Origin of the sequence: Succinimonas amylolytica DSM 2873 (assembly GCF_000378405.1) — a bacterium.
In the GTDB taxonomy this organism is placed as follows: domain Bacteria; phylum Pseudomonadota; class Gammaproteobacteria; order Enterobacterales; family Succinivibrionaceae; genus Succinimonas; species Succinimonas amylolytica.
In genome coordinates, this window is sequence record NZ_KB899636.1 from 775,883 (window position 1) to 827,896 (window position 52,014).

47 protein-coding genes, 3 tRNA genes and 1 pseudogene are annotated in these 52,014 nt (G+C 45.3%); 37 read left to right on the forward strand and 14 right to left on the reverse strand.

The features are described 5' to 3' along the window. Positions 1-196 (forward strand): hypothetical protein (locus F557_RS22915; protein WP_211209511.1); only part of this gene is annotated, 196 nt, incomplete at its 5' end. A gap of 114 nt (positions 197-310) precedes the next feature. On the opposite strand, the gene F557_RS20950 is transcribed toward F557_RS22915, so the two are convergent. Continuing rightward, positions 311-2,884 (reverse strand): transposase, encoded by a 2,574-nt coding sequence (locus tag F557_RS20950; RefSeq protein ID WP_019000868.1) that lies wholly within the window; start codon positions 2,882-2,884, stop codon positions 311-313. Positions 2,885-3,273: 389 nt separating this feature from the next. On the opposite strand from F557_RS20950, the gene F557_RS0103475 reads away from it, so the two are divergent. The 4 genes from F557_RS0103475 (at position 3,274) to F557_RS0103490 (ending at position 7,094) form a co-directional block, all read left to right on the forward strand. Further along, positions 3,274-3,486, forward strand: a complete 213-nt coding sequence (locus tag F557_RS0103475; RefSeq protein WP_019000869.1) for an SHOCT domain-containing protein — start codon at positions 3,274-3,276, stop codon at positions 3,484-3,486. Positions 3,487-3,550: 64 nt separating this feature from the next. Further along, on the forward strand, positions 3,551-5,107 hold the full coding sequence (locus F557_RS0103480) for a recombinase family protein (protein ID WP_019000870.1): 1,557 nt from the start codon (positions 3,551-3,553) through the stop codon (positions 5,105-5,107). Then, on the forward strand, positions 5,104-5,526 hold the full coding sequence (locus F557_RS0103485) for a hypothetical protein (RefSeq protein WP_019000871.1): 423 nt from the start codon (positions 5,104-5,106) through the stop codon (positions 5,524-5,526). Before F557_RS0103480 ends, F557_RS0103485 begins: the two co-directional genes overlap by 4 nt. Before the next feature lie 2 nt (positions 5,527-5,528). Continuing rightward, positions 5,529-7,094 carry a recombinase family protein gene (locus F557_RS0103490; protein ID WP_026297729.1) on the forward strand — a complete coding sequence of 522 codons (1,566 nt, stop codon included), beginning with the start codon at positions 5,529-5,531 and terminating at the stop codon, positions 7,092-7,094. 2 nt (positions 7,095-7,096) lie between these two features. Here F557_RS0103490 and F557_RS0103495 read toward each other — a convergent pair whose 3' ends face one another. Further along, positions 7,097-7,642: a hypothetical protein gene (locus tag F557_RS0103495; RefSeq protein ID WP_019000873.1), complete on the reverse strand. Its 546-nt coding sequence runs from the start codon at positions 7,640-7,642 to the stop codon at positions 7,097-7,099. A 91-nt stretch (positions 7,643-7,733) separates the two neighbouring features. Between F557_RS0103495 and F557_RS0103500 the strand changes: the two genes are divergently transcribed. Both F557_RS0103500 and F557_RS0103505 read left to right on the forward strand, forming a co-directional pair. Next, positions 7,734-8,219 (forward strand): hypothetical protein, encoded by a 486-nt coding sequence (locus F557_RS0103500; RefSeq protein ID WP_019000874.1) that lies wholly within the window; start codon positions 7,734-7,736, stop codon positions 8,217-8,219. Positions 8,220-8,659: 440 nt separating this feature from the next. Next, positions 8,660-9,268 carry a DUF1349 domain-containing protein gene (locus F557_RS0103505; RefSeq protein WP_425425333.1) on the forward strand — a complete coding sequence of 203 codons (609 nt, stop codon included), beginning with the start codon at positions 8,660-8,662 and terminating at the stop codon, positions 9,266-9,268. A gap of 85 nt (positions 9,269-9,353) precedes the next feature. On the opposite strand, the gene F557_RS0103510 is transcribed toward F557_RS0103505, so the two are convergent. The 4 genes from F557_RS0103510 to F557_RS0103525 form a co-directional block, all read right to left on the reverse strand. Continuing rightward, positions 9,354-9,596 carry a flagellin gene (locus F557_RS0103510; RefSeq protein WP_019000876.1) on the reverse strand — a complete coding sequence of 81 codons (243 nt, stop codon included), beginning with the start codon at positions 9,594-9,596 and terminating at the stop codon, positions 9,354-9,356. A gap of 34 nt (positions 9,597-9,630) precedes the next feature. Beyond that, complete coding sequence (locus F557_RS0103515; RefSeq protein WP_019000877.1) at positions 9,631-11,514, reverse strand: transposase; 1,884 nt, start codon at positions 11,512-11,514, stop codon at positions 9,631-9,633. Between the two features lie 530 nt (positions 11,515-12,044). Continuing rightward, on the reverse strand, positions 12,045-12,212 hold the full coding sequence (locus F557_RS22110; protein WP_157617737.1) for a hypothetical protein: 168 nt from the start codon (positions 12,210-12,212) through the stop codon (positions 12,045-12,047). 548 nt (positions 12,213-12,760) lie between these two features. After that, on the reverse strand, positions 12,761-13,195 hold the full coding sequence (locus F557_RS0103525; protein WP_026297731.1) for an RrF2 family transcriptional regulator: 435 nt from the start codon (positions 13,193-13,195) through the stop codon (positions 12,761-12,763). A gap of 206 nt (positions 13,196-13,401) precedes the next feature. Between F557_RS0103525 and F557_RS0103530 the strand changes: the two genes are divergently transcribed. Together F557_RS0103530 and relA are read left to right on the forward strand one after the other, a co-directional pair. Next, positions 13,402-13,950: a flavodoxin gene (locus tag F557_RS0103530; protein ID WP_211209512.1), complete on the forward strand. Its 549-nt coding sequence runs from the start codon at positions 13,402-13,404 to the stop codon at positions 13,948-13,950. A 222-nt stretch (positions 13,951-14,172) separates the two neighbouring features. Further along, positions 14,173-16,416, forward strand: coding sequence for a GTP diphosphokinase (gene relA, locus F557_RS0103535; protein ID WP_019000881.1), 2,244 nt, complete (start codon positions 14,173-14,175; stop codon positions 16,414-16,416). 79 nt (positions 16,417-16,495) lie between these two features. On the opposite strand, the gene gltS is transcribed toward relA, so the two are convergent. Continuing rightward, entirely contained in the window at positions 16,496-17,707 is a 1,212-nt protein-coding gene (gene gltS / locus F557_RS0103540; RefSeq protein ID WP_019000882.1) for a sodium/glutamate symporter, read from the reverse strand. Positions 17,708-17,918: 211 nt separating this feature from the next. On the opposite strand from gltS, the gene F557_RS0103545 reads away from it, so the two are divergent. The 9 genes from F557_RS0103545 to F557_RS18660 all read left to right on the forward strand — a co-directional run bounded on the left by F557_RS0103545 (position 17,919) and on the right by F557_RS18660 (position 25,660). Beyond that, entirely contained in the window at positions 17,919-18,197 is a 279-nt protein-coding gene (locus tag F557_RS0103545; protein ID WP_019000883.1) for a hypothetical protein, read from the forward strand. Positions 18,198-18,357: 160 nt separating this feature from the next. After that, the gene (locus tag F557_RS0103550; RefSeq protein WP_019000884.1) at positions 18,358-20,016 is read left to right on the forward strand and encodes a CTP synthase; all 1,659 of its coding nucleotides are present in this window, start codon (positions 18,358-18,360) and stop codon (positions 20,014-20,016) included. Between the two features lie 261 nt (positions 20,017-20,277). Beyond that, the gene (gene eno, locus F557_RS0103555) at positions 20,278-21,582 is read left to right on the forward strand and encodes a phosphopyruvate hydratase (protein ID WP_019000885.1); all 1,305 of its coding nucleotides are present in this window, start codon (positions 20,278-20,280) and stop codon (positions 21,580-21,582) included. Positions 21,583-21,739: 157 nt separating this feature from the next. Continuing rightward, positions 21,740-22,045: an FtsB family cell division protein gene (locus F557_RS0103560; RefSeq protein ID WP_019000886.1), complete on the forward strand. Its 306-nt coding sequence runs from the start codon at positions 21,740-21,742 to the stop codon at positions 22,043-22,045. Then, positions 22,042-22,719, forward strand: a complete 678-nt coding sequence (ispD, locus tag F557_RS0103565) for a 2-C-methyl-D-erythritol 4-phosphate cytidylyltransferase (RefSeq protein WP_019000887.1) — start codon at positions 22,042-22,044, stop codon at positions 22,717-22,719. The genes F557_RS0103560 and ispD overlap by 4 nt, the downstream gene beginning before the upstream one ends. Positions 22,720-22,733: 14 nt before the next feature. Beyond that, positions 22,734-23,210, forward strand: coding sequence for a 2-C-methyl-D-erythritol 2,4-cyclodiphosphate synthase (gene ispF, locus F557_RS0103570; RefSeq protein WP_211209530.1), 477 nt, complete (start codon positions 22,734-22,736; stop codon positions 23,208-23,210). A gap of 5 nt (positions 23,211-23,215) precedes the next feature. Next, positions 23,216-23,962 (forward strand): 5'/3'-nucleotidase SurE, encoded by a 747-nt coding sequence (surE, locus tag F557_RS0103575; RefSeq protein WP_019000889.1) that lies wholly within the window; start codon positions 23,216-23,218, stop codon positions 23,960-23,962. A gap of 6 nt (positions 23,963-23,968) precedes the next feature. Further along, positions 23,969-24,592 carry a YqaA family protein gene (locus F557_RS0103580; protein ID WP_019000890.1) on the forward strand — a complete coding sequence of 208 codons (624 nt, stop codon included), beginning with the start codon at positions 23,969-23,971 and terminating at the stop codon, positions 24,590-24,592. Positions 24,593-24,622: 30 nt separating this feature from the next. Continuing rightward, complete coding sequence (locus F557_RS18660; RefSeq protein ID WP_019000891.1) at positions 24,623-25,660, forward strand: peptidoglycan DD-metalloendopeptidase family protein; 1,038 nt, start codon at positions 24,623-24,625, stop codon at positions 25,658-25,660. A gap of 87 nt (positions 25,661-25,747) precedes the next feature. Here the strand turns inward: F557_RS18660 and mutS are convergent, their stop codons facing one another. Next, the gene (gene mutS, locus F557_RS0103590) at positions 25,748-28,324 is read right to left on the reverse strand and encodes a DNA mismatch repair protein MutS (RefSeq protein WP_019000892.1); all 2,577 of its coding nucleotides are present in this window, start codon (positions 28,322-28,324) and stop codon (positions 25,748-25,750) included. Positions 28,325-28,516: 192 nt separating this feature from the next. On the opposite strand from mutS, the gene F557_RS0103595 reads away from it, so the two are divergent. The 11 genes from F557_RS0103595 (at position 28,517) to alr (ending at position 38,483) form a co-directional block, all read left to right on the forward strand. Continuing rightward, complete coding sequence (locus F557_RS0103595; RefSeq protein WP_019000893.1) at positions 28,517-29,065, forward strand: CinA family protein; 549 nt, start codon at positions 28,517-28,519, stop codon at positions 29,063-29,065. Between the two features lie 282 nt (positions 29,066-29,347). Continuing rightward, positions 29,348-30,484 carry a recombinase RecA gene (gene recA, locus F557_RS0103600; protein ID WP_019000894.1) on the forward strand — a complete coding sequence of 379 codons (1,137 nt, stop codon included), beginning with the start codon at positions 29,348-29,350 and terminating at the stop codon, positions 30,482-30,484. Between the two features lie 124 nt (positions 30,485-30,608). Beyond that, positions 30,609-31,088 (forward strand): regulatory protein RecX, encoded by a 480-nt coding sequence (locus tag F557_RS0103610; RefSeq protein ID WP_019000895.1) that lies wholly within the window; start codon positions 30,609-30,611, stop codon positions 31,086-31,088. A 187-nt stretch (positions 31,089-31,275) separates the two neighbouring features. Then, complete coding sequence (gene alaS, locus F557_RS0103615) at positions 31,276-33,906, forward strand: alanine--tRNA ligase (RefSeq protein ID WP_026297733.1); 2,631 nt, start codon at positions 31,276-31,278, stop codon at positions 33,904-33,906. Between the two features lie 411 nt (positions 33,907-34,317). Continuing rightward, a complete protein-coding gene (csrA, locus tag F557_RS0103620) occupies positions 34,318-34,533 on the forward strand; it encodes a carbon storage regulator CsrA (protein WP_019000897.1) in 216 nt (71 codons plus the stop codon). 157 nt (positions 34,534-34,690) lie between these two features. Further along, entirely contained in the window at positions 34,691-35,077 is a 387-nt protein-coding gene (locus F557_RS0103625) for a hypothetical protein (RefSeq protein WP_019000898.1), read from the forward strand. Between the two features lie 309 nt (positions 35,078-35,386). Then, a tRNA-Ser gene (locus F557_RS0103630) sits at positions 35,387-35,477 on the forward strand. 10 nt (positions 35,478-35,487) lie between these two features. Then, positions 35,488-35,564, forward strand: a tRNA-Arg gene (locus F557_RS0103635). Between the two features lie 12 nt (positions 35,565-35,576). Further along, a tRNA-Arg gene (locus tag F557_RS0103640) sits at positions 35,577-35,653 on the forward strand. Between the two features lie 140 nt (positions 35,654-35,793). Continuing rightward, positions 35,794-37,299, forward strand: coding sequence for a replicative DNA helicase (gene dnaB / locus F557_RS0103645; RefSeq protein ID WP_019000899.1), 1,506 nt, complete (start codon positions 35,794-35,796; stop codon positions 37,297-37,299). An 89-nt stretch (positions 37,300-37,388) separates the two neighbouring features. Further along, positions 37,389-38,483, forward strand: coding sequence for an alanine racemase (gene alr, locus F557_RS0103650; protein WP_019000900.1), 1,095 nt, complete (start codon positions 37,389-37,391; stop codon positions 38,481-38,483). A 172-nt stretch (positions 38,484-38,655) separates the two neighbouring features. On the opposite strand, the gene F557_RS0103655 is transcribed toward alr, so the two are convergent. Both F557_RS0103655 and nadC read right to left on the reverse strand, forming a co-directional pair. Then, entirely contained in the window at positions 38,656-39,081 is a 426-nt protein-coding gene (locus tag F557_RS0103655; protein WP_019000901.1) for a hypothetical protein, read from the reverse strand. Between the two features lie 151 nt (positions 39,082-39,232). After that, positions 39,233-40,078 carry a carboxylating nicotinate-nucleotide diphosphorylase gene (gene nadC / locus F557_RS0103660; protein ID WP_026297734.1) on the reverse strand — a complete coding sequence of 282 codons (846 nt, stop codon included), beginning with the start codon at positions 40,076-40,078 and terminating at the stop codon, positions 39,233-39,235. Positions 40,079-40,338: 260 nt separating this feature from the next. Between nadC and prfB the strand changes: the two genes are divergently transcribed. From prfB to F557_RS0103705, 7 genes are all read left to right on the forward strand, one after another. Further along, positions 40,339-41,455, forward strand: a protein-coding gene (prfB, locus tag F557_RS0103670) for a peptide chain release factor 2 (protein WP_157617738.1) whose coding sequence is annotated in 2 segments (ribosomal slippage) — positions 40,339-40,413 and positions 40,415-41,455 — 1,116 coding nt in all. Because the reading frame shifts where the segments join, the coding sequence is not laid out codon by codon here. 17 nt (positions 41,456-41,472) lie between these two features. Further along, complete coding sequence (gene lysS, locus F557_RS0103675) at positions 41,473-42,990, forward strand: lysine--tRNA ligase (RefSeq protein WP_019000905.1); 1,518 nt, start codon at positions 41,473-41,475, stop codon at positions 42,988-42,990. A gap of 99 nt (positions 42,991-43,089) precedes the next feature. Continuing rightward, a complete protein-coding gene (gene dapA, locus F557_RS0103680) occupies positions 43,090-43,965 on the forward strand; it encodes a 4-hydroxy-tetrahydrodipicolinate synthase (protein WP_019000906.1) in 876 nt (291 codons plus the stop codon). A 99-nt stretch (positions 43,966-44,064) separates the two neighbouring features. Further along, positions 44,065-44,895, forward strand: a complete 831-nt coding sequence (gene trmB, locus F557_RS0103690; RefSeq protein WP_019000908.1) for a tRNA (guanosine(46)-N7)-methyltransferase TrmB — start codon at positions 44,065-44,067, stop codon at positions 44,893-44,895. Then, a complete protein-coding gene (locus F557_RS18665) occupies positions 44,886-45,890 on the forward strand; it encodes an aminoglycoside phosphotransferase family protein (RefSeq protein WP_019000909.1) in 1,005 nt (334 codons plus the stop codon). The genes trmB and F557_RS18665 overlap by 10 nt, the downstream gene beginning before the upstream one ends. Further along, positions 45,875-46,570 (forward strand): N-acetylmuramate alpha-1-phosphate uridylyltransferase MurU, encoded by a 696-nt coding sequence (murU, locus tag F557_RS0103700; protein WP_019000910.1) that lies wholly within the window; start codon positions 45,875-45,877, stop codon positions 46,568-46,570. Before F557_RS18665 ends, murU begins: the two co-directional genes overlap by 16 nt. Beyond that, the gene (locus F557_RS0103705) at positions 46,570-47,496 is read left to right on the forward strand and encodes a DnaJ domain-containing protein (protein ID WP_019000911.1); all 927 of its coding nucleotides are present in this window, start codon (positions 46,570-46,572) and stop codon (positions 47,494-47,496) included. The genes murU and F557_RS0103705 overlap by 1 nt, the downstream gene beginning before the upstream one ends. A gap of 122 nt (positions 47,497-47,618) precedes the next feature. Here the strand turns inward: F557_RS0103705 and F557_RS0103710 are convergent, their stop codons facing one another. The 3 genes from F557_RS0103710 to F557_RS0103720 all read right to left on the reverse strand — a co-directional run bounded on the left by F557_RS0103710 (position 47,619) and on the right by F557_RS0103720 (position 50,380). Beyond that, positions 47,619-48,584, reverse strand: a complete 966-nt coding sequence (locus F557_RS0103710; protein WP_019000912.1) for an NAD(P)-dependent oxidoreductase — start codon at positions 48,582-48,584, stop codon at positions 47,619-47,621. Between the two features lie 127 nt (positions 48,585-48,711). Beyond that, positions 48,712-49,572 (reverse strand): HAD family hydrolase, encoded by an 861-nt coding sequence (locus F557_RS0103715; protein ID WP_019000913.1) that lies wholly within the window; start codon positions 49,570-49,572, stop codon positions 48,712-48,714. 121 nt (positions 49,573-49,693) lie between these two features. Further along, complete coding sequence (locus F557_RS0103720) at positions 49,694-50,380, reverse strand: pseudouridine synthase (RefSeq protein ID WP_019000914.1); 687 nt, start codon at positions 50,378-50,380, stop codon at positions 49,694-49,696. Between the two features lie 252 nt (positions 50,381-50,632). On the opposite strand from F557_RS0103720, the gene F557_RS0103730 reads away from it, so the two are divergent. Continuing rightward, the gene (locus tag F557_RS0103730) at positions 50,633-51,592 is read left to right on the forward strand and encodes an NADP-dependent oxidoreductase (RefSeq protein WP_019000916.1); all 960 of its coding nucleotides are present in this window, start codon (positions 50,633-50,635) and stop codon (positions 51,590-51,592) included. Between the two features lie 47 nt (positions 51,593-51,639). On the opposite strand, the pseudogene F557_RS22920 reads toward F557_RS0103730, so the two are convergent. Continuing rightward, positions 51,640-52,014 (reverse strand): annotated as a pseudogene (locus F557_RS22920) (transposase); the annotation flags it as partial.

Genomic DNA, 52,014 nt, shown 5'->3' on the forward strand with positions numbered 1-52,014 from the left:
ATGCGTCTACTCATTAACCCCAGTTTTGTATCAGCATTTTATAAATGCCAAAAAAAGAACAGGGTTTACAGGCAAGTCCACCTCCGTCTTTGATCGTATCACTTTTCAAATTTCGTTACCGTGGATGGCCTCCAAGTTTTTCCTTTCACCACCAGGCCACTTCTCAAATGCATGGGCAGGCTCTAAGGCCTTATAGGTTTCAAGAGCGAAAACTTATGTACCGGACCATGAACTTACAACGGTCTAGTACTTTCTTTCATGGGGTATGTCAGGGATAAAACGGCCATACCCTGGGTGATTTGAGGAGAAATTATTTAACACTTGACTCATACTTAACTATTCTGTTACGGGTTTCATCCATACAGGATAGTTGAGTTAATACTCTTTCCCAATATGGTATTTTGGTTTTTCGCCAGATCCTAGCAAGTTCGCTACGATATAAAGTATTAACTACGGCTTTTGTATTTTCAAACAGCTTATTGGCAGTAATTTTTAACAAATATGAATTTAAAGATTTGAGTGCGTTTACAGTTGTACATGTCACTTTGCGTATTTCGGCAGGATAATTATAAAGCTGATGTATATGCTCAAAATTATTTTCCCATATTTTGACAGCTAGCGGATGATCTTTTACCCATTTGTTTTTTAAAGATTCACAGGCTGTTTCGGCTGATTTTAGATTAACTGCACCATACACTTTCTCACAATCTGCACAAAAGTCTTTTTTTAATTCTTTTGAAGGAATGAATTCTGTAGAATTTATGATTAAATGGGGAATGCTACACTGAACAACTGTTTTAGGAAATATGGAATGTATTGAATTCTCTAGATCATAAGATACCTCATTCACACATAAAAACAAAATATCGTTAACTCCTCTATCTTTTATTGAATTTAAGATGTCGGCCAGTTTGGATTTATCGTCAGAAAAGGCCTGAATATGTAATAATTCTTTGTTCCCTTCAGTGTTAATTCCATAAAAAACGTACACAAAGCTGGATTCAATATTCTTTATTTTTACGTCAATACGATCTACAAAAACGAAACAGTATATATTTTCAAGTGTGAAATTTAATTGTGGTACATTTCGTTCAGCAAATTTATCACCACAATTGAAATCATGACATTGTATTTGTCTTGAATGTGTTGGTAAACCTTGTTTGTTTGCAAATTCAATTAAATTTTTATTATTTTCTTCTTCTCTAAGTGATTGATTTTTGTATTCATTACTATTGATATAATTAGAGAATTCTTTTCTAAGAGTTAATTCTATATAAAAACTATTATCCTTTATCGAAAAATATGAAGTAATTAAATCTTTAATAGGGTTATTAATATATATTAGCTTATTTTTAGTTTGGTCATAAAGTAGTGAGTTATCTTTAAATAGGATTTCATTGTCCGTTTTTTTTAATTTGAATGTAATATCATGATGTAAATTATGATATAAAAGCAGATTAGCTGTTGCATCGTTTATATTTTGCTCGATATTGAAATAATTCTTGATATTAGTAAGTTCAGTAAAACATCCTTCATTTATGTTTTCAAAAATTTCATATATGCATAAAATATTGTAAAACAATCTCATAATGTCAGTAGGCAACTGAGTGGTTTTATCTTTGGGTAAATCTTCTGCAATATGTTCAAAATTACGTTTACGTTTATTTGAAGCTTGTCTAATTTCACTCTTGTACGGGTTTGCATCTTCATAACCGCATGATTCTTCACCATATGCTAAGATAAAGGCAGTATAACTATATAAAAGATAAATAATATTAGTTTTTGTCGATTCTGCTTTTAACAATCTATTATAGTTTGATTGCGATAACAGCTCAATAAAAGCTAAGAATTTATCTGTAAAATTCTTGGTGTAGCTAGAGTTTATTTGGTGGTTATCAGTGCTATTCTGTAGTTGAGTTTTTAATGAATCCTGTACCTTGTTAACCAAAATTTGCAGATTATTATCATGCTCTAGAAAAGATTTAACTGATTTGTATATATGCTCGAAATCTTGGTTGTTATTACCGATATTTTCTTGTAATTTGTTTGAGATTTCAAAAAATTCTTTAATGGCTGATCCAGTTTTTTTTAAATCAAATTTAGTGCCTATTGATTCTGAAAGTTTCGTGGCTATTTTTAATTTTTGTTTCCTCGTCTTAATTTCAGCAACGTTTTTTAAATATATAAACAAGTGTTCTCTGTCAATTGTAATATGAGTTGTTTTGCTATTTTTTCTTATCTCATTAATTTTTTTATCAATTTGTTTTAGAAAAATGTTCAGTGTTTCTTTCGGCATATTAAGTGCTTCAAGTGTTTTATTTAATGCTTTTAGACATAAATTAAGGTCATTATTAATGCGTATGTTAAAATCATTAATTGAACTTATTTCTTCAGGTTCAAAATTGCGTTCTAAATGTTCGTTTAATTTATCTATTATTGGTTTTATACTGCCATCAACGGAATACCCTTCGAATTGCATTTTATCAAAAAGGCTGCGATTCAATTTAGATAAACCTTTTCTAAAGCAAAAATAAATGTCAGTCCAAAACTTAACGTTTTTTTCTAATTCTTTGGTGGTGATTGAAACATCCATACCTAAAATTGTTTTACATGTTCTTTTTAGATTCTTTACTATACATGCTGTGTTATGGGGGATAGTAGTAGCTTCTTGGTCTTTATTTGATGTAGCTATATCTTGTTTGAACTGTGGAACCCAACATTTACGCGTGGATTTGTCTTTATCTTTGTCTTTCTCTTTGACTAAATAATCGCAAATCGAAATAACTTCATTGATGTACTTATCATCATTGAGTTTTTTACGCCATTCGTCATGATATTTTTTTACTATCGATTCTTCACCTCGTTTTTTTTCATCCTTTGACATTTTTTTATTCCTACTGTTTTAACTTAATCTCAGTTATTGTTAATCAATCGGTTACGACGATACAAAATCCTCAATTGATTTATTATGTAAATATCAATTTCGTGTTCAAATGTGACAATTAACGATAGTTTATTGTTTTTGGGGGGGCATTGTACTAGCGTTTGTTCACATTATTGTAATCAAGCTAAAAAACGAATGCGATTTTCGGATGTGGTCATGATAGTGCTGCAGATCAATTGTTATGGGCATTGTTTACTTAATGGTAGCACGTTTTCATTTGTAAATCTCCTCTGTTACTTGGCACAGGAAAGAGAAGGAAATTTTTTTGTAAAAAGTACCTACTTCTGGGCATTAGTAGGTAGGAACAGTAGTTTTACAGGAGAACCACAATGCAAGTAACCGAAGTTATATCAGTCACTACACCTTCCACCACACTCAGCCAAATCACCCAGGATCAGCTGCAGCAGGAATTCAACTTTCTGCGGGCGGAGCAGATTACCAGAACCATGCTCAACCAAGGTCTTATAACGGCTGATGAGTACCGGAGGATCATGGTAGAGAACACGATCACTTTCCCGACATTTATCTCGTCTATCCTTTGATTATTAAGTTGCTATAGGTTCGACACAGAGCAACTATGTTACCAATTCAACAGGAGACGAGACTATGAAAAAGATAACCAAAATTGAGTCTGTGACCACGCAGCGCAAGAAAAAATTGCGGGTTGCGGCTTACTGCAGAGTATCAACTGCAAGTGATGAACAGCTTGTCAGTCTTGAGACTCAGAAGGCTCACTACGAAGAATACATCGCATCAAATCCAGAATGGGAGTTCGCCGGACTCTACTACGATGAGGGACTTTCAGGAACCAAAAAGGAAAAGCGTCCGGCACTTATGCAGATGATCACGGACTGCGAGAACGGGAAGATTGACTTTATTGTCACCAAGTCTCTAAGCCGTTTTGCCCGCAACACCACCGACTGCCTTGAACTTGTTCGCAGACTCCTGAAACTTCACATTTCGATTTACTTCGAGAAGGAGAACCTCAATACCGGCTCCATGGAAACCGAGCTGTTTCTTTCTGTAATGAGCAGTCTGGCAGAGAGCGAATCAGTTTCAATTTCGGAAAACAACAAGTGGGGAGCCCGGCACCGCTTTGAAAACGGCACTTTCAGATTAAGTTATGCACCGTACGGCTACAGTCTCACTGACGGAAAGCTTGTCATCAATGAGGATGAGGCTGAGCAGGTTCGGTTTATTTTCAATGAAACGCTGTCCGGGAAAAGCGCCCGTCAGATCGCAACCGCTCTGAATGATAAGAAGGTCCCTTCAAAGAGAAACGGCATGTGGACTTCTGCCTCGGTGCTAAACATTATGCGAAATGAAAGGTATGTCGGGGACTGCCTTTATCAGAAAACCTACACGGACTTCCGGCTCAGACGCCACATAAACCGAGGTGAGGTCGATCAGTTCTATGAAGAAAATCATCACGATGCCATTGTAAGCAGAGAGGTTTTTGATGCTGTCAGCAAGGTTATCAATCAGGAGCATAAGGAGAAGAACAGGTCTGAAGGAAATCTGAAGTACCAGAACCGTTATGCCTTCAGCGGGAAACTGCTCTGCGGTGAGTGCGGCTCAGTCTTCAAACGTAGGATCAACATTACCGGAAAGCTCAAATATCCGGCATGGGTCTGCAGTGTTCACCACAAGGATCGAACCCGATGCTCAATGAAGTATGTGCGTGAGTCAGTTTTGGAGACAGCTTTTACAACCGTGATGAACAAACTGATTTTCGGCAGAAAAGAGGTGCTGCAGACACTTCTTGATAACCTGACCACCCAATCTCACAAGTCAAGACTTCGCAGAATTGATGAGGTTGAGAGAACTTTAGAGGAAATGCAGGACCGCAAACGAAACCTCACCTCCATTATGACAAAGGGGTATCTGGACCTTGCTGCTTTTACCCGCGAGAACAATGAAATTACGGCTGAGACAGAAAAGCTGATGGAAGAACGTGATCAGCTTAAGTCTGAAATCACCGGAGATCTGAACAGAACTGAATCATTGAGGGACATCATTAAATTTACGGGTAAAAGCGCAATGCTGTCGAGCTTTGATGCGGAGCTTTTTGAAAGGTTCGTTGATCACATTGCTGTGGTTTCACGGACTGAACTTGAGTTTCATCTGAAATGCGGAATGAAGGTTAAGGAGATGGTTGAATGAGACAGAACAACACTTTTTTAGGTTACCGGATTGAGGATGGAAGGGCTGTGGTTCACGAGAAGGATGCCGCTAAAGTCAGACTGCTTTATAAGGGATATCTTTCGGGACTGAGCTATATCGATGCAGCAAAGTCTGTGGGACTGGAACTGAATGCCTCATCAGTCAAAATGCTTATGCGAAACGTCCGCTATGCCGGAGATGATTTTTATCCACAAATTATAGATCGCACCACCTTTGATGCGGCTGAAAGCGAACGCCTTCGCAGGTGCAGGCTTCTCGGGAAGAAGGAAGGGCAGAGCAAAGAGAAAGCACAGAAAACAGTACCGCAAAATTTTTCATTCAGGAAGTGTCTGAAGACGTTCGGAGACCCGTTTAAACAGGCTGAGTACATTTACAGTTTAATTGAGAGTGAGGTGTAAACATGGGAACAATTAGGATGATCCCTGCCAAGAGACGTATCGGCAGCAGGGTTATTCAGGACGAAACTCCGAAGACCAGAGTGGCAGCCTACTGCCGTGTATCTACCGATACTGACGAGCAGGCAACAAGCTATGAGGCGCAGGTGGAGCACTATACTGAATACATCAAGAAGAACCCGGCATGGGAATGTGCCGGAATCTATGCGGATGACGGTATCTCCGGTACCAGCACTAAAAAGAGAGAGGAGTTTAACCGGCTTATAGATGACTGCATGAACGGCAGGGTTGATATGGTGATTACCAAGTCAATCAGCCGTTTTGCCCGTAATACCCTTGACTGCCTTAACTACATCAGAAAGCTCAAGGATAAGAACATCGCCGTTTATTTCGAGAAGGAAGGAATCAACACGCTTGATGCCAAAGGCGAGGTTATGCTCACCATCATGGCATCTCTGGCTCAGCAGGAAAGTGAGAGTCTTTCGCAGAACGTCCGTCTCGGTCTGCAGTACCGCTATCAGCAGGGCAAGGTGCAGGTTAACCACAACAGATTCCTCGGCTACGACAAGGATGAGGAAGGAAACCTCATCATCAACAAGGAGGAGGCTGAAGTTGTGAAACGCATCTTCCGTGAATACCTTGAAGGACAGAGCTTTTACGGTATCGGCAAGGGGTTGGAGGCTGATGGTATTAAGACTGCCGCCGGAAGTGAACGATGGCTCAACTCCTCCATTAAGCTTATCCTAACGAATGAAAAGTACATGGGTGACGCGCTTCTTCAGAAGACCGTCACCACGGATTTTCTGAGCAAAAAGCGTGTAGCCAACCGGGGAATAGTTCCGCAGTATTATGTGGAGAACAACCATGAAGCCATCATTCCGAAAGAGCTCTTTATGCGGGTTCAGGAGGAAATGGCGAAACGTTCAAACCTAAAAACCACAACGGGGAAACGCAGACAGTACAGTGGCAAGTTTGCTCTTTCAAACCTTGTTTCCTGCTGTCATTGCGGAGGCTTTTACCAGCGTACTCACTGGAATATTCACGGCAGAAAAAGCGTTGTCTGGCGGTGTTTGTCACGACTCAAAAAGAAGTATTCGGAGGTGGAATGCAACTCCCGTACTGTTAAGGAATCGGAACTTCAGAGCGTGGCTGTTAAGGCTATTAACGAGGTTTTTGCCAAACAGGACAGTTATATGTCTCAGCTTAAAACCAATATCGAAAAGGTGCTGAGTTCCACGAACACGGATGAAGTAGCCGGGATCGATTCAAAGATTGCCTTACTGCAGAAAGATCTCCTTAAACGTATCAAGCATCGTCAGAACTGCGATAAGCTTGGTCAGGAGATCACTGAACTTCATGAAAGAAAATATCAGTTGCAGCTCGATGATGCTCAAAAGGCAGGTGTTCGCCAGAGAATTTCAGACCTAAAATCCTTCCTAGATGAACAGAAAACCCAGATTGCCGAATATGACGAGAATCTTGTCAGAAGACTGATAGAGCGAATCACCGTCCATGATGACCACTTCACTGTAGAGTTCAAATCCGGGTTGGAGATTGAGGTTAACGGCTGAGTTTACACCCTATGAGCCCACAGAAGGCAATCTATCTTCTTGATGTTACTTATCGCTGCATAATCCGGGAGCATGAGATCAAATACTCTTATGTTCTCCTTGCCCTCGGATGAATTCAAATATGAGTTGTACCAATCTTCAATCTTTGAGTATAAATCTATGGCATTTTTAAGTTTGCTTTCAGCATCTTTACCTTTTAACTGAAGTCCTAGGTTTTTAAGCACATACTGATCCCATATAGGTTTAGATGGATCAATGGTTGCCAGCATCTTGGAACTAAATGATGCCTCTATCATTCCTGTTTTTTCATGCAGTTTTCTAAGGATTCGTTCGAAGGTGTAGTTTTCCGGATTCTTTTTAGCTTCAGTGAAAATGGCATAATATTCTTTTTGCCAATCTTCATTGCGGCGCACCTTATAGTAGCCATTGAACATCCTTTGAAATTCTGATTTGTTAGGATTTCCTGCCATTATCTCTATGTAGCGTGGTAATCCGAAACTTCTGCTCAAAGCTTCCTCAAGTATTTTTGTTGCGTCAATTTTGCCCATTGAGATTCCTTTTAGCTTAATTATTGTCGATTCGTAACAGATAAGATTGTAATATGAAACACTGTGGTAAAACAGTTGAAGGGAGCAAAGTATGAGTTTTTCGTTTAGACATTCAGCAGGATTCGGCAAAAGAGTTGAATACAACCTTATTGGAAAAATGCTGATGGAGGGGCTGGATGTTTACGTTCCTTTGGTTGATGACCATGGTGTTGATTGCGTTATCAAGAAAGAAGACGGAACTTTTATTGAAGTTCAGATTAAGGCAAGATCTAATGAGGTTAAGTTCGGAGACGGTGCTCTGTTTTCGGCAATTGCTCATGAACCAACAAAGAACTTCTACTTTGTTTTTTATTCTGATAGGATAAAAAACGATGATGGTTCTGAAGGGGCAATGTGGATTATGTCATCAGAGGAGTTCCTTCGAGAATGCGTCACAAACAAGAGTGGAAAAAATGAGGGGAAGCGTAGTATTTGGTTTAACGGCAAACGCACGAATAAGAAATCAGGAGAAAGAGAGGAATACTGCAAGCCTCAATTTAGGAAGTATCTGTGTGAGGATTTTAGTAGATTTCACTGATATGTTTTCTCTGCATATAGGTTAATATGTTCTTTTACACCTGTTGTATAAACCATAGTAGATGATCAGACACCTCTATGCACTTGTCCTTGCACGTCGAGACGGTGGTTTTACTGTCACGGGCAAAATAGAACGGTTCTGAAAGCCCTTGAAATCTAAGGGATTGCAGACTTTGATGCTTTTTTGAGCATGGCTGTAAAGAGCGATTTTGGCTGTATGTGAAAACATATCAAGGCGGAGAGATACAGGATAGTTGTGGCTACGGTTTTGCTGTTTTAGGCGGGTTGTAGATAGTGTTTTGCTTTTTTCGGAGTACAATGTGAAGCTCTCCTGATAGGGAGAGCAAGTTGACCGCGAAAGTCTCTGTCATCGGTACTTTAGATAACGAGGTATCGCATAGGTGTGTTAAGAACACGGAGTTCAAGTTTCCTAAGGAGCAAGTGTTGGATATTCGGTTAGAAAATATGAAATGGACAAGAGAGCCGAAGGAATACAAGATTGAATCCGACAGAATTGAAATCACGACAATTCCAAACACGGATTTATGGCAACAGACCTATTATCATTTTCGTAATGATAATGCACCTGTGCTTCAAGTAGAGACCGAGGAAAAGTTCTTTTCATTTATCGTAAAGACAGAATTTACAGGAAGTAAACATCGCTTTGATCAGTGCGGTATCGTGATGTACCTTGATTCTGAGAATTGGCTGAAAGGCTCCGTGGAATATGAAAATGAAAACTTTCAGCATCTCGGCTCCGTTGTCACTAATCACGGATATTCTGATTGGGCGACAACGACAATTTCTGCAGATGTGAAGACTATGTGGTACAGATTCAGCCGCAGGGAGGATGACTATTGCATCGAATGCTCTACAGATGGCAATAATTACTCACAAATGAGGATCTGCCACATGTGGAAAGGAGGAGGAAAGATCTCCTTTGGTATATATGCCTGCAGTCCGGAGAATTCCTGTTTCAAAGCAGTATTTACGAATATGCAGATAACAGAGTGTGCGTGGAAAGCTCACGATGGCCAACAGCCTGATTAAAAATAAGGCAGTGCCGTAGTTCCTTACTGCGACTAAGTTAATAAGGATCCTACGAGCCTATAAAATTAGAAGAAGTTAGGGCCCCTTATTTTTGCAACAGAGACAGTACAATCTCATTCTTTTGATTGGCATTGACTAAAATGCTCGTTGATACCTGTTGGAGAATGCTCTGCCTTGTCATTTCAGCAGTTTCTGTTGTGTAGTCAGCATCCCTTATCCTGTTTCTCGCGTCACGCAAATTTTCTGGTACATTTGTTAATTTCCAGAAAAACGGTAACTTTTCAGATTTATGGTTTATATATCTGGTATCGTTACCGCATTTAGTCATGTGTTAGTCAAACATAAATCATCTTCCGCAATACTTACGATTTGTTCTTGCGCGGGCCTCTTTTAACACCGGTATCACTCCGTAATTTGCGTGGTTTCGAATCTTTTGAACCCAAGGGCCTTCCTTTCTTGCGTTTAGGCTTCTCAACGTACTCTCCCCGAGCCTTGGCTTCAGCAATAGCTGCTTCACGGGCAAGTGTTGCCTTGTTCTTGCTGCCGAGCTGCCGGCCGCGTTTCCTTTTCTGAATCTTTCCTGCTTCCGGAAGTTTATGAACCGGGCTGTTAATCGTCTCCGTTTTTCTGCGAGTGTAATCTCTGGCAATTTCATCAAAGCTGTCCATGTTCATAGAGAACTCCTCAAAAAGATCTCTAGCCTTGACGGACATATCTCTGATAAACCGGTAGTTCCTGTTTTCAAGAAGCAGCAGTGTAATCCTGTCCATTTTCTGAATCATTTCATTGATATCAAGGGTCCTGTTCTGACAGGCCGTCATGATCGCATGTCTCAGAACAGTGGCAGCAAAGCAAATGGCGAATTTGGACATCATGGCCGCATCCGTATGCACTCTTGTCGTGTCAAAGCCTTCCTGGGATTTAAGAATCCGGTACTGTACTTCAGAAGCCATCCTCAGTGCATACAGATCGTAGGTTTTCCCCGCCCCGAAATCACGGGATGACAGCATTGAGAAGAACCCCTTGTCCCTGAGCGTTTTCCTCCACGCCTCATAATTACATACGACACTGAAGCTGCCGTCCGGATTCTTAACCGATTCCAGAAACGGCTTGAACTTTGAAGGGATACTCGGTTCCTTTCCTCCGGTGCAGTCTTTTTCCGCCTTTTTCATTGCCTCGCTCAGGGCCAGATTAAAGTCACCGCCCCTGTAGCAGCCCCTGACAGAGGAAAAGTACAGGTTGATTATCCCGGTATCAGGAGCTTTTTCCCATATTTGAGCTTCTTTCGATAAGCCATAGAGGTACTTTTTGTCAATGAGGCATTCAGGATTGAAAAACAGACGTTCTCCACAGTCGTTCAATACCGTCCTGTATCCTTTAATTTCTCCCGGAATCATAATGACAAAATCAAGTTCCAGCTCTCTGAGTGTTTTGACAACCTCGCTAGAGCAAAAGCCCCTGTCCAGAATAACCCCTTCCACGCCAAGTCCGTATCCTTTCAGGAAGTGAATGATCTTCTGAAATGCCTGAGCATCTACTTTCCCGCCCGGATTGACAAAATATGAAACCGGCTCTCCGGTCTCAGCAGCAACGGCATAAATGCATCCGACGATAGTCTTTCCACTGTGAGACTTGTTTTCGCCGTGTTCTGCGTAATCACTGTCTTGCATCTGGCAGTCATTGTTAGAACCATCAATGCAGAGCCAGACCTTCTCCAGCCCTGTTTTAACGCATCTCTTAATCCAGAGTTCACGGAATTCGGTATGCATTTCCTCAGTAAGTCTGTAAGTGAAGATATTCGAAAGAGTGGCATCACTGAACAGCTCATTCGAGAAAATCACTTCCTTTCTCATTCTTTCCGGGAACATCTGGGTTACATCCCGGCGATCCAGAATCGAATACATGGAATAGTCCATAATGACATTGGCATATTTCGGGCCATATGTGTCCTGAAGAACCTGGTAAAGCCCGTTTTTACAGGAAGCTCCGAGACACAATCCGTACATTCCGACGCACACTTCGTATCCTTTCGGATCGTTAAACTTTGAAAAAACCTGATCCCATATTTCCGGGTAAAGCTTGCGGTACATGTCATTGGGATGCATTGTGGTTTCCGAAGTAGCCACTCCGATGACAGTTCTCTTCTTAGTCAAAGCATCCATCAGGTAAACCCTGGCATCGGAATGATTGATGTAAGCATCTTCCGGAATGGGTATTTCCGGGCGTTCCCTGTATACGTGACTCATTAATTATATATCCTAAATCTGATGTTACCAACAGGTATGATTAGATTGTAGAATATATAAATATATTTGTAAACTCATAAATGAGGAAAAAACCATTATTTTGCAAGGATTTGCAGCTTATTGCACCGGATATAACAATTAGCAATTTTAATTACCAATGTTACCGTTTTGGTGGAAATTAACGACATTAAAAGAAATATTCTGGAGAGATTTTTAATTCTGTAGCATCGATTGTAAGCAAGAATCATAAAGAGAAAAATGCAAAGATGTTGGTGTATTGGGCTATTGTTGCAAAGTACGGGCAGGAGAAAGGATTAGAACTTTATCGCCATATAAAACCTTTGTTATAAAAGCAGTGCCGGGGTAATCCCAGACACCGCTGACGATTCTCTAAACTAAGACAGGCATTTTGGCTTTTCTATCTTGGTAACCTTGTGTTTCTCCTTCTGATTGAGTAATTTTCCTGAATGAGTGCGAAGCCATTTCTGCCTCAGTTCGTATTTTCTCCCGTTCCCTAAATTCCTCAGGTTCTATGCCTTCCCTTTTTTTGAGCAAGGCACGCAATAATCTTCCCTGGTTGGATCAAACTTGTAAATTGAAGTTTCTCCGCAGATTGGGCATTTATAGATAACAGGATTCTTTGAAACGTCAATGCGGTAGGTTTTGCCATCTGGTGTGGTAAAATCGATGTAGAACATAGTGCGTAATCCTCTATTATTTTGCTGTTAGTATTTACGCTCTATGTGAAAGATATAGCAAGTGATTACTTAAAGACTACTTATCTATCCTCTTATACGAACTGCGCGGATAGATGAAATTATAAGGATCTGGCAAAAACTAGGTTTCTCACGTCGAGACCGTAGTTTTACTATCGAGGGAGAAATAGAACTGCTCTGAAATCCCTTGAAATAAAATGGTTTGCGGAGTTTGATGCTTTTTTGAGTATGACAGTTTAACTAAAACTCTGATGTCCGGTTTTTGGGGGACTAAAATTTTTCGTGTCCACCCACAGGGGTACAGTTTATGTTATAAGATTTTTAAGATGGTTCGAGGATTGGAGATCTGTCCAACCGACAGATTGGGGAAATTTTTTCATTCTCAACGTAGGAAGCAGAGAAGGAGAAAACTCAAAAAGCAAACAAACTTTGACATTATGTAAGTCCGGAGTTTTTCAGGAGAAGATTCCGGTGGCAGAATTAACGAACGGTGAGCCGGAACAGTAACAGTGAAATTCCGGCTTTGCGCTTCAGATAATGTAGTCATTTCCGATAAGATTATTTTTGCGATCCACAATATCCTGGATGGAGATACTTTCAAGATATTTTGTAATAACCTCCTGAAGTCCTGTCCATATGAATAGTGTGCAGTCTTCCCTTTCTTCTTCGTTCAAAGTATTGTCATTCGTAGATGATATGGGAGAGATGTTGTTTTCAGTAAGTTTCAGAATTTCGGCTACGGTGTATTGACTGGGGTTTTTGGACAGACGATAGCCACCCTGTGTTCCCCGGTTGGCCTGAAGGATATCTGCTCTGTTTAGGGACGGAATGATCTGCTCCAGGTATTTTTTGGAGATGTTCTGTCTCCTTGCGATATCCTTAAGTGCTATAAAGCTGTTGTCATAATGTTCTGCCAGATCCACGAAAAATTGAATTGCATATCTTCCTTTGGTTGAAATCTTCATATACACTCCAAAATTCTGATTTATCAAAGGTGTTTCAGTAGGGTTGTGGCTCATGTCCCCTGCCAATGGTGCTTTGTTTGCTTTAAAAGATATTATAACAGTCTTACTTGCTAACAGCATTACGGAAAGTTCATCTGATTATTTGTACTTTTCCGGTATACTAGCAACAGTTAATTTTTGTGAGAAGTGTAGGGAGAATGAGAAACATGCTTAAACAGATGTCGGCAGGGCTTGTAACATGTCTGTATTTAGGGATGGCTACCCTATCTCAGGCCTCAGAAAACGATACGCTGGTGGTGTATTTTTCAGCATCCGGAAGAACTGAGACCGCGGCCATGACTATTGCCGGAGAACTGAAGGCTGCTACCTTTGCCATTAATCCGACAATTCCGTATTCGGTAAAGGATCTGGATTATCGGAACCCGGAAAGTCGGTCATCCAGAGAGCACAGGGATTCTGCTTTGAGACCGGATTATTCAGGGGAGGTGGCAGAATGGGATAAGTACGAAACTGTTTATATTGGTTATCCCATCTGGTGGGGAGAAGCTCCCAATATTGTTTACACCTTTGTTGAGAAGCATGATTTTGCTGGAAAAACTGTCATCACGTTTTCAACTTCTGGAAGCAGCGAGCACGGTGCCAGTGGTGATCATCTGGCAGAAAAAGCCGGAGCAGGAAACTGGAAGACTGGAAAACGTTTTTCAAGCACTGTGAACACCTCGGAGATTAGAAGGTGGATTAAGGAAAGCAGATAGTTTATCTCTTTATGCAGATATCCGGAATTCATTTTTTTTCCGTCTCTAAAAGAATGCTTTTCGTTTTTTTTCTATCTGGGAAATTTTGTTTTAAAAACACTGACTGTATCAGTGTTTTAAAAATGAAAATGTAATAGAATCGCCAGATGATGGGCTTTTTCAGGAGGCTTTTCCGGTTCTCGTTTCCGGATTCTCCGCCGTGTTACGAACAAGGGAGCGTTCATGGTAGCAGTAAGAACTAACCATGTCGGCCAGGACTTTGATTTAAAGGTATGGGCCAGAGGCCTTCATATAAAAGACTCGGATCGCGATGAAATTCTTAAGGTGTTCGCCTATTGTCACGATCATATGCCGGAAACTCTGGCGGAAGAAGAAAAACTGGCTAAGAGAGCTGCAGAAATAGTTGGTATTCTTCTGACACTTCATATGGATCTTGATACCTATAAGTCAGCTATTCTCTATCCCCATCTTGAAGAGCATTTTTTTACTCTTGAGGAAGCCAACAGAGATTTTGGTCCCCGTATTTCTAGAATCCTGCATGGTGTCAAGGATATGGAGGCCATTAATTTTATGCATAACCTCTCTTCCGGGGCGATGGTTTCTAATGAGCAGGTTGATACCATAAGACGGATGCTGATTGCCATGATTGAAGATGTACGTGCCGTGGTAATCAAGCTGTCGGAAAGGATTGCGGTTCTTCGCGAAAGCAAGAACATGGATGAGGAAATTAAAGTGCTTTTGGCCAAGGAGAGTGCCAATATTTACGCTCCTTTGGCTAATCGTTTGGGGATCGGGCAGCTTAAATGGGAACTGGAAGATCTTTCCTTCAGATATCTCCAGCCGGAAACCTACAGACAGATTGCCAGTCTTTTGGATGAGAAGAGGATTGACCGGGAAAACTATATCAACAATTTCGTCGAGGAGCTGTCCCAGGCGTTGAAAAGAGCAGGAGTTGAGGCTTCTGTATACGGTCGTCCCAAGCATATCTACAGCATTTGGCGCAAAATGCAGAAAAAGCATCTGGCTTTTTCCCAGCTTTATGATGTCAGGGCAGTACGAGTGATTGTTAAGCATGTTCGTGATTGCTATGCCGCCCTGGGGATTGTTCATACTCGTTATCATTTGATTCAGAGAGAGTTTGACGACTATATAGCAAATCCGAAACCCAACGGATATCAGTCCATTCATACCGTAGTTCTGGGGCCAGAAGGAAAGGCGGTGGAAATTCAGATTCGTTCTGAAAGCATGCATAAGAATGCCGAACTGGGAGTAGCTGCCCACTGGAAATACAAGGAGGGGGATACCCAGGGAATTAATTCCGAGTATGAAAAACGGATTGCCTGGCTCAGAAAGATTCTGTCCTGGCAGGAAAATATGATGGAATCCGGAGCGATAGTCGAAGACTTTAAAAATCAGGTATTTGAAGATCGGGTTTATGTATTCACGCCAAAGGGTGATGTGGTGGATTTGCCGGCAGGCGCCACGCCACTGGACATGGCCTATCAGATTCATACTGCTTTGGGACACCGTTGCACCGGAGCTAAAGTTGGCGGCAGTATCGTGCCTTTTACTTACCGGCTTCAGACCGGAGATCAGGTTGAAATTATCACACAGAAGGAAGAAAACCCAAGTCGGGACTGGATGAATCCTTCATATGGATATATTGCTACCAGCAAGGCCCGCAATAAAATTGCGGCCTGGTTTAAGAGACAGGATCGAGACAAGAATATTGAAGAAGGCCGGGCGCTTTTACAGAAATCTATGGAACAGCACGGGATCAAGCTTGAAAGATCCGAAATTCCGGAGCTTCTGAATGAGGTTCTTAACAAATACAATGCCCGGGATCATAAGGATATCTATGCCAAACTTGGATCCGGAGATATTCGCATTAATCAGCTGATGAATTTTCTTGAGGAAAAATTCAAGGAAAAATATGATGCGCCGGACAATACAGAAGAGCTTCAGAAAACTATTGAACAGAACCAGCAGCAGTGGCTTAACAGTGCCAGGCAGGCCAAGGGGAAGAGCCAGGTTATGGTTAACGGAGTGGGTAATCTGGTTACTCACATGGCCAGATGCTGTCATCCGGTGAGAGGAGATGACATTGTTGGTTTTATTACTCACAGCGGCATAACAATTCATCGGAGAGGCTGCGATCAGCTTAAGCTTATGGTGCAGAAGAGTCCGGAGCGTCTGGTGGAGGCTGAGTGGGGGGAGAACTATTCTCAGGGGTATGCGGTAACGATAGTTATCGAGGCTAACGACCGATCTGGGCTGCTTAGGGATATCACCACCATTATAGCGAACGAGAGAATCAACGTGCTGGGGGTGTCTTCCAGTTCCAATACCAGAATGCAGATGGCTAAAATAATTATCAGGATGGAAGTTTATAACATCAATGATCTGACCAGAACCCTGTCCCGTCTTAATCAGATGCCGGATGTTATATCGGCAAGAAGAGAATAACCTGGGCACCTTCCTGTCTGATTGGGGCTGTCTCCAGATATGCTCTCTCGGAATGTCAGGGCCATTTCGAGGATTGTGGTCAGGACAGAATCTTTATGAACCCAGTTATCAGTATTGCGTTAACGAAGTCAATGAAGAGAGCTCCAACCATGGGAACCACAAAAAAAGCTTTGGGGGACGGACCGTTGGCCACGGTCATGGTATCCATGTTGGCCATGGCATTGGGAGTTGCCCCCATTCCGAATCCGCATTGTCCGCAGGAAATAACCGCTGCGTCATAGTCCTTGCCCATAATGCGGAAGGTTATGAAATAGGAAAACAGGGCAATAATAACACATTGTGCAGCCAGTATTGAAAAAAGAGGAACTGCCAGTTCCTTGAGTTCCCATAGCCGCATGGACATAAGAGCCATGGCCAGGAAAAACTGCAAGGAAATTTTTCCAATGATGTCAATAGAGGGAATGGCGATGTCATGACCGGTATGATCTGTGATATTGCGGATAAGCGAAGCTGCCACCATGGGGCCCAGGTATGCCGGGATAATAATGTTCATGCCGGAAAGCCATTTGACGGCCAAACATCCGGTCATGATTGACAGAGCCGTGACAAGTGCTGCTCTGAAGAGACTCCCCTCAGTTATGTGATGAACCTGAGAAGAACCGTTATTCGGAACATCGTCCGAAACCGAATCCTGTTTTTTGCATGTTATCCGATGTTTTGCCAGGAGAAGCTTTCCAACAGGCCCTCCGCTGACTGAACCGGCGATAAGTCCGAAGGTGGCACAGGCCACTGATATCGAAAGTCCTCCGGACAATCCGAATTTCTCAAGTTCCGGGCCAAATGCGGCAGATGTGCCGTGCCCGCCGGAAAGTGAAACAGAGCCGGCTGCAATTCCCAATAAAGGATGTTCACCGAAAAGAGAGGCGATGGATATTCCGGCCAGATTCTGGCAAATTATCAGAAGTGTTGAACAGACCAGAAAAAGAAGTACTCCAATTCCGCCCCGTACCAGTATTTTGGCGGAGGCCATAAAGCCGATACTGGTGAAGAAGGCCATCATGAATACATCTTTAAGTCCGGATTCATATGTGAAGTCGCATATCCGGAATTCATGGAGAGCGAAGGTCATAAGGGCAAAAAATACACCGCCGATTACCGGAGACGGGATATAGAATCTTTCAAGAAATGGCACAATTTTTTTTATGAAATGACCAGCTATAAGAAGTGCCGTGGCAATTCCAAGTGTTGTTACCATATCAAGATGATACGTCAGTACTTCGCCATCTGACATTGCCGTTCCTCCGTAATTCGGGCGTTTTCCGGTTATTCCGGCCGGCTTTGTTGTCGGAATGAGCGGAATGTGATTTCAAAAGAGACTATTTTATCAGAAACGTCGTCTGTTATGAGAATTTCGACAAAATTGAGGCAAGGTGCTGTAACCTGTGAAGCCGTTTTTCGTTCAGATGATGTGATTATTGGTTGTTAATGAAATGGAACATCAAATGAAATACTTCAAACACGCAATTGTCTCGTCCCTGGTATTTTTCTGCATGGGGTTTAATGCGGCCGGTGCATTTTGCACCAAGGCTCATAGCGATGTGCATCCGTTATGTTCCAGATATATCGCTTTCAGCGAAGGAGTAAAAGAGTCCTGTAAAAACTGCGGTCGTGACGGTGCCTGCAAGTCAGATGTCAGCCTGTATATCGCTAATACCCTGACAGATCAGGAACTTCTGAACTACATGAAAAAGGAGCGTCTGTCCCGTCCTTCCTGCCGTTAGATTCACATAGTTCATTACGGGATTTTATTTTCTGAACCGGATTCCCGGTTGTTGAATGCCGGCTCATTTGATAAAATAGGTGCGGTCTAATTCCTGACAGCATAGTCGGAAGCCATGTCTTCGATTGTGCTGTTTTTTATTTTCAGAAATGTGGTTTTCTATGGTCAGCAAAACAAACACTAAATTTATTTTTGTTACCGGAGGGGTGGTTTCATCTCTTGGAAAGGGTATTGCCGCCGGTTCCCTTGCGGCTCTTCTGGAAGCCCGCGGTATTGACGTAACCATGCTTAAACTGGATCCCTACATCAATGTTGATCCAGGTACAATGAGTCCGATTCAGCATGGTGAGGTGTTTGTAACCGAGGATGGTGCCGAAACCGATCTGGATCTGGGGCATTACGAGCGTTTTATTCGTACCAAGATGACCAGGAACAATAATTTTACCACCGGCAGGATATACTCGGATGTCATCAGGAAGGAACGGCATGGTGACTATCTCGGGGCAACTATTCAGGTTATTCCTCATATAACCAATGAAATTAAGGAGAAGGTTCTTCAGGGTAGCCATGGGCATCAGGTAGCTATTGTTGAGGTTGGCGGCACAGTAGGTGATATTGAATCGTTGCCGTTTTTGGAGGCTCTGAGACAGCTGGCGGTAGAAATTGACAGACAGAATGCCATATTCATGCATCTTACTTTGGTACCTTATCTCAAGACATCCAATGAAATCAAAACCAAGCCGACACAGCATTCCGTGAAGGAGCTTCTGAGCATTGGTATCCAGCCTGATGTGCTTATTTGCCGTTCCGATACCAATATTCCGGTACCGGAAAAGAAAAAGATTGCTCTTTTCTGCAATGTTGGAGAAAAAGCTGTTATTTCTCTGAGAGATGTGGATTCCATTTATAAGATTCCGACACTGCTTAAGAATCAGGGACTGGATGATTTCATTGTTGCCCGTTTTGGCATTGACTGTCCTTCAGCCGATCTTTCCGAATGGGAACAGGTGGTTTATCAGCAGGCCAACAGCGAAGGAGAGGTTGTGGTCGGAATGGTCGGCAAGTATGTGCAGCTTCCCGATGCCTATAAGTCGGTTAACGAAGCACTGAAACATGCCGGTCTTAAGAACAGGGTTCATGTAAAGATCAAGTATATTGATTCCCAGAGTGTCGAAACCAATGGTGAGGAAACACTTGAGGGGATTGATGCGATACTGGTTCCTGGCGGTTTTGGAAATCGCGGAATAGAAGGGAAGATTATCGCTGCCCGCTACGCCAGAGAGCACAATATTCCTTATCTGGGCATTTGTCTGGGAATGCAAGTGGCAATTATTGAATACGCCAGAAACGTGGCCGGAATGACCGGTGCAAACTCCTCCGAATTTGACAGGGACTGCCAGTATCCGGTGATAGGACTCATTACCGAGTGGGTTAACAAGGAAGGTCAGATTGAGGAAAGAAGCGAGGAGTCGGATCTTGGCGGTACCATGCGTCTCGGTGCTCAGCAATGTCATCTGGCAGATGGTTCCAGGGTGCGTGAGCTCTATGGAAAGCCGGAAATATATGAAAGACACAGACATCGTTATGAGGTTAACAACAATCTGCTGCCTCAGCTTGAAGCGGCTGGACTCAGAGTGACCGGACTTTCCGCAGACAGACAGCTGGTGGAGATCGTAGAGGTTCCGAATCATCCGTGGTTTGTGGGAGTGCAGTTCCATCCTGAGTTTACTTCAACACCTCGAGATGGCCATCCGCTGTTTTCCGGTTTTATAAAGGCGGCTATGGATTATCAGTCTCAAATGAGACATACCCCGCAGTAACGATCGGATATTTTCTGAAGCCCCGGTTAATTTTCCGGGGTTTTTGTTTTCATCGGGTGATTATTTTCGGATCGGTGTTTTTTGGGAGGGAGGATTTTACCGTCCCGTATTTGTTGTTTTTTAGGGATGGAGACATTATAATCACATGTCGGGAGTGAGCGGTTTGCTGTATGGATAATCTTCTTATTTCCCGTGTGCAGAATTTAAGATGACTGCGTTTTGCAGTCTTTTACTTATAACCCCCATGAGGACTTATATATAATGGCTAAGATCACTAAGGTAATTGGTCGTGAAATTGTTGATTCACGTGGTAATCCTACTGTAGAAGCTGATGTTTATCTTGACGACGGTTCAATGGGCCGTGCTGCAGTTCCTTCCGGAGCTTCTACTGGTGTTCGCGAGGCTCTTGAACTCCGTGACGGAGACAAGAGCCGCTTTGGTGGCAAGGGTGTTCTTACAGCTGTTAAGAATGTGAACGAAATTCTTGGACCGGCTATTGTCGGCATGGATCCGGTTGATCAGCGTGCTGTTGATAAGGTTATGCTTGACAAGGATGGCGATCCTTTCAAGAAGAATCTTGGTGCCAATGCCATCCTGGCTATCTCTCTTGCTGTAGCCAAGGCTGCTGCTCAGTCCAAGAAGGTCCCTCTTTATGAGCATATCTCTGATCTTAATGGCACTCACGGTGTTTATTCCATGCCTCTGCCCATGATGAACATCATCAACGGCGGTGCTCATGCTGCATGGTCTATGGATATGCAGGAATTTATGATTCAGCCTGTTGGTGCCAAGACTGTTAAGGAAGCAATCCGCATGGGCGCTGAAGTTTTCCATGAGCTTGCCAAGGTTCTCAAGAGCCTCGGTCAGCCTACTACTGTAGGTGATGAAGGCGGTTACGCTCCCAAGCTTGCTGGTACTGCCAAAGCTATGGCTGCAATCAAGGAAGCAGTTGAAAAGGCAGGATACAAGTTTGGCGAAGACATCACCCTGGCTATGGACTGCGCCTCTTCCGAGTTCTATGATGCTGAAGCCAAGCTTTACAGAATGAAGGCTGAGGGCAAAGATTTTACTTCCAATCAGTTGGCTGACTTCCTGGCTGACCTTTGCGATCAGTATCCTATTATCTCCATTGAAGATGGTCAGGCTGAAGGTGACTGGGATGGCTGGAAGTATCTTACCGACAAGATTGGCAGCAGATGTCAGCTCGTTGGCGACGATCTCTTTGTAACCAATCCTTCAATTCTCAAGGAAGGCATTGAGAAGGGTATTGCCAACTCCATTCTGATCAAGGTTAATCAGATTGGCTCTCTTTCTGAAACTCTTGATGCCATCCAGATGGCTCACAAGGCTGGCTATACTGCTATTGTTTCTCACCGTTCCGGTGAAACTGAAGACTGCACCATTGCTGATATTGCTGTTGGTACCGCAGCAGGCCAGATCAAGACCGGTTCTCTGAGCCGTTCCGACCGTATGGCTAAGTACAACCAGCTTATCCGCATCGAAGAAGAGCTGGGTTCTGAGAAGGCTCCTTATGCTGGCCGTAAGGCTGTTAAGGGCCAGAACTAATCTTCTGATTTAGGGCTGAATTTTCAGAAAAGGAGGGGCGCTCTAGGGTGCCCCTTTTTTATTACCTGAAAACAGTCCTTTTCAGGTGATGTTAAGTGCATAATGTTCAAATGTCAGTAGCATAGATTATAATGTTCCTGGTTTCAGAGGGGGCGTTATGCGCTATATCAATGTCATCTTAATTCTGCTGATTATTTATCTCGGGCATACGCTGGTACATGGTCCTAACGGACTGCGCCGCTACCAGCAGGTTACTGCGGAGCTCAGACAGGCGAAGGAATATACTAAAAGCCTGGAGGAGCGTAACATGATGATGAAAATAGACATTGAATCGCTCAAAAAGACAGAAGGTTCGGGAACGGTGGAGAATCTCGCCCGTTCAAATCTGGGGATGATTAAATCAGGTGAGGTATTTTATAGGGTAATTTTTCCGAACAGGCAGGAGGTTTCTGAACACAAATGACCGCACTGATTGATATTGTAATTCCTGCCGCCGGAATAGGAAAAAGAATGCAGGCAGCTCTGCCGAAGCAGTATCTTTCGTTTGCTTCTAGTACCATTCTTGAGGAAACTCTGAAACGTGTTTTGCGTTTTTCCCGTTTAGGAAGGATTATTCTGGTACTTAATCCTGAGGATCAGTATTTTAGGAAAACCTCTTTAGCCGGTAATGACAGAATTGTGACCGTTTCCGGAGGGGCTGAAAGAGGGGACAGTGTTCTTTCCGGTATCAGAGCGGCAACCACGGAATATGTAATGGTTCATGATGCAGCAAGACCGTGCATCATGATGGCGGATCTTGAGAGACTGTCGTACGATGCTTCTACCGATAATGGCGGTGTTCTGGCAGTTAAAATACCTGATACCGTAAAACGTGGAGATGACAGAAACGTTATTACGGCTACAGTTTCTCGGACAGGCCTTTGGAGGGCTCTTACCCCACAAATGTTTAAGAGAAAGCTTCTTATTGCCGCCTATGAAAAGGCAATGGCAGATGGACAGGTACTGACTGACGAAGCTTCCGCCATGGAATATGTCGGTTATCACCCCCTGCTGGTTCCGGGATCGAGTCTTAATATTAAAATCACAGAGCCTCAGGATCTGGCTTTGGGAGAGTTGTTTTTCAGGGAAATGGACTGAAAGGAGAGATGATGATATTCAGAGTCGGACATGGTTTTGACGTGCATCGGTTTGGGGGCGAAGGTCCGGTTATTTTGGGAGGTGTCAGGATTCCCTATGAACAGGGATTAATAGCACATTCGGACGGAGATGTGGTTCTTCATGCCCTTGCCGATGCCCTTTTGGGCGCTTCTGGGCTTGGAGATATAGGTCGTTTGTATCCTGACAATGATGACCGTTTTTTTAATATCGACAGCAGAATCCTTCTCAGAGATGTCTGGAAAAGGGTTCATGAGAAAGGCTGGAAGCTCAGTAATGTTGATATTACCATCCTGGCTCAGGCCCCCAAGATTGCACCGGTGGAACATGAAATGCGTAGCAATATTGCTCAGGATCTAGGCCTTGATGCCGATGCAGTCAATGTTAAGGCCACTACTACCGAGAAGCTGGGATTTACAGGAAGAAAGGAAGGAATTGCCGTAGAGGCCGTAGCCCTTATTTTTAAGGATTAGCGTTAATGAGAATTCTGATAAGCAATGATGACGGCATTTACGCCGAAGGCATAAACCGGCTTTATGAGCAGGTATCATCCGAATATCCGGATACCTGGGTTGTGGCGCCGGACCGTAATCAGAGCGCGGCCAGTCATTCTCTTACTTTGGACAATCCTCTGAGAACCCAGGAAATTTTCAAAAAGAATTTTACTGCTGTCAGAGGGACTCCTACAGACAGTGTTTATCTGGCACTGAATTCTCTATTGAATCCCAGGCCGGATCTTGTAATATCTGGTATTAATGAAGGGGCTAATCTGGGAGATGACGTTATTTACTCGGGAACTGTAGCTGCTGCTATGGAGGGGAGGTGGTGTCGTTATCCCGCTCTGGCAGTGTCTCTCTGCGGTTCTCGCTTTTATGACACCGCGGCCGCTTTTGTGATTAGGATTCTTCGTAAAATTCAGGAAACTCCGCTTCCTGGACAGCAGATTCTGAACGTGAACGTTCCGGATCTTCCTCTGTCTCAGATAAAGGGGATTATGGTGACACGGCTGGGACGTCGCAAGAATTCCGAAAGCATCATTGAAAGTCAGGATCTCAGAGGAGCCCCCATATACTGGGTAGGTCCGCAGGGCAGTCCAGTGGATCGAGATAAGGATACCGACTTCTGGGCGGTGGAAAACGGATATGTTTCGGTGACGCCTCTCCATGTTGATTTAACAGCCTATAACAGTTTGGATGATCTGGGGGACTGGGCGGGCATGGTGTAGTTTTTTATGAAGTTGTTTACCGGTATTTACGACTATTGTATAAACCTGTCAAAGCATCGTCTGGCGCCGGTTTTTCTGACGGGAAACAGTTTTATAGAATCGGTATTTTGGCCGATTCCTGTGGATATAATGCTGGCACCAATGTGTCTTGCCAAACCTGAAAAGGCGCTTCATTACGCTTTTTTGGCCACGGTGTCCTCAGTTTTGGGAGCTGTTTTAGGGTACGGACTGGGATATTATCTCTATGACCCATGGATTCAGGATATTGTAATCAGATTTGGCTATGAGGATGCATTTGCTCGGGCTTCGGGGTATTTGCACAGGTTTGGGGCTCTGTTTATAATCATAGGATCCTTTACTCCGTTGCCCTATAAGATAGTAGCCATCTGTTCCGGGCTTATTGCATCGCAGCAGGCGGGGATCGGATTGGGGGCGGGACAGCTGCATCTGGTACCGTTTATTCTGGTCTCATTTCTTGGGCGGGGAATGAGATTTTTTCTGATTGCACTGGTGATTAAAATTGGCGGTGCTAGAATGGAACAGAAGCTTAGGCGCTATATCGACATTATCGGATGGCTGACACTGGTTCTGGTGGCTGTGTTTTTCTGTTACTACATGATAAAGGACTGAGTAATGCTACGGAGAACTGCAATTTTGACAATGTCGGGTATTATTGCTTTTGCAACAGGGGCCTGCACCACGTACACCGGCAGTGGCTATTCAGCCCGGGAGCTGACGGGAGATTACCGTTCTTCAAAGGTTCATAATGGTACATATACGGTACGTGCCGGAGATACGCTTCATTCGGTGGCCTTTGCTAATAACATTGATATGAAAACTCTGGCATATATCAATAATCTTCAGAAGCCCTATAACATATACAAAGGACAGGTGCTTATTCTGGATCCTTCCCGGGTGGGGGTTCAGACCTATCGGGTACAGAAAAACGATACTGTCTATGCGATTTCCAAAAAATTTGGCGTACCCATAAAGGATTTAGTACGGATTAATGATATTGATACCAATTACATCATTATGGTGGGGCAGCTTTTGGTGGTAAGCCGCAGGGCACCGGCTTCGATTTCTCGTACCGATACATCGCGTCTGTCAGCTCCGGCAACTGTTTCGGCAGCAGCCAGCAATCCCCAGGGACGGCCGGAATCTGCCAGAACAGATCAGAAAATAGTGCGTTCTGATAATACTGTCAGGCCTCTGGTATCCCGTAGTGACAATGCGCCTGATATGACGGCTTCGGACAGCAGAAAGAAGGAAAATACCAAGGCGGTGGAGGATGTCAGGGTTCCGGCTCAGGCTCGGGGCAGTATTAGCTGGAAATGGCCGGCTTCCGGAAGAGTAATTGAAGGATTTTCAAGCTCGGAGCACGGTAATAAGGGAATTGATATCTCCGGCCCCAGGGGGGCTGACATCAGAGCAGCGTCCGGAGGAAAAGTGGTGTATTCCGGTAATGCTCTGAGAGGATACGGGAATCTTATCATTATCAGTCATAACGACGATTTTTTGTCCGCTTATGCCCATAACGATTCAAATTTGGTGCGAGAGGGACAGCAGGTCTCAAGAGGTCAGGTTATTGCAAAAATGGGTGATTCCGAATCCAAATCGGTACGCCTTCATTTTGAGATCCGTTATCGCGGACAGACTGTGAATCCCATGAAATACCTGCCGGCTGGAAGAAAGTAGCGCATAGTCTGCTGACGGTTCGCGGGGTATCGCATTTGTTGTACTGTCTGTATGCACTACCGCACCTGAAGTCGGGCATCTTCTGTTTCAGATATAGCTAGCCTCCTCAGACAGGTCGTAAATCAGGTTAAGAGCTTCCCGGGCTGTAAGTGTGTCAGGCCTGATATTTTTTATGATGGCAATGATTTTTCTGTATTCCTCGGGGATTTCACTGTTTTTGTCGCATATTTCGGTATCTTTTTTTTCCGTGGGGGCTTCCTGCTTTATTTTGCTGGCTAGAAGCTTCATACGTTTTCTGGCAGCAAGGATTACCTTTTTCGGGATTCCAGCCAGCTGAGCCACTTCAATGCCGTATGAGCTGGTGGCCGGGCCGTCTTCCGCACTATGCAGGAATACGATGGTTTCTCCAGATTTCACTGCTGAAAAATGCAGATTCCGGACGGTTTTAATTTCATTCGGGAGAGCAGTAAGTTCAAAATAGTGTGTTGAAAACAGGGTATAGGAGTTGTTTCCAGTAGCCAGCTGTTCTGCAGCAGCCCAGGCCAGGGCCATGCCGTCGTAGGTACTGGTACCGCGACCGATTTCATCCATAAGCACCAGACTTTTTTCCGTAGCATTGTGGAGGATATTTGCGGTTTCTGTCATTTCCACCATGAAGGTAGATCTTCCAGAAGCCAGATCATCACTGGCTCCGATTCTGGTGAATATTCTGTCAATGTCGGGAATAATGGCTTTTTCGGCTGGTACAAAGGAACCGCTCAGGGCCATGAGAACAATTATGGCGCACTGTCTCATGTAAGTGGATTTGCCTCCCATGTTTGGTCCGGTAATTAAAAGAAGCTTGTGTTCCTCGGTTACCGAAATGTCGTTGGGAATGAATTTCGCAGAACCTGCCTGTTCGATTACTGGGTGGCGACCCTTGGTAATGGAGATTTCGGAACTGTCGGTAAATTCCGGTCGTGTATAGCCATTTTCAAGAGCAGCTTTTGCCAGTCCGGAGAGCATGTCAATAGCTGCCAGGCTGCGGGACAGTTCCGAAAGTTCCTCCAAACGGGGCAGAATGCGGCCGATAAGATCATCATAAAGCTTTTTTTCTAAAGCCAAAGCTCTGCTTTGGGAAGAGAGAGCGGTTTCCTCGTATTCCTTTAACTCCTGAGTTATAAATCTTTCGTTGTTTTTAAGTGTTTGGCGTCTAATGTAATCAGGGGGAAGCCTGTTTTGTTCAGCCTGGGTTCGGGAAATTTCAATATAGTAGCCAGAGACCTTGTTATATCCGACTTTGAGTGTGCTTATTCCGGTGCGCTGTTTTTCCCGGATTTCCACATCGCGGAGATAGTCTTCGGCCCCTGATGACATGCTGCGGAGTCTGTCCAAATCCTGAGAATACCCCGGAGCGATAACGCCGCCATCTCTGATGACAGCTGGAGGGGTTTCATTTACTGCCTTTTCCAGAAGTTCCCTGATATCCGGAAGGACTGGCAGTTTATTCTGATATTCAGAAAGCAATCCTCCGGCAGAGTTCAGAAGTTCCCGTATATATGGTGTTACCTGGAGGGCCGTGCGGATTTTGCAGAGATCCCGGGGGCGTACGTTGCTAAGAGCCAACCGGGCTGTTACTCTTTCCAGATCCCCGATTTCCCTCAGATGCTCCCTGAGGCTTTCTGCTTCGGGACAGCGCTGAAGCTCACCAATAAGATCCAGCTTTCTGTTTATTTCCTTGCGGGATCGTACCGGGTTCAGCAGAGAGCGTTGCAGAAGACGGGAGCCCATGGGAGTAGCGGTCTGATCCAGGACTGAAAGCAGGGTATGTTCTCTGCCTCCCTGAAGGTTTTCGGTGATTTCCAGATTTTTCTGGGTACAGGCATCCATTACAAGATGAGAGTTTTTGCTTTCAAGACGCAGGGAACGAATATTAAGAAGTGCGGTTTTCTGGGTGTCTCGCACATAACTGAGAAGAGCGCCAGCCGGACAGATACCGATGGTAATGCCGTCGAGTCCGAATCCTGACAGATCTTTGGTTTTAAAGTGGCCTGTCAGAATGCGTTTTGAGGTTTCATAGTCAAATTCCCACACCGGGCGTCTTCGCAATCCGCGGAATTCGGAAATGGCATCCAGGGAGCGGCAATCTTCGGAATACAGAAGTTCAGCCGGCTTCAGACGCTCGAGAACCGCAAGAACGCCGGTGATATCATCGCTTTCAAGGCAGCAGAAATCTCCGGTGGAGAGATTTAGATAACTGAGTCCAAAGGCAAACTGATCACTGGAAAGACAGGCGATGAAATTATCCTGCTTTTCTTTGAGTAGTGCTTCGTCAGTAACCGTTCCAGGGGTGATTATTCTGGTAATTTTTCTTTCTACCGGACCTTTGGAGGTGGCGGGATCTCCAATCTGCTCGCAGATAACAGCGCTTTCTCCTTTGTCCACCAGCCTGGCGAGGTAGGTATCTACGGAATGGTAAGGAACGCCGGCCATGGGAATCGGCTGACCGTTCATGGTGCCGCGTTTTGTCAGAGTGATATCCAGAAGTTCTGAGGCTCTCCTGGCATCATCGAAAAACATTTCGTAAAAATCCCCCAGTCTGTAAAAGAGCAGGGTGTCCGGATACTGTTTCTTAAAGGAAAGGTACTGCTGCATCAGCGGAGTGATAGTATTGCTGTCTGACATTCTATTTTTCTGATTTAACTAATCGGTACTGACGGTGCAAAGTTTAACATAATGACCGGAAAATCATAAATGACATAAGGCCCTGACCTCGGTAAAATTTTGGCAACGGAGATGTTTTCGGTGATTGTGGAGGCGGGCCAAAATCTTATGTTTGGGCTTACACAATGGCGGATATTTTGAGAGGAGTCAGCTATGCCTGATGAGGGATTGGACATTAGATATTTGGATAATCAGATTAAGGATCTGGCTCGGAATACAGGAGCGGAGCTTAAGAGACTGGGGCTTGTGTCGGTGACCGCCGAGTCCTGTACCGGTGGCCTTGTCAGTGCAGCTCTGACCTCGGTTCCGGGATCTTCGGAATGGTTTGACAGAGCGTTTATTACCTATTCTAATGAAGCTAAGATGGAAATGCTGGGAGTGCGCGAGGGGACTCTGAAGAAGTACGGAGCTGTGAGCGAGGAAACTGTCCGGGAAATGAGCCTGGGGGCTCTGGCAAGTTCTCGGGGCGATATTGCAGTATCCCTGAGCGGTATTGCCGGGCCAGGTGGCGGTACGCCGGATAAGCCTGTGGGTACGATTTGGCTGGCATGGGCTTTCCGGGGGGAGATTTTGCACACCTGCAGAATCCGGTTTGCCGGAAGCAGGGAACTAGTAAGGAAACGTGCGGTGATACAAGCATTGACAGGTATCTATAATTTCTGTAAAGATAAAAGTGATAACAGAGGTGAAGATAAAAAATAATTTGCTATTAACAATTAACTATGTATAATAGCAATAAATGTTCGGTGTTTGGTTTTTTTACAGTACTGAAGTTCTGAACTTTGGTTCTGAAATCTCCAGACAGAGAATACTCCGGTCGGTGCCTGTGATCGTATGAACGGTGCTATAATGCCGGGGCGGCTTTCTGTGGAAAGTGGAACAGCCGGGGAATTTATTGGGATAAGGACTCAGGTATATACCGTCAGGTTTAACTGAAGGCCGTTTTTTAAATTTTTTAGCTAGTATTTAACAAGGAAATAAATTATGGCAGCTAAAGAAAAGGACGAAGAAAAGAACAGCAAGGCAAAGGCACTTCAGGCTGCAATGGAGCAGATTGAAAAGCAGTTTGGCAAGGGAGCAATCATGAGACTTGGCGAAAACAAGCTCATGAGTGACATCGAAGCAATTTCCACAGGTTCGCTGTCCCTTGATATTGCTCTGGGAATCGGCGGACTTCCACTGGGACGCATTGTGGAAATTTACGGACCGGAATCCTCCGGCAAAACCACGCTGACTCTTGAAATTATCGCTCAGGCTCAGAAGAAGGGAAAAACCTGTGCATTTATTGATGCCGAGCATGCGCTGGATCCGGTTTATGCAGCCCGTCTCGGGGTAGACGTGAATTCACTTCTGGTTTCGCAGCCGGATACCGGTGAACAGGCTTTGGAAATCTGTGATATGCTGGTCAGATCCGGCAGCGTGGATGTGATTGTGGTTGACTCGGTGGCGGCACTGGTTCCCAAGGCTGAAATTGAGGGAGATATGGGAGAGTCCCATGTTGGTCTTCAGGCACGTCTCATGTCCCAGGCGCTTCGCAAGCTGACAGGCAATTTGCAGCAGGCCAATTGTATGTGTATTTTCATCAATCAGCTGCGCATGAAGATCGGAGTGATGTTCGGCAATCCTGAAACCACTACTGGCGGCAATGCTCTCAAGTATTATGCTTCTGTGCGTCTGGATATCAGAAAAGGGGCGGCTATCAAGACCAAGGATGGCGATATTTTAGGCAATGAGACCAAGGTTAAAGTAGTGAAGAACAAAGTAGCGCCTCCTTTCAAGTCTGCAGAGTTTCAGATTCTTTACAACAAAGGGATCAGCAAGGGCAGCGAAATTGTTGATCTCGGTGTCAAAATCAAGGCTATAGTCAAGTCCGGAGCCTGGTTTTCCTATAATGGAGAAAAGATTGGACAGGGTAAGAGCAATGTTATTGACTACCTGGCCGAACATCCTGACGTCAGCGATGAAATCGAAGCTAAAATTCGGGAGTTTTACACCAATAAGGATGACTACAATGCCACTGCAGATGTCGGGGGTGATGTTTATTCTGAGGACGGTGAGGGTACCGATGATATTGAGGTAGCCCCGGAATTTGAAAAGGTGGAAATACCTGAAGATCTGTAATATGTTGTATCCGGTCATGCTCCGGTAGAGGTATGAGCGGCATTCAGGGGCGTCAGACTGTTTCTGATGCCCTTTTTCTTTTCGGCTTGCGAAATCATGTTATGTGAAGCCGTTGGAGGTTTTTATGGGTGCTGGTGATAATTTTGACAGGATTTATACTGTCGCCTTGAATATTCTTTCTCTGAGAGAACACTCTGAAAAGGAACTCAGGGAAAAGCTTGTTCGCCGGTTTGGTTCTGAAGAGGAGGCTATAAGCAGTGTTATTGCAAGGCTTTCCGAACGTAATTATCTTTCAGATGCCAGGTATGCCGAGATGGCAGTAAGACATTATTCCGGAAAAGGATATGGCCCGTGCAGAATCAAGATGGAGCTTCTGAAAAAAGGAGTGAATCCTGAGGAACAGGAAGCCTGTCAGGAGCTGGATGACGATGTGTTTGTGGCCCGGGCTCGCGAGCTTGCAGAAAAAAAATTCGGCAGTACAGAAGATATGGATTTTACTGTTAGGCGTAAAGCCATGGCCTTTCTTGCCCGCCGTGGCTTTACCGGAGAACAGTGTTTTAAAGCGCTACGAGCTGACCACTATGATTTTGATGAGTTTTTTTGAGTACTGGTGATGCGGATATGACGGTTTCAGGAAAGTGGTAATTCCTGTTCTCTGTATAATTTGCCCCCTCTTAATGCTATAATCTGCACGGTTTTATCCGGGGACGCTGTTAGCTTCCCGAAGCCGTGCCTTGCTCCAAGCAAGCATTATGTTTTGCAAGGTTCAGATAATTGAAAAGGTTTTTTGTATGTACATGACAACCTCGGAGATACGCTCTGCGTTTCTTGAATATTACCGGTCTCACGGACATGAGGTGGTACGTTCCAGCTCTTTGGTGCCGGTAAACGATCCTACGCTTCTGTTTACGAATGCCGGGATGAATCAGTTTAAGGATGTTTTTCTTGGCAAAGAGTCAAGAAGCTATAAGAGGGCAACTTCCGCTCAGCGCTGTGTCAGAGCCGGCGGTAAGCATAATGATCTTGACAATGTAGGTTATACCGCCAGGCATCATACCTTTTTTGAAATGCTCGGCAATTTTAGCTTCGGTGATTATTTTAAGAAGGATGCCATTCATTTTGCCTGGGGATTTCTGACCGGAGTGCTCATGCTCCCGGCGGAGAAGCTTACGGTTACTGTTTATCAGACTGATCAGGAAGCCTATGATATCTGGAACCAGGAGATAGGAATTCCTGCAGAGCGTATAGTTCGTATTGGCGACAACAAGGGAGCTCCTTACGCTTCTGACAATTTCTGGCAAATGGGTGATACTGGTCCGTGCGGCCCGTGTTCAGAAATTTTTTATGACCACGGTGCCGATATCTGGGGAGGTCCTCCCGGATCCGCAGAGGAAGACGGAGATCGGTTTATAGAAGTGTGGAACATTGTTTTCATGCAGTTTAACCGCAAGTCTGATGGCAGTTTCGAGCCTTTGCCGCATCCTTCGGTTGATACCGGAATGGGGCTGGAGCGCATTGCTGCAGTGATGCAGGGAGTTCACTCCAATTATGATATTGATCTTTTTAAAGAGCTTATAGCCGGTGCTGCGGAAATTCTCCAGGTTTCCGATCTTTCCAGCAAGTCTCTCAGGGTAATAGCAGATCACATCCGCTCCTGTTCGTTTTTGATTTGCGATGGGGTGATACCGTCTAACGAAGGCCGGGGATATGTCCTTCGCCGTATTATCCGCAGAGCAGTGAGACATGGCCGTCTTCTGGGAGCCAAAGAGGTGTTCTTCTATCGACTGGTGGAAAAACTTGTTGCGCTGATGGGGGAAGCATATCCGGAAATCAGGGATTCCCGGGCTCTCATTGAGAAGACTCTCCGGAAGGAAGAAGAGCAGTTTTTGAGAACTTTGGATCGCGGTCTTGAATTGCTTTCCGGAGAGCTGTCCAGACTTGGAGACAGCAAGGTTGTTCCCGGAGAAGTAGTGTTCCGTCTTTACGATACTTATGGATTCCCGGTGGATCTTACACAGGATGTGGTCAGGGACAATGGCTATACTGTGGATACTGCCGGATTTGATTCCGAAATGGAAAAACAGCGTAAAAGAGCCAAGGCAGCTTCTAATTTTGCGGTTGACTACAATAGTCAGCTCAAGGTTGCGGGAACCACTGAATTTACTGGATATGACCGGCTTGAGGATGAAGCGGTAATCCTGAATATTTTTAAGGGCATTGAAAGCGTTAGTGCAGTGGCAACTGATGAAGAAGCGGTTATCGTGCTTGATAAAACCCCTTTTTATGCTGAAAGAGGTGGTCAGGTCGGTGATACAGGTCTGATTCTCGGTGGTGATAATTTTGAATTTCAGGTTACTGATACCAAACATGCCGGGAATGCCGTAATTCATACCGGAAAGGTACTGCTCGGGGAATTTGCGGTGGGAGACAGGGTTTGTGCCAGGGTTGATGCTTCTGCCAGAAACGCTATTGCCCGGCACCACAGTGCTACCCATCTGCTGCAATCTGCCCTCAGAAAGGTGCTGGGGGATCATGTAACTCAGAAAGGATCATTTGTGTCCGGAGATAGGCTTCGTTTTGACTTTTCTCACGGCGAGGCACTGACAGTGGAGGAAATCCGCAGTGTTGAATCTCTGGTGAACAGCTATATTATGGCTGACCTTCCTGTGATTACCGCAGTGATGGATCTGGAAGCTGCAAAGGCTACCGGTGCCATGGCGCTCTTTAATGAAAAGTACGAGGGCATGGTAAGAGTAGTGAGCATGGGGGATGTCTCCCGGGAGCTCTGTGGCGGTACACATGTTTCTGCTACCGGCAATATCGGCTTTTTCAAGCTGATTTCTGACAGCGGAATTGCTGCCGGTGTTCGGAGAATCGAGGCTGTAACCGGCGTGGCAGCTATGGAATATACGGCTCTGATGTCCCAGGAACTGGAGAAGAGCGCTGGGATTCTCCGTAGTGAAACCTTTGGAGTTTATGATAAGGTCGTCGCTTTGGAACAGCATGCCAAGGATTTGGAGCATCAGAATTCCAGACTTCGTGAACAGCTGGCTCTGGCAGAGGCTAGGGGGCTTGCCGGATCTGTGGTTTCCGTAAACGGAGTGAAGACACTGGTGGCTACTCTGGATGCGGTTCAGGTTCCGGAACTTCGTATTGTGATGGATGACTTGAAAAATCGTTTAGGAAGCGCTGTAATTCTGCTGGCTTCCGTTAACAGCGGAAAAATTTCTTTCATTGCCGGAGTTACCACTGATTTGGTGTCTCGGGTCAAAGCCGGAGATCTGGTCAAATTTGTAGCAGCCCAGGTGGGCGGAAAGGGTGGCGGAAAACCGGATATGGCTCAGGCCGGAGGTACTGATACCGCCAAGCTGCCCCAGGCTATGAACAGTGCGGCTGGCTGGCTTGAGGAGCATTTGGGATAACCTGGGATATTATCCGCCGATGAATGAACCCCCGATTTTTGGGGGTTTTCTTTTGGGTGAAAACGAGCGAATTCTATCAGTTCTAGCTGTTTTTTCTGAATAGTCACTGATGAGGTATCATCTCCGTTTAATATCGGTATATGCGCCATTGCATTGTTTGCAAAGCTCTCTTAATTCTGAAAAAATTCAGACAGAAATTGATCAGCAATATCGGTAACAAGCTTCGGTGCATGAAAACGCTTTGCCAGGAAGGCATGATTTTCAATAGTTTGTGGCATTTTTATGTTCTAGGATTTAATTTTTTTTTACTTTTAGGATAAAAGCAGATATTATTTGTAGATAACCGGGTGACACTGGCAGAGAAACCACGAACAGCTTTATGCGGCTGGCAGTTTTTTCGGAGTTGAAAGTATGCTGATTCTGACGCGAAGACAGGGGGAGTCTATCATTGTCGGAGACAATGTCAGGATTACTGTCATTTCAGTAAAGGGGAATCAGGTTCGCATAGGTGTTGAAGCTCCGAAGACCGTTTCCGTACAACGTGAGGAAATTGCTGCGAGAAGGGATCAGGAGGCCGGTGCAACAGCTGATGGTAAAGCAGATTCAGAGTTCCCTCAGAAATTCTGAGACAGGATATTTCTATTTCGGTATTTCTTATCTAGAACGTTCTTCGTAGGTTTGTTTTTTTGTTTTATAATGTCTTGCACTGAGGACTACGTGTTCAGAGAGGTTTTGTTGCCGTGGTTTTCAGGTGATTCATACTTTTATTTGTAAAGGAATTAATATGAAAAAATTACTTGTTGCAGCAATTGCATTGACCCTTTCTGCTTCTGCATTCGCAGACTGGGAAGTTGTTGAGCAGAATGACCAGTCCGTAACTTTTGCTGATAAGTCTCTGGGGATTGCAATGAACGTTACTGCTGCTGGTAAATCTGGTTCTGCTTCCATTAAGGATGTTGCTGAAGCTGCGGCAAAGGATCTCAGCTGCGGTGATGTTTCTGAGGCTGCTATTGGTCAGTATCCTGCATACCACTTGAGTTCTTGCCCCGATGATGTACAGGTGTTTGTTGTTGATGATGGCAAGGACATTGTGGCCATTTCCGGCAAGTGCGGCAGTCAGGATGCCTGTGCTGCAGTTGATTCTCTTCTCGAAAAGATTATCAAAGAATAAGATATGATATTTGTGCGATAAGCGCAAAGGACCGTATTTAACGGTGGGGGCAGGGTGTTTATCTTGCCCCTTTTTGTATGCCATGATTTTTTATATCTCTTGGGTGCAGTCCTAGTTATGACTGCTGATAGTAGCTGCTGACGAATTGCAGGGTGGTTCAGTATTATAACGGTGTTTATATGGTTATAAAATGAACGAAATTATTTCCTCATCATGCAGGTTTGATAATATTTTTAAAAAATTCAGGCTTATCTATTGACAGATTTTCATTATCAAGTAAAATTAGCCCCGCAACGAACGAATAGTTGCGGTGTGATGACCGAGAGGCCGAAGGTGCTCCCCTGCTAAGGGAGTATACCCCAAAAGGGTATCAAGGGTTCGAATCCCTTTCGCACCGCCAGTTCGTTACTGCACCCTTAGCTCAACTGGATAGAGTACTCGGCTACGAACCGAGCGGTTGAAGGTTCGAGTCCTTCAGGGTGCGCCATTTCATCTCTTTGCACCCTTAGCTCAACTGGATAGAGTACTCGGCTACGAACCGAGCGGTTGAAGGTTCGAGTCCTTCAGGGTGCGCCATCTTTTTTCTCTTGATTCTTTTTTCCGGCGGTTTTCGTTCCTGTCTTGTGTCTGTAATCGGTTTTTGTTTATTCTGGTTTTTCATTTTATAATAGTCTCTTGATTCACTTGCAGCAAACGGTAATTTCCGGAGTTTAATCATGGTTGATGTGCTTGACTACGCAAAGAAGAATATGAGCACCCTGGAGGGGAATTCGGAACGAAATTATTTAAAAAGCCGCAAGGGGTCTAAGGAAGACTCGGAGCGAACTGCCCCGTATTCCTTTGAGGCTGAAAAAGCCTTTCTGGGAAGTATTCTTATTAGCCCTGGAAAACTGGACGCGGTTTCCAGCATTCTGAGTGCTGATGATTTCTATGATCCCAGGCATCAGCTTATTTACGAAGCCATGCTGAGTCTGGATAACAACCATCGCGTAATTGATACGATTTCACTGCAGGAAACTCTGGAAAATACGCAGAGTCTTGAAAAGGCCGGCGGTCAGGCCTATCTGCTGCAGCTGTTTCAGGCGGTTCCGGATACAATCGATGCGGTAACATATGCGCACACGATTGTTAATAAATCCCGGGCCAGAATGTTGCTTCGTGCCTGTCAGGAAATTGAAGAGGATGTTTATGTTCCCAGGGGGAGATCCATCGGTGATATTTTGAACGGCGCGGAGCAGAAGATTTTTCGGATATCCGAGAATTCTCTTCATAAGGGGGGCGGTCCGGTATCTATTACCAGGGTGACCATGGATCTTCTTAATACCCTCAGGGAGAATCAGAAAAATAATCTTTCCGGTATCACCGGCGTTCCTACCGGCTATAAATTTCTTGATCAGTATCTTTCTGGATTTCATAAGAGCGATCTCATTGTTATTGGAGCCCGTCCAGGCGTAGGTAAAACAACTTTTGGCATGAATCTGGTACAGAATGTGGCCATGAATCCGGATGTGAATTTTCCAGTATTGGTTTTTTCCCTGGAAATGCCGGCATCCCAGATTGCTGCCAGACTTCTGGCTGCCATGGCACATGTGGATCAGACAAAAATCCGTAACTCCAATTTGGATGATGATGACTGGGTGAATCTTATAGGAGTAGGGCAGACTCTGCTCAAAGAACGTCCTGATTGTATCTATATCGATGATACCCAGGGGCTGACACCGGCTGATATCCGTTCCCGCTCACGCAGGCTTAAGCAGGAAAAGGGCGGTATCAGTATGATCATGGTGGATTATCTTCAGTATATGCATATTCCTGGGTATGATGCCAATTCCCGTACCCAGGAAGTGGCTGAATGCTCCAAAAGTCTCAAAATGCTGGCTCGTGAACTAGATGTTCCGGTAATAGCCATGGCTCAGGTTAACCGCGGAGTTGCGGGACGTAAGGATAAGCGGCCGGGTAATGCCGATCTCCGTGAATCCGGTGCTATTGAACAGGATGCTGACGTTATCATGTTTATCCATCGTCCTGAAATGGATGATGACAAAAAGGATGATCCTTCGCAAATTGGAAAGGCGGAGATTATTATTGGCAAGCAGAGAAACGGTCCGGTAGGGATTGTTCCCATGGTTTTTCTTCATGAATATTCTCGTTTTGAAACAGTGGAGTTTAGTGGTGGTCCGGTACCCCCTCCCGGGGCCGAGTCATCTCCTTCAGGCAATTAAAGATGGGGGAATCATTGGGGGTAATATAATAAGCGGTCCGGAAGCTCGGTGAAGGTTTTCGGGTGTGAAAAGGACAGAGGATTTGTCAGATGGAAACCGTTTCTGTTGATATTGATTTGGCCGCATTGAAGCATAACATGGCTGTAATAAAAAAAATGGTACCTGACAGCAGGATAATTGCTGTGGTAAAGGCCAATGCCTATGGGCATGGTAGTGTAGCCTGCGCCTGTGCTATGGACGAATTTGCTTTCGGATATGCGGTAGCTCGTCTTGAAGAGGCTTGCGAGCTGAGGGAGGCAGGTATCACCAAGCCAATTGTTATGCTTGGAGGTTGTGCCTGTGTCGGAGATCTTGAAGATGTGGCAAGGCTCGATATTTCGGTAACGGTTCACAGCTTTGAAATGCTGGAAGAGCTTAAGTCCTTCTGCCGTGCTAATCCAGGCATTTTGCTCAGCGTTTGGTGTCAGGTTAATATTGGCATGCAGCGTCTGGGTTTTAATGAAGACGAAATCGCTAAAGCCATGGAGGATATTCGGAATTTTTCGGGATTCAGACATCCTGTGGGTATGATGGCGCATCTTTCATGCTCTGATGAGGCTGTTCTTAAGGATTATCATCTGAAACAACTAGCAGCTTTTAATCGAATGAGCAGGCATGCCGAAGGTGCGCTTTGTTTGGCCAATTCCGCCGGTATTATTTACTATCCTGACACTCATACCGAATTTGTGCGCCCTGGGATTATTCAGTATGGTATTTCTCCTTCATCGGGGCGCATCGGTGCCGATTTTGGTCTTCAGGCGGTAATGACTATGCGTACAGTGGTTTATGCAGTGAGGGAACTCTGCCAAGGGGATGCAGTTGGCTATGGTGCATCCTGGGTAGCCGACAGGCCCACTAGAATTGCCGTGCTGGGAGCAGGATATGCAGACGGCTACCCACGTTCTATGCCAAACGGTTCTCCGGTGTATCTCAATGGTACTGTGGTGCATACAGTGGGACATGTATGCATGGATATGATGTTTGTGGATATTGGGATGGATCTCAGAGTATCTCCCGGTGATGTCGCTGAGCTCTGGGGGCGTCATATTCCAGTTGAGAAAGTTGCAGAACTTACCGGAACAATTCCGTACGAACTGGTAACCAGACCTACCAGAAGGGTGCGTTATCGCTATCTTCCGGCATGATTGTTAGCTGATCTTACAGGTGGCTATCCGGCAAATGGCTGTGGGTGAGTCATTGTTATGGTCAGTCACCAGGTGTAAGAAAAAGCCTCGTAACACTCACTGTTCGAGGCTTTTTCAATTATATATACGGTACTGGGAGTACCTCTGATCAGGGGCCTTGTTCTGTTAGCCGTCAGAATTCAAACTTCGGACGTTCGTATTTGCGGGAAAGCTTAACTTCGTCTCCTTTCTCCTGCATGATATCCTCAAGCTTTTCCGAGGCCTCCTGCACCTTGTCTTTAAGATCTTCAGCAGCAGATTCGGCGGTAATGCAATTTTCGCTGTCTGGTCCAGCCTTGCATTCCTCCTCCATAACCTTTAGGGCCTCGTTGTATTTTTCAGTAAAGTAACGGAATTCAAGATCATCAGGAGCCTTAGTGCTGAAACCATGCTCATCGGCAAAAATGTAAAACCACGGATGTCCCCAATCCCATCTTGGAAAGATAAACTCCACAGCGTTGTCAGCTGTTTTGTACAGAGACGTGGCATAATTCAGCTGTCCCATTGACACTAAAAGTGCCAGTATGAGAACTGTGTAGATAACGACCTTGAAAAACATGTTGCAAACTCACTTATTATCGGTTTTGCCTGATCGGCGGTTTAATGCGGACTACAGGGACATATCACTGGATAGATTATATGAAAAAAAGCCGCTAGTTGGCATAAATTTGACCCGAAAAACCGCATTTTTATCACATTTAGACGTTTTGTTACTTCAATTCAATGCGCATGGATAGATCCAGTGCCTGAACATTCTTGGTCAGCGCTCCGACGGAAATGAAATCGACTCCGGTTTCGGCATAGCGTCTGATGGTTGAAATGTTAACATTTCCGGAAATTTCCAGTTTGGCTTTATGGTTGGTAATTTTTACTGCCTCTTCCATTGTCGGCAGATCAAAATTGTCCAGCATGATGATGTCGCTTTCTGCTTCCAGAGCTTCCCGAAGCTCATCTAGGTTTTCTACTTCAACTTCCACCATTTTATTTGGGGAAAGCTTTCTGGCAGTTTCCACAGCGGCAGTTATACCGCCACATGCCATGATGTGATTCTCCTTGATCAGATAGGCATCAAAAAGTCCCATGCGGTGGTTGTGACCGCCACCGGCAACTACCGCATATTTAAGAGCGGTGCGGAGTCCTGGTATGGTCTTTCTGGTATCAAGAAGGGTGCATCCGGTGCCTTCGATCTCACGGACGTATTCTGAAACCAGGGTGGCTACACCGGAAAGAGTCTGTACAAAATTCAGGGTGGTTCGTTCTGCCGTTAGCATGACCCTGGCATTTCCTTCAAGAGAAAACAGCTCCATGCCCGGGGTAACATGATCGCCATCTTTTACCTTCCAGGTAACTCTGACACGGTCTCCCAGCTGATGGTACACTTCATCCACCCAGGCCTTGCCGCAGAAGACCCCTGCCTCTCTGGTGATGACACGGGCGCGGTTGACATGATCTTCCGGGATCAGCTGGGCGGTAAGATCCAGAGAAGGATCCAGCTCGCCGCCGAGATCTTCTTTAAGAGCCAGTGCTACGGAATTAGTTATATCTTCGCTTAACATAGATAATCCTTGAATGATATACAGACCTGCAGTAACGGAATCGGGTAAGTCCCCGGAAAAACAGACCTGAGTCAGCAGATAAAAAACTGTCATGATTATACATCAAAAAGCCCCTGAAAATCAGGATGGCAAATTCGACGGCAGCGAATTCATTTCCATGCAAATCCAGCGGCAATTAATGATATAATCCGCTCCTGTTTTATGTCGGCGGTGTACCCCGTCCCCATTGCAGTCTGTTAACCGTTTAGGAAATAAAGCAAATGCTGGAAATATCAGCTCAGGAAAACCGTTTGTCAGCTCTCAGAGCGCGTGCTGACGTGCTCAGGGGGTATCTTTGACCTTGATGCGAAGAAAGAACGCCTTGAAGAGGTAAATGCGCTGCTTGCAGAACCGTCAGTATGGAATGATCGGGAAAAGTTTCAGAATCTCAGCAAGGAGAAAATCTCACTGGACTCTTGTCTGGACATGTTTCAGGCTATAGATCAGGGATTTCAGGACACTGAGGATCTTATCCAGATGACCCGGGAAGAAGAGGCTGAAAATCCTGAAGAGGCCCAGGCCTCATATGATGAAGCTGAATCTGAAATGAAGAAGCTTGATGGACGTCTCGGCGAACTGGAGTTTCAAAGGATGTTTTCCGGTGAAAATGATGCACGGGACTGTTACATGGATATCCAGTCGGGATCCGGGGGAACAGAGGCTCAGGATTGGGCCAGCATGGTTATGAGAATGTATCTCAAGTTTGCTGAAAAGAACGGGTTCAAGAGCGAGATTATCGAGCTTTCCGAGGGAGATGTGGCCGGTATCAAGTCTGTGACTATTAAGTTTACAGGCGATCATGCCTACGGCTGGTTCCGTACGGAAACAGGGGTACACCGGCTGGTGAGAAAATCTCCGTTTGATTCCGGAAACAGGAGGCATACTTCCTTCTGTTCTGCGTTTGTCTATCCGGATGTGGAGGACAATATCAATATTGAAATCAATCCTGCCGATCTTCGCATAGATGTATTCCGTTCTTCCGGAGCAGGCGGACAGCACATTAATAAAACTGATTCTGCAGTGCGCATAACCCACATTCCTACCAATACAGTGGTTTCATGTCAGAATGAGCGTTCCCAGTTTCAGAACCGGGATCAGGCTATGAAGCAGCTCCGTGCCAAGCTGTATGAACTGGAGCTTCGTAAGAAAGAAGCCGAGAAGCAGGCTCTGGAGGATTCCAAGGCTGATATTGGATGGGGCAGTCAGATTCGCTCCTACGTTCTGGATGATTCCCGCATCAAGGATCTCAGAACCAATTACGAGGTCAGCGACACGCAGTCGGTGCTGAATGGGGATTTGAAGGGTTTTATCGAAGAGAGCCTAAAGGCAGGTCTTTAAAATAGTGAGTAATAATTATGGAAAATCAGGAACAGGATCTTACAAACGAGCTTAATGTCCGTCACGAGAAGCTAGAGAAGCTTCGTCAGGAAGGAAATGCTTTTCCGAATGATTTTAGACGTGACCATATTTCCTCTCAGATCCGTGAGAAGTACGAAGCCCTTGACAATGAGATCCTTGAAGCCGAGAAATATCCGGTAAAGATTGCCGGGCGTCTGGTTGCCCGCCGTATTATGGGCAAGGCATCCTTCGGCAGCATTCAGGATATGGGTGGCAGAATTCAGATATATGCTTCCCGGGATTCTCTGCCGGATGGAGTGTATCAGGATGTTTTCAAAAAGCTTGATCTAGGTGATATTATTGGTGCTGAAGGCTATGTATTCAAGACCAAGACCGGAGAGCTGTCTGTGCACCTTTCCGCAGTCAGATTGCTCACCAAAGCTCTGCGTCCGCTGCCTGAAAAGTTTAAGGGGCTACAGGATCAGGAAGCCCGTTGCCGTCAGAGATATTTGGATCTGATCGCTAATGAGAAATCCCGCAATACCTTCATCATGAGATCCCGTATTATTCAGGAGATCCGCAGATATATGACGGATCACATGTTTATGGAAGTGGAAACTCCGATGATGCAGACGATCCCTGGTGGTGCTTCGGCTCGGCCTTTCATTACTCACCACAATGCTCTGGATATGGATATGTATCTCCGTATTGCTCCGGAGCTTTTCCTTAAGAGACTTGTTGTCGGCGGTTTTGAAAGAGTTTTTGAGATCAACAGGAATTTCCGTAACGAGGGCATTGATGTCCGGCATAATCCGGAATTTACCATGATGGAGTTCTATATGGCCTATCATGATTTCAATGATCTTATAGATCTTACCGAAGATCTCCTGAAAACCCTGGCCGGCAAGATTCTGGGCGATACCAGAATACATTATGCCCGTGAGGGCGAAGAAGGCTTCGATATTGATTTCGGCAAGCCTTTCGACCGTCTGACAATGAAGGAAGCCATTCTTAAGTATAACAGCTGGATCAGCCCTGAGGATTTGGAAGATTTTGATCGGGCAAAGGCAATTGTGGAAAAGCTTCATGTAGATATTCTCAGTACCTGGAAGCTGGGCCATCTGGTTTCCGCAATTTTTGAGGAGACCGTTGAAGATAAGCTTATCAATCCGACCTTTATTACTCAGTATCCTTTTGAGATTTCGCCATTAGCAAGAAGAAACGATCAGAATCCTGACTATACAGATCGCTTTGAGTTCTATATTGCCGGCCGTGAACTTGGTAACGCCTTCTCCGAGCTGAATGATGCCGAGGATCAGGCTGCCCGTTTCAGAGCTCAGGTGGAGCAGAAGAATGCTGGCGATGATGAGGCTATGTACTATGACGGAGACTTTATCACAGCCCTGGAGCACGGGCTTCCTCCGACTGCCGGAGAAGGAATTGGCATTGATCGGCTGGTAATGCTTTTCACCAATAGTCATACCATTCGCGATGTCATTCTTTTCCCGACATTGCGGCCCACAGTTAAAAAGTAGTTAAAATATCTGCTGTGAAAATGAAAAGAAGGGGGACAGGTTCTCCCTTTTTGTTATAATTACTGACCATAAAGACCGTGTTTTGCTGAGGATTAAAAAATGATTCATGGTTCAATTGTAGCCCTGGTTACTCCGTTTAAAGACGGAAAGCTTGATGAAGATGCTTTGCGCCGTATGGTGGCGTGGCATGTGGAACAGGGAACTGATGGCATAGTCCCTGTAGGAACCACCGGTGAATGTCCTACACTGTCTCATGATGAGCATTTCCGGGTTATTGAGATTACTTCCGAAGTTGCCAAGGGGAAGTGTGCTATTATTGCCGGAGCCGGTTCCAATAATCCTGTAGAGGCCATTGAGTATACCCGTGCAGCGGAAAAATTTGGCGCCGATGCTACCCTTCATATTGCCGGATATTACAACCGTCCCAATCAGGATGGTCTCTATGCCCATTTCAAAATGGTGCATGATGCCACAAATATTCCCATTATTCTTTATAACGTTCCGGGACGGGCTGTGGTTAACATACAGCCGGATACCGTGGCGCGTCTTGCTGAACTCCCTCGGGTAATCGGCATTAAGGATGCCACCGGAGATCTGGCACGGCCGTGGATTGAAAGACTCAAGGTCAGGAAGAAGGATTTTATCTGGCTGTCTGGAGAAGATGCCACTGCAGTAAGCTATGATGTGGCCGGAGGGACAGGTGTGATTTCCGTTACTGCTAATGTGGCTCCGCGTTTGGTGCACGAGGTGCAGGAGCTCTGTCTTGCTGAACGCTATGCTGAGGCCAGAGACAAGCAGGATCGTCTGACGAGGCTACACAAGCTGATGTTTAAGGAGCCTAGCCCGGCGGGTGCGAAGTATGCCTGTTCGCTTCTTGGTCTTTGTACTGAAGAGTGTCGCCTGCCTATTACTCCGTTGTCTCAGGAAACAAAGAATGAGATAAAAGCGGAAATGGAGGCTTTGAGCCTGATCTGATGCTTTTTGCGAAGGACGCAGGGATAAAATTTGAGGCTTTATCCATTACACTGTGGATAGAGCCTTTTTTAGCTTTACCGGTTATATGGGATTACAAGAATGTCTGAAAATGCAACTTCGGATGGAAGTGACGTTTTCGCTTATGCGGAAAATTCGGAAATTAAATCGCCCGGGATTGTAAGAGAACTGGATGAGAACGGTTCCTATGTCCGGCACCGGCTGTCGTCTGCCGATGCCGAACAGGATTATCGGAACCGACGCATTAAAAGCTTTGTGGTGCGGGAGGGGCGTTTAACAGCCGGACAGGAGCATGCTCTGACCGAATATTGGAAGGATTACGGTATTGATTATCAGGACCGGCCGCTGGATATTTCCGGGGTATTTGGAAGAGTGGCTCCTCTGGCTCTGGAGATTGGTTTCGGCATGGGAAAATCGCTGGTGGAGATGGCAGTCAGGGATCCGGTACGGGATTTTATAGGAATTGAAGTGCATACTCCAGGAGTGGGGGCCTGCATTATGGCCGCTCATGAGGCAGGTATTTCAAATCTCCGGGTTATTCATTACGATGCAGTGGATGTGCTCAGCAACATGATTCCCGACGGGGTAATTGACCGGTTGCAGCTTTACTTTCCGGATCCGTGGCACAAGGCCAGACACAAAAAGCGTCGTCTGGTGAAGCCTGATTTTATGGATTTGATTATTCCGAAGCTCGCGGTGTGTGGCATTATTCACATGGCTACTGACTGGGAACCATATGCGCAACAGATGCTGGAGGTTCAGAGTGAGGATTCCAGGATTGAAAATCTTTCTCCGGACGGTACTTTTGTTGAAAGGCCTGATTATCGGCCGCTGACAAAATTCGAAGCCCGGGGGCAGAGACTGGGACACGGGGTATGGGATTTGCTTTTCAGGAAAAAACAATGCAATTAAGTGAAAGATTCCGGGAACTTGATTCCTGGTATCGAGGGATTTGCCCTGATGACATGATGTCTCTGGAGATGGTGAGCGGTGACGCCTCATTTCGTAAATTTTACCGGAGCAGACATGGTATTCTGATGGATGCTCCTCCGGAAACTGAAAAAAATCGCGAATTTATGGAATACAGCCGCTTGCTGAATTCTGCCGGAGTGCTGGCGCCAGAGGTTCTGGCTGCTGATATTTCCCGAGGGTTCCTTTTAGTTTCGGATCTCGGAAATAACACCTTTGCTTCCGTACGCACATCAGAAAACGAAAAAGTTCTTTATGAAAGAGCCACGGATCTCCTGATAAACATGACACGAGTGCCGTGTGCCACACTCCCCCCCTATGATCAGGCATTTCTGGATCGTGAGGCTGGTATTTGTCTGGAATGGTATTTTGAAAAAGGAGAAGGACAGTCTCTTCGCGGGAATACCCTTGAAACCTTTGACCATATGAAGGATCTTTGGAGTCGGGTATTTCTAGAGCAACCGGTTATTGCGGTGCACCGGGACTACCACAGCAGGAATATTATGGTTCTTAAAGACGGTTCTCTTGCGGTGGTGGATTTTCAGGACATGGTTAGGGGCCCGCTGACATATGATCTGGTATCTCTTGTTGGAGACTGTTATTATGAACTGTCCCAGGAGCTTCGGGATGATCTTCTTGGGAGAGCCTATGACAATTATAGCCACGCGGGCTTTCTGTCCGGAGTTTCCTACGGCCATTTTGAAAGATGGTGTGATTTCACCATGCTGCAGCGTCATGTGAAATGCGTCGGCATTTTTCGCCGTCTTTATCTTCGTGACGGTAAATCCGGCTATCTTAAGGATATTCCCCGGGTTATGAGATACATAAAATCCTGCACTGAAAAGTACGGAGAACTGAAACCTCTCTGGGATCTGTTCTCCGGTACGGAATATGGAATTTCTGTGGAAAAATCGGAGAATGTATGCATACGGCAATGATTCTTGCTGCCGGACGCGGAGAAAGAATGCGTCCTTTGACTGATACTATCCCGAAGCCTCTTCTGAAGGTGGGAGGAAAACCTCTTATGGTTTACCATATCGAGCGTCTTGTCAGCCTGGGGATATGTCATATAGTGATAAATCATGCCTGGCTGGGAAAATGTATTGAATCGTTTCTGGGCGATGGCAGCCGTTACGGGGCAAAAATTGAGTACTCTCCCGAGATTCCCGGTGGCCTGGAGACCCTTGGAGGGCTCAGACACGCACTGCCTCTTTTGGGCGAGGAGCCGATACTGGCGGTGAATGGGGATATCTATACGGAATATGATTTTAGAAAACTAACGAATCTTTCCATGAATGATCGGGACTGTCACATGGTGCTGGTTCCCAATCCTCCACACCATCCTGCCGGTGATTTTTCCCTGAATGCAGACGGTGTGGTTATGGATATGCCTGGGTATACCTTTAGTGGGATAGCAGTTTATCGTCCCGCTGTCTTCAGAGATGTTCCCGAGGGACGGGCTCCCCTGAAGCCTTTTTTTCAGAAGCTCATTCATGAAGGTCGGATATCTGGCGAAGTGTCGGATGCCTTTTGGTGCGATGTAGGAACGCCAGAGCGGCTTCGGGAGCTTGACAGGAGTCTCAGAGCCGGTCTTGACAGCGGGGAGGAACATATCTGATGCCGGAATTTCTGCGAGTGTTTTTAGGGTTCGGGATCAGGCTCCTTACTGCGTGTCTGATTGTTTTTATCTATATTCAGATTTTCGGGATAATTTTTTCGCCGTTTTTCTTGCTGGGGCTGTTTCTATTTTTTTTTGGGGTTCCCTGTTCTATTGCCATGCTGGGATTTGCTTATGTGCTGGAAAGAAAGCACAATCCTTGGTATGGCCCCAGGAAACTTACGGCGGAGGAACGCAATATTTTGCAGACCGGAACCTTCAGACTTGCTGGATATGTTGCTGCCGGTGAAGGGGCGGTCAGTTCCGAGCATGTTGCCAAGGTAAAGGAATATATGCAGGTTCTGACTTCGGATTCCGTGCGAAGGGCAGAACTATTCAGGGCTTTTGAGGAAGGTAAGGCGGGGGGATATGATCCAGAGCCTGACTGCCTGGCCATCAGAACCGCGGTGCATGATGGCAGAGTTTTTAAACACCGGTTAGTGGAATTCCTGATTGAGGTTCTTTTTGCGGACGGGGTGATGCAGCCCGGGGGGTATTCCCGCCTCGCCAGTGTGTCGTTCAATCTCAAGGTTCCCACTTATGTTATGGAACGGCTTATCAGGCAGGCTCAGGCCATTGCCCAGTTTAAGAGTTTCTTTAACGCGGGAGGATTCAGTTCTCAGGATCGCTTTTACCAGAGTAACTCCGGAGGTCAGAATTCCTATGTCCCACATAACGATATTGTGAATGCTTACAAGGTTATTGGGGTTCCCGATGGTTCTGATTTTGAGACTGTCAAGAAGGCCTATCACCGCATGATGCGCAAGTATCACCCTGACAGGCTGCAGGCTCAGGGGGTGAGTGAGGAGATGATGCGTGCCTATACTGAAAAAGCTCAGAATATTCAGCAGGCCTACGACCTTTTAAAAAGACATCTCAATAATTGACATTCTCCCATGGCGGGAATTTCAAATATACATGAGCCCGCGTTTTTCTGACATGCGCGGGCCTTCATTTATATGATGTCTGGAGCAGACGTTTGAATTCACTGCTGTGAATGTAGTTTTGTTCAGACGATTCTGTTTCTTTCCTCTCCTCGGATAAAGGCCTCCATGTTTTTTACAAGCTCGCCTCCAATCTTTTTGATAGCTAGATCACCCAGCCATGCGGTATGCGGGGTAATAATAAGGTTACCGGTTTTCAGAAGCGGAAGAAGAGGATTATCAGGATCAGCAGGTTCCTTTTCAAGGGTGTCAAGTCCGGCACCTCCTAGGTGCTCCTGAATCAGAGCCTTTGCCAGTTCCTGCTCGCAGACGATGCCCCCCCGGCCGGTATTAATTAGCAATGCTCCGGGCTTCATTAGGGACAGCTCCTTTCCGGCGATGAGATTCCTGGTTTCTGGGAGGTAAGGGCAGTTTATGCTGATAACATCAGCCTCTTTCAGTCCTTGGTAAAACGGCACCCTTCCGGGACGGCATTCTGAAGCTTCCTTTCTTTCTGATACCATGATTTCCATATTAAAGCCATTACTTGCGATTTCGGCGATTCTTTTGCCAATGGCTCCCATACCGATAATGAGCAATTTTTTTCCGAAAAGATCGGTTATGGGATAATTCATTAGACAGAAATTATGCTGTTTGCTCCATGTAAGATCGGAAACCCGTTCCCGGTATTTGATAATGTTTCGTGCCAGGGTCAGCATCATTCCTACGGCATGTTCTGCTACTGATTCAGTGCCGTACCCCCTGATATTGGCCAGAGCCACGCCGTGTTCTTTACAGGCGGCGGTATCAATATTGTTGTATCCGGTGGCCAGCATGGCGATCATTCTAAGATCCGGGAGTTGGGCCAGTATTTCGGAGGTGATGCGGAGCTTGTTGATTATTAGGATCTGATATCCCTGAGCCTTTTGAACCAGTTCGTCCTGTGTGGTATGGTACAGGCGATCCCAGATATGGGGAAAATCCGGAGGAGGAAAGGCCATGTCGGGATGTTCGGTGTGGGCTTCGGGACTCAATATTCTGATGGTATTCATGAGACTTCCTTAGAAATTCTGGATACGGGGATCTATTTTACCTGTTGCGGGCACTGCAGTTCAAAGATGATTCTCTGTTAACTTGCCGGAGACAGTATTTTTTGTCTAAGCCTGTGTGGATTCACGATTAATGGAAGTTGAACTCCGATTTGACGTGTTCCTTCATCATATGAATATCATGTTCGGCCCGGGCACGGTCCAGGATGGCCTTGACTGCCAGATCCACCGGACTGGATTCCCTGTAATCGGCATTGAATATCAGGGATACCCTGTTGCCGCCGCAGGCTATTTTTTCTACCTGTGCCCGAGCCTCCGGGGAACGTTCGTCAAAAACAGCTACTGAAGAACCTCCGGCACTTGTTAGCACCCGGAAGCAGGGGATGTCAGTGGCTCCGTCCCCGATGTAAAGCATATAGTGAAAAGGAATTATGCGTTTTTCATCTGGTACGAAAGCATTCACCAGCTCATTATTGCTTTCGTCAAGAACCCCTTTATTAATCCTGAAAAGATACTGGGTTTTTGAGGTGTAGTTAATAGCAGTTCCCGGCCATACGGCAGTGCCGGAATCATCATATATGAAGCTGGAGGCGAATATTTTTTTAAAATGTCTGGCAATTGACGAACCTTCTATAATTTCTCTGGTTCCGGTGGAAATGATGTAGTGAGAGATACTGATATTCTGCTGTCTGCCGTATTCGTTAATGCGTTCAAACCAGTTTTCCACTCCAGGGAAAAGCTGGATGTTTCTGCCGCAGCTTCGGAGGTAGTCACGGGTAACCCGAATGCCGCATTTTCGGGCTTCTTTCAGCATGGTAAAGAGGTATCCCAGAGTCTGATCTGTATCCGGGGGGCACTTTCTGGTCATTTCCCAGAAATCCCGGGGATTACGATATCCTAAGGAGGGAATGAAAGAGTATTCTTGCATGTTTCCGGGACTGAGTGTTCCGTCGAAGTCATAGGCAATGGCAAAGCTGAAGATGTCGCGCATCGAAGTATCCTTGAAGATGTGCTGCGGGAAAGACTCCTTCCAGTATACATAACCACTTAGCTATCACCGATATTTTTTCTATTTTACCATTTCAAATTTGTTTGCGGGGTGGCTTTTGCTGTCAGAAAAGCCTTATTGGAACGGTAAATGGGGGATCATGTCTGAAGGTCATTCTTTGATTGGACACTGGATGGTAAAAAGTGAGAGACCAGGCATGAAGCTGCAGATTAGGAACCATTTCTCTTATTTCCGGAGAGGCATAGAGATGATCTCCGAGAATGGGATGTCCGATTTCTTTCATATGAACTCTGAGCTGATGGGATCTTCCGGTGAGGGGGTGCAGTCGTACCAGACTGCGGGATTTGTCTGGAGCAGTGAAAACAACGGTGTATTGGGTTATGGCCTCTCTGCCGTTGTTGAAATCCACTATCTGATAGGGGCGGTTGGAAAAATCGGTGATCAGTGGAAGTTTGATTACTCCCTCTGGACTTTCTGGTTCTCCGTAAACCCAGGCATAATAGATTTTTGAAGTACTCCGGTTTTGAAACTGCTTTCCCAGAATTCCGGAGATCTTGCTGTTTTTGGCAACGACCATTATTCCGGAAGTGGCCATATCCAACCGGTGGACTGCCTGGGCATCGGGGGCCTCCCGGCGTACTCTGGAGATGATGCTGTCATTATGTCTGGGGTCTCTTCCGGGAACGCTGAGAAGACCGCTAGGCTTATTTACCACAATAATGGCATCGTCATTATGAATAATTTCCAGAAACGGTTCCAGAGGAGGGGTGTATATGAATTCGTTCGGCATGCTGTAATCTCCTGTCGAAGAGGTATTATATCAGAGGCTTCTGGTGATTCCGGCATTGACTTTTCAGAAGCCTGCAGAGTTTCTGGTATCCTGTGCTCCGAAAATACCCGCGTAATCAGTGTATAATGCAGGCAGTGATTTTAGTCTGGGCGGGCTGTCTCCGTCGAACCGGTTCTGGATGCGGGACTTTTCGGCACAGGCGGGATAAGGAAAAATCGAACCCTGAAACATTTCTTTGAGAGAGAATTATTGATGTCGGTACTTCAGATTACAGGTTACGGCGGAGTCAACAAGCTGTCATTCACGGAGGACTGGCCCCTGCCTCCGCCGGGAGATGATCAAGTAAGAGTAAAAGTGCTCGCAGCCGGTGTAAATGTTATTGATACTAAAATCCGACAGGGAACCAGTTTTGCAGCTAAAAGCCGTGGAGAACGTTTTCCCTGGGTGATTGGTTTTGACATGGCCGGAGAGATTGTCAGAGGGCGGCAGGATTTCAGAAAAGGAGAGCTGGTTGCAGGTTTGGTAGGCTTCCCTATGGATGGCGGAGCCTACAGTTCAGAGAATAATTTTAAACTTGCCGAACTTGTGAAAATTCCCAAAGGCTGTTCTGTTAAGGCGGCAGGAGCGTTACCCTTGGCCGGACTTACTGCTTATCAGGCTCTTTTTGATGTTGGTCGTCTCAAGGCCGGTGAAAGCGTGGTGATTTCCGGTGCTTCCGGCGGTGTGGGGCATCTGGCGGTACAGCTGGCCAAAAGAGCCGGTGCCAGAGTTCTGGCCATCTGCTCGGAGAAAAATTTTGATTTTGTCAAGGATCTGGGGGCTGATGAAGTGGAATCATACGAGGAGGATTCCTATATGCACTGGCAGAGTGAGGCCGATATGGTGCTGGATCTTATCGGAGGTCAGAGCGGTATCAACTGTCTTTCGCTTCTGAAAATCAAATCGCGGATGGTATCAGTGCCCACGGTTACCTATCAATCAGTGAAGCTGGCAGCTTCCAATCTTTCCTCGGAGGTTCTGGGCATGGTGGTCAAGCCCAACAACGAACAGCTCAGAAATCTTTTGGATATGCTGTCCCGTGGGGAGCTCAGGGTTCATATTTCGGAAAGTTTTTATCTGAGAGACGGCATCCGGGCTCATTCGGTTATTGGAAACGGTCATGCAGTGGGAAAGCTAATTCTGCTTCCTAACGGCATTGTCAGGGAGGTCTGATTTCGTTGTAGTATATGGCTTAACTAGAACTTTCCCAAATCGTAATACTATACATTCTTTTTTGGTCTGCCAGGAGATCTTTTAGTTGGTACTTCATCTTGTGGTAAAAGAGACAACTTTTGAAGTACCTTAACCTGAGACGGATTCATATTTATAAGTTGCCAATCACCCGAGTTAATTCTGGCTTGCTTAGCTCTTTTTAAAATTGACATGATTTTTTTATAGGTAAAAGTGTTCAGTAATTCAGCCTTATCAAATTTGTTAATCAATTTAAATGATAGAACAGTTGACAGGAAATTGCAGAATTCACTTCCTATGATTGAGTAATCATCATGCACTCTGGTTTCATCAAACAGACACGCATTTTTATAGAATCTCATTACAATTTCGATTTGCCACCTTTCTTTATAGATTTTGTAAAC

Bases quoted from the DNA above. Each gene is read 5' to 3' on its own strand.
- F557_RS0103705 (WP_019000911.1), top strand. From the start codon at position 46,570: ATGCCGGAATTTCTGCGAGTGTTTTTAGGGTTCGGGATCAGGCTCCTT.
- F557_RS0103560 (WP_019000886.1), top strand. From the start codon at position 21,740: ATGCGCTATATCAATGTCATCTTAATTCTGCTGATTATTTATCTCGGG.
- F557_RS0103485 (WP_019000871.1), top strand. From the start codon at position 5,104: ATGAGACAGAACAACACTTTTTTAGGTTACCGGATTGAGGATGGAAGG.
- F557_RS0103510 (WP_019000876.1), bottom strand. From the start codon at position 9,596: ATGACTAAATGCGGTAACGATACCAGATATATAAACCATAAATCTGAA.
- relA (WP_019000881.1), top strand. From the start codon at position 14,173: ATGGTAGCAGTAAGAACTAACCATGTCGGCCAGGACTTTGATTTAAAG.
- ispD (WP_019000887.1), top strand. From the start codon at position 22,042: ATGACCGCACTGATTGATATTGTAATTCCTGCCGCCGGAATAGGAAAA.
- F557_RS0103595 (WP_019000893.1), top strand. From the start codon at position 28,517: ATGCCTGATGAGGGATTGGACATTAGATATTTGGATAATCAGATTAAG.
- F557_RS0103480 (WP_019000870.1), top strand. From the start codon at position 3,551: ATGAAAAAGATAACCAAAATTGAGTCTGTGACCACGCAGCGCAAGAAA.
- F557_RS0103715 (WP_019000913.1), bottom strand. From the start codon at position 49,572: ATGCGCGACATCTTCAGCTTTGCCATTGCCTATGACTTCGACGGAACA.
- lysS (WP_019000905.1), top strand. From the start codon at position 41,473: ATGGAAAATCAGGAACAGGATCTTACAAACGAGCTTAATGTCCGTCAC.
- F557_RS0103625 (WP_019000898.1), top strand. From the start codon at position 34,691: ATGAAAAAATTACTTGTTGCAGCAATTGCATTGACCCTTTCTGCTTCT.
- F557_RS0103475 (WP_019000869.1), top strand. From the start codon at position 3,274: ATGCAAGTAACCGAAGTTATATCAGTCACTACACCTTCCACCACACTC.
- F557_RS0103490 (WP_026297729.1), top strand. From the start codon at position 5,529: ATGGGAACAATTAGGATGATCCCTGCCAAGAGACGTATCGGCAGCAGG.
- F557_RS0103500 (WP_019000874.1), top strand. From the start codon at position 7,734: ATGAGTTTTTCGTTTAGACATTCAGCAGGATTCGGCAAAAGAGTTGAA.
- alr (WP_019000900.1), top strand. From the start codon at position 37,389: ATGGAAACCGTTTCTGTTGATATTGATTTGGCCGCATTGAAGCATAAC.
- F557_RS0103710 (WP_019000912.1), bottom strand. From the start codon at position 48,584: ATGAATACCATCAGAATATTGAGTCCCGAAGCCCACACCGAACATCCC.
- eno (WP_019000885.1), top strand. From the start codon at position 20,278: ATGGCTAAGATCACTAAGGTAATTGGTCGTGAAATTGTTGATTCACGT.
- recA (WP_019000894.1), top strand. From the start codon at position 29,348: ATGGCAGCTAAAGAAAAGGACGAAGAAAAGAACAGCAAGGCAAAGGCA.
- F557_RS0103655 (WP_019000901.1), bottom strand. From the start codon at position 39,081: ATGTTTTTCAAGGTCGTTATCTACACAGTTCTCATACTGGCACTTTTA.
- F557_RS0103530 (WP_211209512.1), top strand. From the start codon at position 13,402: ATGCTTAAACAGATGTCGGCAGGGCTTGTAACATGTCTGTATTTAGGG.
- murU (WP_019000910.1), top strand. From the start codon at position 45,875: ATGCATACGGCAATGATTCTTGCTGCCGGACGCGGAGAAAGAATGCGT.
- F557_RS0103580 (WP_019000890.1), top strand. From the start codon at position 23,969: ATGAAGTTGTTTACCGGTATTTACGACTATTGTATAAACCTGTCAAAG.
- gltS (WP_019000882.1), bottom strand. From the start codon at position 17,707: ATGTCAGATGGCGAAGTACTGACGTATCATCTTGATATGGTAACAACA.
- mutS (WP_019000892.1), bottom strand. From the start codon at position 28,324: ATGTCAGACAGCAATACTATCACTCCGCTGATGCAGCAGTACCTTTCC.
- F557_RS0103550 (WP_019000884.1), top strand. From the start codon at position 18,358: ATGGTCAGCAAAACAAACACTAAATTTATTTTTGTTACCGGAGGGGTG.
- F557_RS20950 (WP_019000868.1), bottom strand. From the start codon at position 2,884: ATGTCAAAGGATGAAAAAAAACGAGGTGAAGAATCGATAGTAAAAAAA.
- F557_RS0103720 (WP_019000914.1), bottom strand. From the start codon at position 50,380: ATGCCGAACGAATTCATATACACCCCTCCTCTGGAACCGTTTCTGGAA.
- F557_RS22110 (WP_157617737.1), bottom strand. From the start codon at position 12,212: ATGTTCTACATCGATTTTACCACACCAGATGGCAAAACCTACCGCATT.
- alaS (WP_026297733.1), top strand. From the start codon at position 31,276: ATGTACATGACAACCTCGGAGATACGCTCTGCGTTTCTTGAATATTAC.
- F557_RS0103525 (WP_026297731.1), bottom strand. From the start codon at position 13,195: ATGAAGATTTCAACCAAAGGAAGATATGCAATTCAATTTTTCGTGGAT.
- trmB (WP_019000908.1), top strand. From the start codon at position 44,065: ATGTCTGAAAATGCAACTTCGGATGGAAGTGACGTTTTCGCTTATGCG.
- F557_RS0103515 (WP_019000877.1), bottom strand. From the start codon at position 11,514: ATGAGTCACGTATACAGGGAACGCCCGGAAATACCCATTCCGGAAGAT.
- F557_RS0103610 (WP_019000895.1), top strand. From the start codon at position 30,609: ATGGGTGCTGGTGATAATTTTGACAGGATTTATACTGTCGCCTTGAAT.
- csrA (WP_019000897.1), top strand. From the start codon at position 34,318: ATGCTGATTCTGACGCGAAGACAGGGGGAGTCTATCATTGTCGGAGAC.
- dapA (WP_019000906.1), top strand. From the start codon at position 43,090: ATGATTCATGGTTCAATTGTAGCCCTGGTTACTCCGTTTAAAGACGGA.
- F557_RS18660 (WP_019000891.1), top strand. From the start codon at position 24,623: ATGTCGGGTATTATTGCTTTTGCAACAGGGGCCTGCACCACGTACACC.
- F557_RS0103545 (WP_019000883.1), top strand. From the start codon at position 17,919: ATGAAATACTTCAAACACGCAATTGTCTCGTCCCTGGTATTTTTCTGC.
- nadC (WP_026297734.1), bottom strand. From the start codon at position 40,078: ATGTTAAGCGAAGATATAACTAATTCCGTAGCACTGGCTCTTAAAGAA.
- F557_RS18665 (WP_019000909.1), top strand. From the start codon at position 44,886: ATGCAATTAAGTGAAAGATTCCGGGAACTTGATTCCTGGTATCGAGGG.
- dnaB (WP_019000899.1), top strand. From the start codon at position 35,794: ATGGTTGATGTGCTTGACTACGCAAAGAAGAATATGAGCACCCTGGAG.
- surE (WP_019000889.1), top strand. From the start codon at position 23,216: ATGAGAATTCTGATAAGCAATGATGACGGCATTTACGCCGAAGGCATA.
- F557_RS0103730 (WP_019000916.1), top strand. From the start codon at position 50,633: ATGTCGGTACTTCAGATTACAGGTTACGGCGGAGTCAACAAGCTGTCA.
- F557_RS0103495 (WP_019000873.1), bottom strand. From the start codon at position 7,642: ATGGGCAAAATTGACGCAACAAAAATACTTGAGGAAGCTTTGAGCAGA.